A 48,901-nucleotide genomic window follows, 5' to 3' on the forward strand; every position below is an offset into this window, starting at 1 on the left:
ATGATCAACATGCTCACCATATGGCCCTGCTGGCGATGGCACAATACGGGCTGATTTTGCATGCATTGCAACCGTCTGCCATTACCATCAATACTCCAGCCCAAGCCCCCACCAGCGGCCAACTAGCTATCTGGTTGCCAGACGATCAGTTATTGCAAGCTGAAGAATTAATGCAGAACTGGGACATCACCTCAGATAGCCTTGCGCTTTGGTTTGCCCAGCAACACGCTCAGAGCAAATTAGCACTTATCAAGTGCGTGCCCGTCACAACTGGTGATATGAATGTTTTAAGTGAAAACGGCGTTATCGACCAGGGTTTTAGAGCTCTGTTTCAACAACATCCAGTTGAGACTTATCTTGTTCATTATCAACAGCTGAATAATTTCCCCAAGAGTGGTGTTGTACTCGGATGAGTGATCAACAAACTGCGTTATCCAATGTGTTGCAGGATTTAATAAGCCAAGCTTTAAATCGCACTAATATGGCTGCTGAGCAACAGCAGCAATTGCTCAAGCAGGTCGACAGTATTTTGTTCGCTGCACAGCGCCACAGCCAGTCCAATTGGGCTGGACATATGACAACTGCAGTAAATGAAATTGCGGCATTGGGACAGCTGTTAGCGAGTCTACATCAAGGTAATTTACTCTCGCCAGAGCTCTATCCCGAACTCAACGTGATTGAAAGCGATATCTTTGCTTTTTTCTGTCCTTTATTTGGCCAAACATCAGGCCATGTCACACACGGAGGCAGCTATGGCAATCTGGACGCCTTATGGCAGGCACGAAAAAAATACGGTCACTATTCAAAACGGGTTTATGCCAGCGACCAGTCACATTATTCCATCGCCAAGGCTTGCGACATGTTGGGGTTGGATCTTCAACTGATTACATCCAATTCGCTGCAGCAAATTGACATCGTTGCACTAGAGATGGCCTGTAAACAACAGCCGCCCATGGCGATTGTGGCGACCTCAGGCACAACCAGCAGTGGGCAACTGGACGATATAATTGCCATCAAACAGATCACTAAGCAAATACCCTGCTGGCTTCATGTTGATGCCGCCTGGGGTGGATTTTTGAGCTTGATTGACAGCAGTCCTCTAAGTGCAGAACTACTTGGGCAAGCAGATTCAGTGTGTTTTGACCCACATAAAAGTTTGGGTCAACCACGGCCTAGCGGGTTATTGATGCACCAAAAGGGGATAAACCAAACACCCTTCTCAACCCAGTATTTAAGCCAAGCACCTCGTGACGTGTTACCGGGGTCATATGGTGGCGAGCTGTTGCTGCCTTTGTGGTTAACGATTAAAACGCTAGGGAAAACCGGTTTAGCCAGTCAAATTCAAGCGAAACTTCAGGAGGCTTGTCAATTTGCCAGTTTTATCAATCAACAATCTGGGTGGTGGGCACAGGGCTCCCCGACTGGCATCGTCTGTTTTACGGCACCACAAAGTCAGTTGTCGGGCTTGGTTGAGAAAGGGATTTTTTCGCAAACGGAACTGGCTGGAAAATCGGTATATCGAGCGGTATTTGCCAGTCATACCACACGCTCTGATGCATTAATTAGCGATCTGGCGCCCTTTCTGTAATCTGTTTTTGTACATCATCAAAGCGTCGCAACCAAGGTTTGACTTTATTTAACGGTGATGGCCACTGTTTACTGGAACGCATCGCGACATCTCTCGATGGATACACACCATAAATCAATGCATACCAGACTTTATCGTCACGCATACTCTCAAAAATCGCTACATTGCCGGTGAGTGAATGCTTTTTCACAAACCTTTCAATTTCAGTACGATCCCATGAGCCCATTAGCTGAAATGTAAAAGCCTTCCCGGATTGTTGTAAAACCCAGTCTTTATCTTTTATTGTCGTATCAACCAATGATGGGTCGGGTTTCGATACTGGGGCGGGAGGTGGAATTAACTCGACAGGTTTAATTTCTTCAGTTTTTGAAGTTGATTGTTGCTCGTCCGTAGCTGTTTCAGCTTCCGTGACTTCTACGACATTGTTCTTTGCAGCATCGTTAGTACTAATTGCCGTAATTGATTCCGAGGGAATGATCTCTGTCTCCAGTATTTCTGCGGATAGTTCAGGTTCTGGTATAGCAGACTCAAGCTCTGCCTCAAGTTCAGGCTCTGGAATTTCTACTGCAGGTGCTTCAACTGTTTGCTCAAGTTCATCAAGCAATTCCAGTAATTCCAAACGATCTGCTTCCGCAACACTGGTTAATTCTTCTGGCTCATCAATCACCACCATGGGCAGCTCTTCGGTTAAATCCTCATTAACGAACAAATCATCCTGTATGGGATCTGTATCCGATACAAACCAGTCGTTTATCTGTTGCTGATAAATCAGAACCGCTGCTAGTAAAACACCCACAGGAGCGAGACCAAACCATTTATTCCATTTAAAGCGGATTTTATTAATTTTAGGGCTGATCTTCGGTAGCTTAAAACTGAGCGGAAGTTGCAGCTGTCGGGATTTGCCTTGACCTAATAAAAATTGATGTGCCGCTTGATTTAACTTCGCCGGATTACCAGCTGACTGGCGATGAATACGTGCTAACGCTCTTTCATTAAAAGGACTATCGCCATTGAAACCGGCCCCCTGCAACCTTTGTAACAAATAAGCAGCTGTTTCGGCGAGCGGAATCGGGGTGAGCATTAACGACTGCAAACGATCATTATCCGTCACGATGGAATCTGCTGCGACATCTGTTAACACAGCCCGCCACAGGTATTTATCGCCATGCTGCCAGTCAAGCCATATCTGTAATTGCTGACGTAATGGTTCAGCCAGTTTACTAACATCGTCAATCAACAAAATCGGTCGAATTTGTAAAGCTTGCAGCTGTTGTAATCGCTGCTGTAACAGCTGGAGATTATTGCTGCCTAGCGTATTTTCTTGGGGTGCACCGAAGACTTGAAGACATCGGCTGACCATAAACTGAATGGTTAGCGACGGTTCAGCCTGAATGTAACAAAAACGCAGATCATCACCACCAAGCTTCATTAAGGCTTTTAAAGCGGTCGTTTTTCCCAAGCCTTTTGGACCGTAGAGCAACGGAATTTTATCGCTGGCTCTAAGCAGGTGGAGCACTAAATCAAGACGCTGCTTTATTTCTGGCCCTAGATACAAACTAGCATCGGACACCTCAGCTTTAAATGGATTGCTCTGAAGCGCTAATCTCGAAATATATTTTGGTTCAGCTGCCGCCGCCTTCATGGCATTACTCAATATCCAGCAGTAAATTTTGCCAGGGTTTCGGCCAGAGCCGGTGCATCATAATCATCGGAAATAACCGCCTGACCAATGTCGCGCAGCAATACTAGACGAATCAGTCCATCCTGAACTTTTTTATCGACTGACATCAAGTCCATAAAGTCTGCCGAAGTTAAATTTCCTGGAACTGCGACCGGTAAATTAGCCGCAAGCATAATTTCCCGAATTCGAGTGACTTTATCATCGCTTAGCCATCCCATGCGTTGGGATAAATCTGCGGCCATCACCATACCAATTGCAATGGCTTCACCATGCAGACAGTGGCCATAACCACATCCGGTCTCAATAGCATGACCAAAAGTGTGTCCAAGGTTTAATAAAGCCCGTACGCCTTGCTCGCGTTCATCATCGGCCACTATCGTGGCTTTATCCTGACAGGATCGCGCAATCGCTTGTGCTAGTGCAGCCTGATCTCGCGCTATCAGCAATGACATATTCTGTTCCAGCCAGTTAAAAAACTCGCTGTCATTAATCAAACCATATTTAATGACTTCAGCTAGGCCGGAAGAAAACTGCCGATCATCCAAAGTATTTAATGTGGCGGTATCAGCCAAAACACACTGGGGTTGATAAAACGCACCAATCATATTTTTGCCTAAGGGATGATTTACTGCCGTTTTACCGCCGACAGAGGAATCTACTTGCGAAAGCAGTGTAGTGGGAACCTGAATAAACGGCACCCCACGTTGATAACATGCTGCGGCAAAGCCTGCCATATCACCAATAACACCGCCTCCCAAAGCTATGATGGTCACCTGACGGGACAAACGTGCTTCCAATAAACGATCAAAAATTTGCTGCATAACTGCCAGCGTTTTGTATTGTTCACCGTCCGGTAATATCACCACTTCAACACGATAATCAATTAAAGCCGTTTTCACGACATCCAAGTACAACGGCGCCACTGTTTCATTAGTGACGATCAATACTTCTTTGCCTCGGATATGCGTACTAAACAAGCTGCTTTCGGCAAGCAAATCTTCGCCAATGTATATAGGATAACTGCGTTCACCGAGCGCAACTTGAAGTGTATTCATCATAATTCGTTATCTTTTGTTTTTAATTGCTGCAGCTGTTTTATCACTGCATTTACGGTTCGCGTAACAGACTGATCACCGGTTTGTAGAACCACATCAGCCACTTCACGATATAAAGGGTCACGTTGTGCCATTAACAGCTTAATTTGCTGGCGACGGTCGCCTACTTGCAAAAGGGGCCGACTAGTATCTCGTGAGGTGCGCCGGAAAAGTTGCTCTGCCGAAGCAGCAAGATAAACAACCTTACCGCGTTTCAAATTACGCCGGTTTTCTTCAGCAAGTACAGCTCCACCACCAGTTGCCAGCACGATATTTTCCATAGCGGTGAGTTCAGCAATGATTTTTTGTTCACGTTCTCTGAAACCCGCCTCACCTTCCATTTCAAAAATCCAGGAAATAGACACGCCTGTGCGTTTTTCAATCTCACGATCGCTATCATAAAACTTGAGGTGCAGCTTCTTAGCAAGCTGTCGACCAATGGTCGACTTTCCAGACCCCATCGGTCCCACCAGAAATATATTACCTGAAATCACGCGACTAATGACTCAACTGTTTATCGTGAAAAAAAAACCGGATCGTAGTAGATCCGGTTTTTTATCTTAACTGAAAAAGCTGGATTTAATAATCCATACCTTCCTTAATAATTTTTGGCGTCACAAAAACCAGCAACTCACGTTGACGATTTTCATTCAAATCCGTTTTGAATAAGAAACCGACATACGGTAAGTCACCAAAAAATGGGACACGTGTTGAAGATTGAGTTGAGGTTTGTTCATAAATACCCCCAAGTACGACCGTTTCGCCATTGTCCACCAATACCTGTGTACGAACACTTCGAGTATCAATACTCGGGACCCCAAGGAAAATAGCACCCACTTCATCCTTATTAACTTCCAGATCCATCACAATGCGATCATCTGGAGTTATCTGTGGCGTTACATCCAACTTTAACAATGCTTCTTTAAATGAAACCGATGTGGCACCACTTGATGAAGCTTCTTGATAAGGAATTTCGGTACCTTGTTCAATGGTCGCCTGTTTTTGATTAGAGGTAATGACTCGCGGGCTAGAGACAATCTCACCTTTACCTTCTTCCTGCATCGCGGACAATTCTAATTCCAATACAGCACCTAAAGGCAATTTAGCCAAGGCCAGAGCAAAGGTACCGGCAGGATTGGAGGCTGGTAAATTCACATTCAAATCCTGGCCTCGTATACCAGTAGAATTCGTTGGCACTACTGAGTTGTTATTGGTGGCAGGAACCTGCAGGCCTTCAAGTGAGCCTGACGTACCTGCACCCAGAGTGCCGCTTCGTGCAGAAGTCCCAAAACGCACACCCAACTCTTTGGCAAAATCATTATTCGCAATAACAATTCGCGACTCAATTAACACCTGACGTACCGGAATATCGAGTTTTTCAATTAATTTACGCACGTCGGCCAGATTTGTTGCAGTATCTCGCAGCAATAATGAATTGGTCCGTTGATCCACCACCACGCTACCACGATTCGACAGGAAACCACCGGCACTGCCACCTGCAGTAGTTTGTCCCTGAGTGGTGGTTAAAATCGCCGCCATTTCAGTGGCTTTAGCAAAGTTGACTTCAAATATTTCTGAATAAAGCGGTTCCAGTTCGACTAATTGCTTTCTGGCTTCAAGTTCCTGTTTTTCACGAGCTGCAATCTCCGCAGCTGGTGCAATTAACATCACATTGCCATTCTGACGCATCCCTAAACCTTTGGTTTTCAGGATGATATCCAGAGCTTGATCCCAAGGCACATTTTTCAAACGTAAGGTTAAATTGCCTGTTACCGTGTCACTGGTGACGAGATTCATGCCATTAAAATCAGCCAGTAACTGTAATACCGCTCTAACCTCAATATTTTGGAAATTTAACGAGAGCTTTTCACCTTCAAAACCAAACTCGCTCTCAGTATCCGCTAAGCTTTGCTCTGCAACTGGTTTTACTTCAACCACCAGCATATCGCCAGACTGATATGCCAGATGTTCGAATTTACCGGTAGTGGTCAACACTAATCGCGTACCTTCCGGGGTTTGAATGCTGTCAATTAAATGAACGGGGGTTGCAAAATCTATGACATCCAAACGACGCTGCAACTTGCCAGGCAAATTGACACCAGGTAAGTCGACCACTAAATCGCCACGTTCACGACGCACTTCTAATGAGGTGTTTTCATTTTGCAAAGCAACCATCAGTCTGGCTTCACCCTGCTCTCCTCGTCGAAAATCAATGTCCGTCACAGCATTGCCAGTTTGTGGAGCAGAAGCTGCTGAACCAGTGCGGGCACTTGCAACAGAAGTATTGTCATTCAACATGACTTTGACCACATTACCTTCCACCTCGACTTGATAAGGCAGTTTGCGTAACAGGTTAATCACCATGCGAGTACGTTCACCAGCTTCAACTGTAGCAATGCTACGAGTCTGTCCGCTGTTAATTTGTTTCGTCGTTTCGCTTAATTTATTACTGACACCTCGAAAGTCGAGCACAATTCGAGCCGGCTCATCAGTAGCAAAACTCTCAGGAGTCTCGACAGCTTCAGAAAACGTCAGGGTGATGAGTCCTTTATTACCGGAGAGGGTTGAATAATCTAGGGACTGTAATTCATTTGCTGAGGCAAACCCACTGACTATCAATAATGAGAACATACCCAAGCTCGACCGCCACCGTTCAAATATTGTTTTGTCTGTGGGTGCCATGACTTGCCGCCGTGTGAATTTTATTGCGTATTTACTCATCATTATCCTGGCCTTTAATTTATCTCAACGACGGGTACTGTCGTTTCACGTTCGTTATAGCCATTCCCTTCAGCTACGATTTCTTTTAGTGTCATGTAGGTTTCACTGATTTCGACAATCTGACCATGGTTCATGCCCATGTAATTGCCAATTTGAACTCGATGTATCGTGCTATCGGGTGCCCGAATCAGTGCCCAAATACTTTCCTGCTCCAGCGTACCGACATATTGCAAATCAGACAGCGAATAACTTTCCAATAATTCTTTCATCCGATTTTCGTTCGGTTGAACACCACCGCCCTGGACTTCTTGTTCAGGCTCAGGTTCTGGAACATCAATCACGGTTGGAACAAAAGGATCACGTAAGCCAGCTGCCGAGTAGCTGAACTTCTCATATGGTTTCATTACCGGGATCGGTGGAATATCTACTTGTTGGCGTGCTTTAACTTCTTCGACATAATTTTGCAGGTTATCTTTTTTTGAATCACAGGCCGTCAGTACTAACGCCAGTGAAAGCAGTAACAGCCTGCAAATTAATGATTGTATTGTTGAGTTAGAGTTCATCACCAGCATCATTTCCCTTGCTCATCAAAGTAACGATATGTCTTGGCGGTAACATCCATCGTCATATTGCCACTGGTCGTCAAAGGCCCCATTTTGAAATTATGTAAGGTCACAATTCGTGGTAAGGCAGCAATCCCGCTGACAAACTCGGCAAATTGATGATACGAGCCAGTCACGCGCATGGTAATTGGCAATTCAATATAGAAATCTATTGGTCGCTCTTCTTCCGGTTTAAATAATTCAAATTCCAAACCGTTAACTAATCCAGTGCGTGAAATATCGACCAGTAAATCGGCCACTTCACTTTTTCTCGGTAATTGTTGCAACATGGAAGCGAACGATACTTCCATTTCTTTCATTTGCTCTTTGTAAGCTTCCAGATTGACAGCTTTGCTCTGTTTTACTTCAAAGCTCATGCGTAATTCAGTTTCGGTTTGTTCCAGCCGCGCTAGTTGACTACGTTTGTCTTTGATTAAAAAATAATAGCCAGCGCCCCAAATCACTGCACAAATCAATATCGCTGCAACAATTTTGCCTATCAGCGGCCATTCACCGCTTTCATTGAAGTCAATATCATTGATTGAAGGTATATCCATGACTATTGCTCCTCATCCGTGCTGGCTTTGGATTCATTCACTTCTACGGTGAATTGGCGGATGGCATCATCACGAGACGATGTCCGTTGCACAATACGGAGTTTTGACTCTGTGAATTCCGGATCTTTATCAAGTTGATTCATCAATACCGATACCCTGGCGTTAGTTTGCGCCACACCTTGCACAATTAACTTATCGCCCTCTCGGGTTAAAACTTGAAGATGAATTCCTTCAGGAACCGTTTTAACTAGGGAATCAAACACTTTTACGACTTTCGGACGACTCTGCTGCAAATCTTGAATGACTTGCATCCTAGCAAGCAGCTGATCGCGTTGTTTCTCCAGTTCTTGAATTTCTCTGATTTGAATATCTAATTTGGTAATTTCTTGTTGCAGGAAGCTATTACGTTGCGTTTGCTCATTCAGGAGCCCGTTCATATAGCTGGTAAAAAAGTAAAAAACCAATATGGCAAACCCTAGGGTTAGTCCCATTGCGATATAAAATTGTTTTTGCCGTTCCTGGCGCTTTTCTTCACGCCATGGCAGAAGATTAATATGTGCCATTAGTCAAAGCTCCTCATGGCCAACCCACAAGCAATCATCATTGACGGGGCATCATTACTTAAAGCCTGGACTTTAACTCTGGAGCCTAAAGCCATATCGGTAAAAGGGTTCGCTACAGATGTAGATGTGCCAGTTTCAGCCTCGACAATCTGATCAACACCATCTATTGATGCACAACCACCAGCAATTATGATGTGGTCGATTGACTGATATTGACTTGAAGCGGAAAAGAAAAATTGCAGTGCTCGAGTGATGGTAACCGCCATCGATCGTTTAAATGGCTCAAGCACTTTGGGGAGATAATCATCAGGCAAACTGCCATCTTTTTTGGCACGACCGGCTTCTTGATAAGACATCCCGTAATAACGCTCGATATCTTCCGTAAGCATTCTGCCGCCAAATGTTTGTTCACGGGTAAATACAATTTTGCCATTAACCAGTACGTGTAAGGTGGTGACATTCGCACCCACATCTGCAACAGCAACCGTTAAGCCATTTCCTTGATTGGGCAATTGTCTGGCAATCAATGAAAAAGCATTTTCGACTGTATAAGCCTCAACATCGACCAGGCGTGGCTTCAACCCGGCTTTTTCCAGCACTGTGGTTCGGGCATCAACATTTTCACGGCGTGAGGCTGCCAGTAAGACATCAACCGCATCAGCATCAGCGGCAGAAGGACCCAAAACCTCAAAATCAAGGCGTACTTCATCAAGCGGATAAGGAATATAATTTTCTGCTTCCAACATCACATTTTCTTCCATATCGCGTTCTGAAATGGATGCAGGAAAGGAAACCACTTTGGTGATTGCTGAGTTGGCTGAGACGGCAACAGCCGCATCTTTGGATTTGGTACCCGAGCGTTTAACTGCTCGCTTTATGGCACCGGCGACTTCATCACTATTCTCAATACGGCCTTCCACCACAGCATTTACAGGTAATGGTTCGACGGCATAGGATTCTACGGTGTAACGATCCCCGCGTTTATTTAGCTCCAACAGCTTCACCACCGAAGAGCTGATATCTATCCCTAATAACGGGGATTTTTTAGGTCCAAACATGCATCGCCCCAATTCCATCGAAATGATGTGTGAAGTACACTTACCTTTGTAAGTTAAAGTAGTTTATTAACTATTACTAGGATGTCAACAACTAAAAGTGTGACATTTTCCCGAAAAGTCATTAACTGGCATTATTACGACGTTTATATATACTCTACGGTTTTATTTTTTGCGAACGAAATAATCCAATGTCGCGACTTGTGTCACGCCTTTTAATATGGGGCTTTACCCTTCTGATAGCTGGTCTGCTGTTTATCGCTGTAGCCTATCTATTTCTGTCACCTAAACTCCCTAGTGCTGAATCACTGCGCACGGTGCAATTACAAATTCCTTTACGTGTATTTAGTGAGGAAGGCTTGTTGATGGCTGAGTTCGGCGAAAAACGTCGCATACCAGTCACTTACGATGAAATTCCGTACAAACTTATCGAAGCCTTTCTGGCTGCAGAGGATGATCGTTTTTTCCAGCATCCTGGAGTGGATTATCAAGGCCTGATCCGAGCCGCTTATTCGTTAGCGCTTACCGGTGAAAAAGCGCAAGGTGGCAGTACAATCACCATGCAGGTAGCACGTAATTTCTTCTTAAGTAACGAAAAAACCTATTTGCGCAAAATCAATGAAATTATTTTGTCGCTTGAAATAGAAAACACTTTATCTAAGGAAGAAATCCTCGCTCTATACCTTAATAAAATCTTCTTGGGTCACCGCTCATATGGAGTTGGCGCAGCTGCCGATGTTTATTACGGCAAAAGACTTGAAGATTTAACACTGGCTCAAATGGCCATGCTCGCCGGTCTTCCCAAAGCTCCTTCCACCACCAATCCGATCACCTCTCCTGAAAGAGCATTAAATCGGCGGAATTATGTACTGAGAAGAATGCTGGATGTCGGCTATATAACACAGGCCGAATATCAGGAAGCACTTAAAGAAGAAGTGAGTGCCCGCTATCATGGACGTGAAATTGAAGTTTATGCCCCGTATGTTGCTGAAATGGTACGGACATATATAGTTGATGAATATGGCGAACTAGCCTATGAAAACGGCATGCGAGTATTTACAACTATTAAAGCCAAACATCAGCAAGCATCAACAAAAGCTTTGCAGGATGCTCTTCTGGCCTATGACAAACGCCATGGCTACCGAGGCGCCGTTGCCAAGGTTGATCTTAGTGAATTACCGGATTTAGCAGCCTCGGAACTTCATCTGAAAGATTATTCAATAATTGGCTCTATCAGCCCCGGCTTAGTACTGAGTATCGAAAATAATGTTGCACAGGTTTTTGTAAAACGCTTGGGCCAAATTGAACTACCTTTTTCAGCCGTCAGTTGGGCACAACCGCAATTGAGTGCCAATAGCATGGGCCCAAGACCGCAGACTATCTCTGATGTATTGGCAGTTGGCGATATTGTGTATCTTCGCGCCTTAGAAGAAGATTCATGGCAATTGGCCCAAATTCCTGAAGCTCAAGCTGCTTTAGTATCGCTAGCATCAGAGGATGGGGCCATTACTTCACTGCAAGGTGGATTTGATTACTTTCACAGCAAATTTAATCGGGTCACCCAATCCAAACGACAGCCTGGTTCCGGCTTTAAACCCTTTGTGTATTCGGCTGCATTGGAGAAAGGCTACACCGCGGCAACGGTTGTAAACGATGCGCCAGTGGTATTTGATGATCCTGGGCTTGAAAATGTCTGGCGCCCAGAAAATTATAGTGGTCGTTTTTTCGGCCAACCCGCTTGAGGGAAGCACTCACTCACTCGCGAAACTTAGTTTCAATTCGTCTGCTTAGAGATATCGGCATTGCCTACACCGTAGATTACGTGCAACGTTTTGGTTTTACACCAGAGCAGGTTCCGGCCAATCTTTCGGTTGCCTTAGGTAGTGGTAATGCTGCACCGTTAGACATGGCTCGTGCATATGCGACTTTGGCAAATGGCGGTCATTTGGTGAATCCTTATATTATCTCCCGTATAGAAAACTCCGCGGGTGAGGTAATAATGCAGACCAAACCACACAAAGTGTGTGACAACTGCGCTGTTCCAACTGAAGCAATATCCGAAGAAGAAGCTTTAATGCAGGCTGAACTGTTAGGTTTCTATCCTGCCAAACAAGTCATCACACCGCAAAATGCATTCATTGTTAACAGCATGTTGCGAGATGTGGTGAAATTCGGCACCGGCAGGCAGGCACTTAGCCTGAATCGAAACGATTTGGCAGGTAAAACCGGTACGACCAATGATCAACTTGATGCTTGGTTTAATGGTTATACCCCGGATTTAGTCGCTATCGGCTGGGTGGGTTTTGACAACCCTCGCACATTAGGACGATACGAAACTGGTGGCCGCGCTGCATTACCAATGTGGATTGATTTTATGCGAGTGGCTCTTGCTGATATACCTCAACACGCTTTCGAGCAACCCGTAGATATGGTGACCGTTCGGATTGATCCACAAACAGGATTACTGGCTCGTCCAGGGGATTCGGATGCCATCTACGAAACCTTTCACAAGGACAATGTGCCTGCGATGCGCGGTGGAAGCAGTTCCACACCTGACCAGGATGATTCACTTATTGATTTGTTCTGACAAACATATCTTCTCCTGGCAGGAAAACTGCCGGGAGATACAATCACGATTCACCAATACAGAGCTCGTAATCTGAGTCTAGCTGCTTGAACAAAATAGCCTGAGATTTCGTCTGCATATGCGGTGAATTGGGAAAACTGAACGATAACAACTAATTGATTACATTCTGCCAATCGTTCAGATTTCAGCTTAGCAATGGGGGGACAGTTGTCTAAGTGTTCGCAATGTATCTGCTTGAGGAAAATCTCAAGCTATAACTGTATGCATTCTGGGAGCTTAAAAGCAACCAATGTTGAACTAGCGAATACGTTTAGCCATTTGTCCGGGCTTCAATTCACCATTTGGATAATGACCATTTAATAATCGCAATTGTTGGATTGGACTATTACTGATCCGGGTAGTGGCCGCCCAGTTTGCATAGCTATCATTATTTCCCACCTTAACGACTTCTATACGCTGTGCTTTGGCTAAGTGTTTTTCGTCATCTCGCAAGGCATGAAAGCTCATCACTGTTTCACGAAAACTGGCATCAAACTTACTAAAATCTCCAGCCGCTTTGGTGGTGGCGATGAAAATAAAGGCTTGCTCACGCAGATATAAAACCGCAACACGAACATTTTTGCCTTCTGCCACTGCAATACCGGTATAACCCTGCAGGCCATGACTGGTAATCGCTTCACCACTCTTCAGATCTTTAATATTCAGTCGGTCACGGATGAATTCCGCCGGTGTCTGTTTACGATTAAGATCGGAAACACCCATCTCAATAATCGCTAAACCTTGTGGAGCCACCGCACGCAAACTGGTTGGATTATTTTGGATATGCCAATTAACTGGAAAGCTCAAAGCAAACTGCATATCACCATGATAAAAGTTTCTGCCTGACCGAATTCCCTGGGACTCGCTATCGCCAAACACCATGCCGTCAATCCGCTGCAGGTAACGCTCAACACCTTCTTCACCCTGAGCAGAAGTTTTATAACGATCTGCCGCCTTAACTACTTCCTGCAAACGCGTATCGTTGTCCGGGTGAGAGGCAAACAGGCCGTGATAACCCTGGTAGTCCTGTCCTTGCTTTTTAGCTTCTGCTTCAGCAAAGGTAGCCTGATCTTTTAACACCCCGATCACATTAATCATAGCCTGAGGGTTATAGCCCGAACGGGCCAGATATTCTGCACCAAGTCGATCCGACTCTAATTCGTGTTCTCGACCATAACCACTAAGCAAAGCGCCACCGAACATATTAAATAAGTCCTGCGCGCCAGCAGTACGCATTCCCGGCACCAGGATTGCACCAAGTGTGTAACCTAGATTAGCCGCTTGAGCAGCACTTTGCTGACGGACGCCGTGTCTTGCAGTAACATGGCCAATCTCATGCCCCAGAACGGCGGCCAGTTCAGCCTCGGAATTAAGATAAGACATTAAGCCGCGGGTGATATAGATATAGCCGCCAGGTAAGGCAAAAGCATTGATAACCGGCGAATCCAGCACGGTGAATCGATAAACCAGATCATCACGATGGCTGACTACAGCAAGTCTTTGCCCTACTTCCTGCACATATCTTTGCAGTGCTTCATCTTCATACAGACCGTATTCTTTGACGATCTGCGGATGATAAGTACGGCCCATCTCCAGCTCTTTGCTTTCACTGAACATCACAAAGTCTTGCCCGCCAGTTACTGGATTTTGCGCACAACCCGTAACAAATCCCAAAAACAACAAAGCCCCTGTCAATCGACAGAGGCTTTGGTATGTAGCTTTAATGATGTTCATTAGTAACTTCGGCTTATTGCCCGGAAGTTTACTTTCCGTATTTTTGACGGAATTTATCAACACGACCGGCGCTATCAAGCATTTTTTGTTTGCCGGTGTAGAACGGGTGACATTCTGAGCATACATCCAGCGTCAGGTCATTGCCGCGTGTTGAACGGGTTTTGAAGCTGTTACCGCAGCTGCAGGTAACATTGATTTCGCTATAATCTGGATGGATATCCGCTTTCATATCTGTTCTCGCCAATAATAATGTTTGCCTGACAAACATACAAAATACGTTTGCCCTTTCTGAACCGCGTAATTCTACTGATCAGCCATCGTTTCAGCAAGCCTTAAATAAGTATTTATTTTTATTAAGACTTTTGAGCCACTAACATGGCCTGATTACGCCAGCCTTGGGTAATGTCTCCCAGCAAATTCTCTTCACGATACGCTCTGATTTTGAGACCAGCAAATAAACGCAACAGTTCATTATCAGCCAGTAAAAATTCAGGATTTTGCGGGCCTTTGTTTTCCACTTTGTCGCGACAAAAGGTCTGATAAAACACCAAACCGTTAGGTTTTAATGCGTCAACAAGTTGTGCACACAAAGCACGATCCAGAAAATGACTGACTACAATTACATCAAAACTGTTTTTTGCCGGTGGTGCAGCAGACACATCTCGCTGTTCGGTCAGCACATCCAGCTGACGCCGTTTTGCTTCGACTGCTACTTTTGTTAGTGCCTCACCGCTGATATCCCAAGCTTGTGTTTGTAAACCAAGTTTGGCCAACAATAGCGCATTTGCCCCCAGACCACAGGCGAAATCCAGAGCATGACCATGTTTGGGTAATAAATGCTGATTTTGCTCTAAGACTAATGCAGGTTCCGGATAATTACCTACCGCTTCTCGATAGCGTTCATCCCATTTATTTTGAATATCGCTCATTTAGCGACGCCAGAATGCTGGTGTCAGCACCACTAACAAGGTGAAGATTTCCAGACGGCCTAACAACATGGCAACACATAATATCCATTTTGACGTGTCATTGATCTGCCCAAAATTCGCTCCAACATCCCCAAGGCCTGGCCCCAGATTATTCAAGCAGGCCGTAACAGCAGAAAAAGAAGTTACCACGTCAAGACCTGTCGCCATCAGCATTAAATGCATGATGCTGAAACAGAACACGTATAAGGCAAAGAAACCCCATACGGCACCAACCACTTTTGATGGTAGCGCTTTACCATTGACCTTAATGGCAAATACCGCATTGGGATGAATCAAACGTAAAACTTCACGATAGCCTTGTTTGAACAACAACATGGCTCGAATAACCTTGATACCACCACCGGTCGAGAAAGCACAGCCGCCGATATAGCTGGTCATTAACAATAATATTGGCAGAAAACCCGGCCATAAATAATAGTCTGTCGTGGTAAAACCGGCTGTTGTTCCGATTGAAACAGCCTGAAAAATACCGTGATGAGCTGAGGTCCAACCATCATCAAAAGTGCCGGTAAAATATAGATAAACGCTTGTGATCAGCGAGATGATAAACATAATGCTTAGAAACACTTTCAACTCGGAATCACGTAAATAATGCATCAAACTGCGATGCCGCCAGGCCAGAAAATGCAGCGAAAAGTTCATCGCCGAAATCAGCATAAATGCCACCGCAATCATTTCAATGGTCGCGCTGTTAAAGAATCCCATGCTGGCATCGTGTGTTGAAAAACCACCGATAGCAACAGTAGAGAAACTATGTCCGATAGCATCGAACCAGGTCATTCCTGCCCAGCGATAAGCAATGGCACAAGCAACGGTTAAGCTTAAATAGATATACCAGAGTGCTTTAGCGGTTTCGGTAATCCGTGGGGTTAATTTGGCATCCTTCATCGGTCCAGGGGTTTCCGCCCGATACAGCTGCATACCACCAACACCTAATAAAGGCAGAATGGCCACGGCTAAAACCACGATCCCCATACCACCTAACCATTGCAGAAACTGTCGATAAAATAATACAGCCTGCGGCAGCGTATCCAAACCGACTAATACCGTGGCACCGGTCGTGGTTAAACCCGACATCGACTCAAATACTGCATCGGTAATGCTCATCTGTGGTGATTCAGTCAGATAAAACGGCAAAGCCCCGGAAAAACCCAAAGCAATCCAGAACATCACCACGACGATAAAACCATCACGGATCTTCAATTCTTTCCGATGTTTTCTGGCAGGAAGCCATAACAACAAACCAGTGCTAACCAGGATGACAAACGCTGTCAGAAACGCTGTTGCAGCACCATCATCAAACCACCAGGAAACCAGCACAGGTGGCAGCATGGTAATACTGAATAAACTCAGCAAGATGCCCAGAATGCGCTGGATGGTCATTAATTGCATAGTAGATTATTGGTCTAAACGGCGGTGAAGTTGACGATAATACGCCCATAGGGCCAGTAACAACAAAGTACTAATCAACAATGGCCATTGTCCCCAACGAACATACGGAGTGCTGCCATCTCGTGGTTGAATTTCCCCAGTCAGCACAGCTTGTTCGAATTGAGGACTTTGATTCTGGATTTTACCCTTGTAGTCAATAAACGCTGAAATACCATTGGTAGTGACCCGTAAAATCGGTCTGCCGGTTTCCAGTCCTCGACTACGCGAGATTTGTAAATGCTGGTGCGGGGCAAACGAATCGCCATACCATGCATTATTGGTAGCATTGATCAGCATCGTTGCAGCCGGCACGGTATCGAGGACCTCTGAGGAAAACGCATCTTCATAACAAATTGAGATTCCAACAGGCTGTCCGGCAAGCGTCATCTGCGGTTGATTTACAGAACCTGGGACAAAGGCTGACATCGGTAAATCAAAAAACTTGATTAATCCACGCAGCGTTTCAAAAGGAACGTAATCACCAAATGGAACCAAATGACGTTTGTGATAGAACACCGGTGTTTCGGTCAGACTGACCATGCTGTTGTAATAATCGTCACCATTTTCATCCAGCACCGGCAGGCCAAGAATAATATCAGTATTTTGCCCACGAGCTTCGCGCCCCAAGGGAGCAAGATAGCCTTCATCTATTTGATGGTAAAACGCTGTTGCCGCATTTTCCGGCCAGACAATAATGTCAGCATCCCAGTTCTGACGACTCAAATCAGCATAAAGCTGCAAGGTATTACGCAATTGTTGCGGATCCCATTTAATTTCCTGCGGCACATTGCCTTGTATCAATGCTGCTTTGAGCGGCTCACCAGTAGGTTGTGTCCAGTCAACAGATTGCAAAGTATAAGCACTGCCCCAAATGACTACGGGCAACAATATCAGTGGCCATTTACGCTGGCTGATAACGATAGCCAAACACCCTGCGGTCAGAGCGACTAACCAGGATGCGCCATGTACACCAATTAATGGAATAAAACCGGCAAGCGGACCTTCAATTTGTCCTGTGCCCACTTCCAACCATGGAAAACCGGTTAAAAACCAGGCCTTAAACCACTCAAATAATAGCCAGCCAATAGGCAGTAAAATCAGAAAATCTTTGCTGGATAAGATTGGTCCAGTCAGACGTTTGAGTAGCCAGCCCAACCCGCCAATCATTAAACCCAAGGCAACCACAAATAAGGCTGTCAGTAACCCGGCGAGAAAAACACTCGCCTGGCCAAACACATGGATGGCTACATAGACCCAGGAAACGCCAACGCCGAACATACCGGCGCCAAACAAACTGCCACGCCAAAATGCTTGTCTTGGTGTGACATGCTGCCAACTCATAAACAAGATCAGCAGGCTGATTATGGCTAGCGGATAAAAATGAAAAGGTGACAGGCTTAACGGCAGAATGGCACCAGCAACTAATGCTGCCCAACTACCAAACGCACCTTGCCAAGCTTTATGCCCGGGGATTGTCATTATTCTGTTTCGCTTTCGCTATCAGTTGCTTCGGGTAATATCACCATACGTAATAAATGTACGCGGCGTTTATCTGCTCGTAACACCGTAAACTCAAACTGACCAATGGTGACCTGCTCTCCCCGGCCGGGCAAATGACCGAATTGATTCACTACATGTCCACCGACGGTATCAAAATCATCGTCACTCCACTCTGTTTCAAAATACTCGTTAAAGTCTTCGACGGGAGTCAATGCTTTAATGGTGAAAGTGTTTTCATCACGTTGCAGAATCGGCGCATCATCGTCCACATCGTGCTCGTCTTCAATTTCACCAACGATTTGTTCTAATACGTTTTCGATAGTGATCATGCCCGCCACACCACCATACTCGTCGACAACGATTGCCATATGATTACGACGGGCGCGAAATTCGCGGAGTAACACGTTTAATCGCTTACTTTCAGGAATAAAAACGGCAGGACGTAATAACTCACGCAAATCAAAATTAAATTCACCGGAACTGACAACAGCTGACAACAAATCTTTGGCCAGTAAGATGCCGATCACATCGTCACGATCATCATCGATTACCGGAAAACGTGAATGGGCTGTTTCGGTAACCAGTTTGAGGGTTTCTTCTGCCGGAGCATCTCTGGAAACCATAACCACTTGAGACCGCGGAATCATAATATCGCGGGCTTGCATTTGTGAGACGCTCAAAGCGCCTTCAACAATCGACAGGGCTTCGGCATCCAGAATATGCCGTTCTGACGCATTGCGTAATAATTCAATCAGTTGTTCCTGATCTTTTGGCTCCAGGAACAAATTACTTAATTTTCGCACCCAGGAAACTGGACTGTCTGAGCGACTCGGTCGTCCCTCACTCATGATGTAACCCTCTGCTCTATATAAGGATTGTTGATAGCAAGTTTTTGTAAAATACTGATTTCCAATGATTCCATCAATTCGGCTTCATCGTCTTCAATGTGGTCATAGCCGAGTAAATGTAAACAACCATGCACAATCAAATGTGCCCAATGATCATCAATGGCTTTATTTTGTTCGTTAGCTTCTCGTTCCACCACCGGCACACACAACACCAAGTCACCTAATAACATAGGTTCTAACGGCACAGGTGACTCAAAGGGAAAAGATAAAACATTGGTAGGAGAGTTTTTGCCACGATAATCGTTATTCAATTCGGCACTTTCGGTCTCATCCACCAAGCGAATACTTAATTCACAGTCTTCGTTGACTTCGGCCAGTGCAGCACTGGCCCAGAGTTGAAATTGTTGTTCAGACGGTACATCTGCATCAGTTGCCTGCTGCAAATCAATAATGACGTTCACGACTTTGTTTCAGCCTTTTCATAAGCCAGGATAACTTTTTGTACCAAAGAATGACGCACCACGTCTTTGGCTTGGAAGAAGGTAAACCCAATCCCTTCAACATCTTTTAATACTTCGATTGCATGACGTAAACCAGAACGTACTGAGCCCGGTAAATCTACCTGAGTAATATCACCGGTAATTACAGCAGTGGAGTTATAACCAAGACGGGTCAGAAACATTTTCATCTGCTCAACAGTCGTGTTCTGCGCTTCATCAAGAATGATAAATGATTCATTTAAAGTACGGCCACGCATATACGCCAGTGGTGCAATCTCAATGACATTTCGTTCAATCAACTTGGCCACTTTTTCAAAACCAAGCATTTCATAGAGTGCATCAAACAATGGTCGTAAATACGGATCAACTTTTTGAGCCAAGTCCCCCGGCAGAAAACCAAGTCGCTCACCGGCTTCAACTGCAGGTCTGACTAACACGATACGTCTGGCAAAATCACGTTCCAACGCTTCTACCGCACAGGCAACCGCCAGATAGGTTTTACCGGTACCGGCAGGACCCACGCCAAAGTTGATGTCATGGGTCATCACCCGACGCAAATAGGCTTGTTGATTTTCACCACGCGCTTTGATTAGGCCTCGCTTGGTTTTGATGGTGACTTCTTTTTCTTCTTCAAATCCAGTGATATCAGTACCACCTGATTCACGAATCGCCAAGTGCACCTGTTCAGGTTCTAAAATCGATTGGGCTGTATCGGCATACAGGGCATGAATCACATCCTGAACTTCACTGAGAATATCCGGTTTGCCAATGATCTGGAATTTGCCGCCACGGTTATTGATTTCAACACCAAATCCGCGCTCCATCATTCGGATATGTTCATCCAGGTGACCGCAAAGATTGGCTAAACGGGGGTTGTCCGAAGGACTTAATTCAAAGCTTATCGTGTCAACTGTTACAGTTGGAGTGACCACAAATTTGATTCCAAAAAGGAGTTAGAGGATAACGCTATCAGCAAGAAGTTCTCCTCGCAAGGAATTGGTGTGTGCTTCAGTAATTCGCACATCGACAAACTTGCCCACCAGCGCCATATCACCGGGGAAATTGACCACCCGATTATTTTCCGTTCTGCCGGCAATTTCATCTGCATCACGATGTGCAGCCCGCTCTACCAATACACGCTGCACGGTATTGAGCATTGAGTCACTGACCGCATCTTCCTGTTCACGAAGACGATCCTGCATGATCTGCAGCCGCTGTTTTTTCTCTTCATCAGACACTGAATCATTAAACATCGCTGCCGGTGTGCCCGGACGCGCGCTATAAATAAAGCTGAATGAATGATCAAAACCGATCTGATTAATCAACGCCATGGTTGCATTGAAGTCATCTTCGGTTTCATTGGGAAAACCGACAATAAAATCACTCGACAGACTGAGATTTGGGCGGATTTTTTTCACCCGTTCAATTTTCTCAATATATTGCGCGACGGTATGACCACGTTTCATCATCGCCAGGATGCGATCTGAACCCGACTGTACCGGCAAATGCAGATGGTTAACTAATTCAGGAATTTCGGCAAACGCTTCGATTAGCGAATCAGAAAACTCCACCGGATGTGAGGTAGTAAAGCGAATACGCTCAATGCCATCAATCGCTGCAACATAATGAATCAATAACGCCAGATCGGCGGTTTCATCATCTTCAATAATGCCGCGATACGAATTAACGTTTTGTCCTAACAGATTTACTTCACGTACGCCCTGAGCGGCCAGCTGTCGAATCTCACGTAACACAGCACCAACCGGGCGACTGACTTCTTCACCGCGGGTATAAGGTACAACGCAGAATGTGCAGTATTTGCTGCAACCTTCCATGATAGAAACAAACGCTGTTGGGCCATCGGCTTTCGGTGCAGGCAGATTGTCGAACTTTTCGATTTCCGGGAATGAGATATCAATTTCCGGTTTATTATTTTTTCTGACGTCGTCCAGCATGGTGGGCAGACGATGCAGAGTTTGTGGTCCAAAAATCAGATCGACATACGGTGCGCGTTTACGGATTGCTTCACCTTCCTGACTGGCTACACAGCCGCCCACGCCAATAACCAGATGTGGTTTTTTATCTTTCCAGCGTTTCCAGCGGCCTAATTGATGAAAGACTTTTTCCTGGGCTTTTTCACGGATCGAACAGGTATTGAGCAACAACACATCCGCTTCTTCAGCGATATCGGTTGTTTCCAGTTGATGCGACGCAGCAAGCACCTCGGCCATCTTGTTCGAGTCATACTCGTTCATCTGGCAGCCAAAGGTTCTGATAAAAAGTTTTCCGGCCATAAAATCAGTTATTGATAAAGGGCGCACAGCATACGCTTTTTAGCGCGCAGAGTACAGACAAGTGATTGTTTTTGTTAGCGCAAAATTACGCCACCGTAAAACAAATCACTTGTCTATGCAGAGCGGAAGCTTCTGTTAGTTTTTCAGCGGGTTACAGCATAGCCAACAGGAATCTGATAACTCCATGTTTCAGATAATGGCTGTTGGTTCTCATCGACCAATGCAGCCCGCATTTCAACCACCTTAGTAGGATCGTGAATTCGCGTCCGCATAATCAAACGCCAGCCTTTGGTAGCCGGGTTATACCGCAGGTGGCTACTTAAAATTTCAGCATGCTCACTGATACTGATTTGTGTTGCAGGCATCTGATATTCACCGCGCTCGGTTAATACCGGACCTTGAAAATCCACCTGCAATAAAATGGTTTCATCTAAATCACGGATCAGGTTTGCCTGCTTGTCTTCGCCAGCTGAACGTAAGGTTTGTGCAACCCAGGCAATATTGGGATCCGCCAGTGCTGGTTCATCCAAAGTCCAATGAATTCGGTATGCCAATTCCAGCGGTTCACCAAACGCTGGAAGGTTATCCGGTATCCAAAAAGCGCCGACATTATCATTGGTTTCGTCGGCAGTGCGATATTCAATCAGTTTGATACGACCTTTGCCCCAGTCACTTTTGGTTTCAACCCAAGCACTAGGTCGTAAATGGTATAAATCATCAAGATCCTGAAAGCGTGAAAATTCACGGCCACGCTGCAATAAACCAAAACCTTTCGGGCTTTCAACCTGCCAGGTACTGACTGATACACCATCAGGGTTATTCAATGGACGCCAAATCCATTCGCCATTCCCAGCGTGGATCGACAATCCATTTGAATCATGAATTTGTGGACGGAAATTATGCTGGCTAGGTGGTTGGCGGCCGTCATATAAAAACATACTGGTTAAGGTTGCCAGACCCAACTCATTAACCTGTTTGCGTAAATACACTTTGGCTTCAACATCAAGCACCGTATTGGCGCCAGGTTGTAAATCAAAACGATAAGCACCAGTTGCACTAGGTGAATCCAACAAAGCGTAAATCACCAGATTTTCCTCGCCAGGTTGTGGATGTTGAATCCAAAACTCACGAAAAGCCGGAAACTCTTCGGCGATGTCATCGGATACCGCAGTATCAATATTCATCCCACGGCCGGACAGACCATAAACCTGATCTTTACCAATGACTCGGAAATAACTCGCCCCTAACACACTCATGATTTCGTCGTATTTATCCGCTTTGTTAATGGGATATAAAACACGGAAACCGGCATACCCCAGATTCGACGTCGTAGCTTTATCAAACGATAAATCACCGAACGCAAAATCCTCAGGATCATAGGTAATTTCCGTCATGCCATTGGGCAAGATTTCATTAATTTTTACTGGCACTTTAAAGTGCATACCTTGATGATAAAACGCCAAACGAAATGGTGTTTGCTGATCATTCCAGTGAAATTTTTCAGCGATTGGCTGAATCTTCATGTAATCGGCAAATTGCATCTGACTGAACTCAACAGGTAGATTGCTTTGCGGTTTGATGTAGTCCTGTTTGACCAATGCCTGGGCTTTTTCGGCCACATCATCCAGCGAAAAACCAAAGCTGCTGGTTGAAAGCACTAACAAACTGATTGCGACTACATTCGAGATAAAATTTAACGAGCGTCCTGAGCGATTAGCTAAGGGATAAGACATGTTATTTCCTCAAATCAAAGCTGAAAAAGAATATTGCTTAGGTATAAATTTAGGCCGGCATTGGCATAAAAAAATCAAGATTGTTTTGTGGCCATCAATGGCAAACGTTTTAATATCCATTTACGGGTAGGCACCACCGCACGCTCCATCATCCAGATACACAAGATAATCGTCAGAAACAGAAACAATGGATAAAACCAAATCGACAAGGTTTGTTCACTTGCCTGCACCGCACAGCTTTTCCAGTCCTGTAAACACTCAATTGACATCACATTGAAAATCTTTTCTGAGCGGGAAAATAAGATAAAAGCCGGCACATGTAAGACAAACAACGGTAAAGATGCCGCACCAAGTCGACGTGACCAGTTATTAAACCATTCACTGCGTGGTGTTCCTGCTAAAGCGCACAAATAAATTAGCATCAGTTGGGCAGGTAATAGCAAACCGTTATGTAGCAAGAAATACCAGTAACGCTCACTCTTAAGTAGCCAGATTGCTCCGAAAAAGCACAACAAAACAAACATAATCATCAGCATTCGAATAACTGGCGTAGGCTCTCGTCCACTATCCCGCATCTGGCGAAAAAGGGCATAACCGACAATACCGGCAAAAAACTCTGGAATACGAATAATCGGCATTCGATGCAACATGCCAGTAAACGGCATTCCATAGTCGCCATTCCAAATCACCAATAAAGGCGGGATCAGATAAACCAACATTAATGCCGCAATCCACAACACTTTATGCTTTACCCGCATCAGATACGGCGCGGCAAAGGGAAAGGTCAGATAAAAGAAAAACAAGGTAGAAATCGACCATAACGGCGCATTAAAAGTCAGGTAAAAAGGATTCCACGCCTGCAACATAAACACTTGTAAAAACGAGTTGAGCAATAACTCCCCATTACTCATGTAATGCTCTATTGACGCTCGGCCCGCTTCACCTAAATCCACATTGGTGTCATACACCACAAACCGCACAGTGGCTTTTACATCATCCGGTGGAATTCCCAGATAACTGATAATGGTTAATACAGTGAAGGTTAACAGCAGAGAAAAAATATGCAGCGGGTATAAATTAGAAAATCGCTTGGCCCAAAAACTGGTCGCCGCTTCGCGTAATTCGCCATTGCTGCAATATACATGCGCTAATAGAAAACCGGATAACACAAAGAAACTGCTGGTGGCAAAAAAGCCGACACCCACCATATCCATCAACCAAGGGACTTTTTCTTTGAGTTTATAAGTGTGCAGCGTGTGGAAAATAACAATATAAAGACCGAGCAAAAAGCGCAGCCATTCCAAACCTATAAAATGTTCCTTACCACCTCGTTCCACTCAGTGTCCTTGAGAAATTGTTGTAAAAGATATTAGACAGTGCATCTTAAACCATTCAAATAAAACACTTTACAAGTCGTTCCAGTGATCTGGATTTAATTGGCATTTCGATAAGATTGCCGATAATTCCAGGCTTTTTCACACTCTGGCAAATCATAAAATAATACCGGCTGATCCCCACCCTGATTCCCATAGTCACTGTAAAAGCGCTCGCAATATTCCTGACTACGATCCCACTCAGCGACACACTCCGCGGCATACCTTTCTCTGATGGGTCGCAGCTTTTCCAATCTCACAGCCTCGCAAGCTTGATCGAGTTGCTGTTGAATAGCTTGACGATCTTCAGCTATCGCCGGACTCATAAAGCCAGCCAACATCATGGTCAGTAAAGATAAAACAAGTTTCATATAACGATCCTTTATCAATTCTCTACCGATACATTTGCTCTAGGTTAATGCGCTTATTTCTCTGAGTTCTACAGTGGGGATGTTTCATTAGTTATGCGACTAAACAACTTTTGTAAGTTTGTTACGAATCATCTTTGTCATGATCATATTTCATGACAAATATATCTGTTGAGAAATTTTCATTCTCAGTAGTTCTAATCCGGCAACAATTAAGGAAATAATCATGCACGTAACTTCAGAAGCAGCCCACAAAGCAATAGATGGCGCACTCAAAAAAGCCGAAGAAACAGGTACTCGCATGTGCATTGCCGTGGTGGATTCCGGCGGTGCACTCAAAGCCTTCTATCGTATGGATGATGCATGGGTTGGTAGCATCGATATTGCCATCAAAAAAGCCCGTACGGCTGTTTATTTCGGCATGCCTAGCGGAGAAATCGGCCAACTGTCCCAACCAGGAAAACCATTGTATGGCATTGAACACTCCAATGATGGCATGATTACTTTTCCGGGGGGTGTACCGATTGTCGATGATGAAGGGTTTATGTCTGGCGCGATAGGCGTCAGTGGTAGCTCGGTTGAAAACGATGATTTAGTCGCCCGTGCAGGTGTTGAAACCATTGGTGTATGTGATTTACCGGAACATCCGTGGAGAACATAAACAAATAAAATAATTAATGGAGAGAGAATATGAGCACCAAACTTTTAGGCATTATCTTGTTAGTTGTTGGCGTTATTCTGCTGGTATTCGGTTGGAATTCTTCACAGTCTTTAGGCGATCAAGTCACTGAAACGATTACCGGTCGTTTTACCGATGAAACCATGTGGTTCATCATTGGTGGCGCTGTAGCTGTAGTAGTGGGTGCTTTTTTAGCACTCGGCAAAAAATAAATATTAAGATGCCTTCGATTCATAAATCGAGTAATGGCAATTATGCAAAAAGCACAACCCGCAAAGCTGTTAAGATGTGAAGCCAAAGCAGGCTAACTGAAAAAGCCCCCATTACTGGGGCTTTTTTATCTAAACGAGTATCCAATCATGACTGAGCAAACATTCATTAAAGGCAAAGATAGCGATCTGGAAACCAGCATCGCCACCATGCAAGCCAAATTAAAATCGTTTGGTTTTGATATCGAAGAAGCCTCCTGGCTTAACCCGGTTAGCAATGTTTATTCAGTCCACATCCGCGATAAAACCTGCCCTTTGATGTTTACCAACGGCAAAGGCAGCAGCGAAAAAGCCTGCTTGGCCAGCGCGTTAGGTGAATATTTTGAACGTCTCAGCTGCAATTTCTTCTTTGCTGATTTCTATCTGGGCGAGCATCACAGCAACAGCGAATTTGTGCATTATCCCCATGAACGCTGGTTTGATATTGATGGCGATGAAATGCCTGAAGGCTTGATGGATGAATCGCTGTGGAAATACTTTGATCCGGAAAATGAACTAACGCCGGATATGTTGTTTGATACCAACTCCGGTGATGGCGAACGCGGTATCTGTGCAGTGCCTTACCAACGTTTGCGTGATGGTGAAATCCGTTACATTCCAGTCAATGTGATTGGCAATATTTATGTCAGTAATGGCATGTCGGCGGGTAACACCCAGAATGAAGCCCGTGTTCAGGGTTTGTCTGAAGTATTTGAACGCTATGTAAAAAACAAAATCATCGCTGAAGGACTTTGCCTACCGGAAGTCCCTGATGAAGTGTTGAACCGTTTCCCTAAAATTCAACAAGCCTTACAAGAGTTGCGTGATCACGGTTATCACCTGCGAGTAGCTGATGCATCACTGGGCGGTCAGTTTCCAGTAATGTCCGTGACGTTAATTAACCCAAAAGATGGTTCGGTGTTTGCGTCGTTTGGTGCCCATCCCAGTTTTGAAGTGGCATTGGAACGTACTGTCACTGAATTATTACAAGGCCGTGGTCTGGATCAGCTGGATGTGTTCCATCCACCGACTTTTGATTTGGATGAAGTCGCCTCGCCTGCCAATCTAGAAATGCACTTTATCGACTCCAGCGGTTATATCTCCAACGACTTTTTCCGCGAAACGCCAGATTATGATTTCGTCGACTGGGATTTTGATGATGCCACCGCCGATGAATTCAAATTCCTCAGCGATACCATCCATAACCTGGGTTTTGATATCTACATTGCCGATTACAATCACCTGGATGTCTACGCCTGTCGAATTCTGGTACCGGGCATGTCAGATATTTACCCTGTCGATGAACTGGTTTGGGAAAACAATAATGAAGGTGCTCTGTTCCGCGAAGATTTCCTGACCTTAAAAGATGGTGATGCTGAACAATGGCAGGATATTCTGGATCGTCTGGATGAAGGTGGTTATAACGACCAAACCCCGGTAGCCCCATTTATCGGCCTGGCTGCAGATCCTGGTACCTTATGGGCAGAGATTCGTCTCGGCGAACTGAAAGCCATGTTGTATCTGGCGCTGGAAGACGAAGAAGCCATCGACTGGATTGACTGGTGTCTGGCACTAGATCAGGCCAGCGAAAAAACCATTCTGCATTACCGTTGTTTAAAAGCGTTGCTGGAAATCAAATGGGATGATGAACGCGATTATGCTGAATACACTAAAGGCTTGGCATTAATGTACGGCCAACAAAATGTAGACGATGGCATTCAAATCGTTGAAGGTAAAAAACTATTCCACAACCTGCATTGCCCCGGCCTCAGCCTGGAAGGTTTTGAACGGCATAATGCTTTACTGGCAGGTTATGAAAAACTCCAACATGCCAAGCGTACTAATTGGAAGTAGGTTTTCCTCAATAACGTTCTTGAATTTAGCTTTCACTGCAGCGATTAAATAGATGGCTTAGTCGCTGCTTAGTTCTAGCGGCGGCTTTCAAGTAACCAATAAACTTGAGCACACCTATGTTTTTGAGGGTTGGCTAAGACAGCTATTCAGGCTTAGCTCTATCAGCTGGTAGAGACTGTTTCGGGGAATACGCCCTCTTCGTTCCGCATCAATCAATCCTGCCAATATGTTATAGAAAAGTTCGGTCATCGCAGCCGCACTAATATCTAACCGGAATGCGCCTTCCTTTTGTCCTCGGAGAAAAAACGCATCTAATGCATCCTGGCCATTAATCCAGCTTTTATCTGGATGGGATTCATCCAAATAATCTGGCCGCCAGTTGTGCATCATAAATATTCCAAATTCTTTGTTGGTCAGATAGGCATTTATTAATCTTGATAACGCCTCTTGTGGGGAGCCTTTATCCAGCTCTGCACGTTTTATCGCGTTGATGTAATACAGCGCAACATGCGATATCAAGCGATCAATCAATTGTTTTTTTGACGGACAGAAACGGTAAAGCGTGGCTTTACTGACTCCTATTGAGTTTGCTAATTCTTGCAAGGTCGCACGAGGCTGGTTAACCAAAGCAAGCGCTAATGCAGGCAGAAAGCGAAATTCCATGTCGTCATATTCTGTGGGGCTCTGCTCAGTAACAGACATCAGTAAATTTCCTCTCTAGTCATAATTCAACCTTAATAAAACTTTATTAACTTTCAAGTATACAGAAACCATTTGCCCCTGCTTGAATCAAAATTGATTCAAATGAATCAATTAGGTATCATCTATTTTTCCCCACACTTTACGACGATCAACTTTTTAGGAATAAGATGAAAATGTCACCGTTAAAACTAGCGTTACCCGCGTTAATATTGGTGAGTATGACTTTAGCAGGCTGCAAAGAAGACGAAGTCTATGTTGTCGTTTAGCCCAAACAAGTGGATGTTGTCGAAGTACAGCATGTGCGATTGTCTCAAACAGACGAACTAGCTGGTCGAGTTATCCCAGTTAGAGTCGCAGAAGTTCGTGCTCGAATTGCCGGCATCGTTTTGAAAAGGGAATTTGAAGAAGGTGCGGAGGTAAAAGCAGGACAAGTTTTATTCCGAATTGATCCAGCACCTTTCAAAGCGGTGTTGTCCCGCGCAGAGGCCGAACTTGCAAAAGCAGAAGCAGATTTATTCAATGCAGAAACTATCGTAAAACGATATAAACCTTTAGTCGAACAGCAGGCCATCAGTCAGCAAGAATTCGATACGGCGCAAACTGCCTATAAAAGTGCTCAAGCCGCAAAATTATCCGTATTAGCCGATATAGAAACAGCTAAGCTGAATTTAGACTATGCCACCGTAAGAGCGCCTATCTCCGGTCGAATTGGGCGTGCTTTTGTCACTGAAGGCGCGTTGGTTGGTCAAGGTGAAGCGACACCTATGGCAACCATTCAGCAGCTTGATCCCATTTTTGTCGATTTCACTCAATCTATTGAAAAGCTTATTCAAACCCGTGAAGCGATTGAGGATGGCCGTTTATCAACAAATGAAAGTGGTGATGCCATTATCACGTTAACGGTAGATGGCAGCACCCGAACACGTGAAGGTCATCTGTTGTTCTCAGATATTGGTGTAGATCAAACAAGTAATCAGGTTTCACTTCGCGGTCGTTTTTCTAACAGTGACAAAGTGCTGCTTCCCGGCATGTACGTTCGCATTCAAATTGAGCAAGGTATTTATCCTCAAGCTGTTTTAATTCCGCAACGATCCATCAGCCGCAGTACAGATGGTAAACCTCAGGTACTCGTCGTTGGTCAGGACAATATTGTTGAAGCCCGTTTAGTAGAAACTGGCGCAATGCATGGTAGTGAATGGCATATCTTAAATGGGCTGAATGCAGGTGAACGCATAATCGTTGGCGGCGCAAGCGCCGTTATGCCCAACGATACAGTTATCCCCCGGTTAGAAACGGCGAAAGTTGAAAGAAACACCACACCCTCCACCAAAATCTGAACTGATATTTAGCTGATTACCTGGGATAAACCATGTCAAATTTCTTTATTTCACGTCCCAACTTTGCCTGGGTTGTGGCCATCTTTATTGCTCTTGCTGGGTTGTTAGCAATTCCATCATTACCTGTTTCGCAGTTTCCTGTCGTGGCGCCTCCACAAATCATGATTACTGCCACTTATCCAGGTGCTTCAGCACAGGTGTTGGTTGAGACGGTGACCAATATCATTGAAGAAGAACTCAATGGCGCAAAAAATTTGCTCTATTACGATTCGGCTAGCAATTCAAATGGTGTGGCTGAAATAAGCGTAACCTTCGAACCGGGCACTGACCCTGACATGGCACAAGTTGATGTGCAGAATCGAATCAAAACCGCCGAGGCTCGTTTACCTGCTGAAGTGATACGCCAAGGTCTACAGGTTGAGCAAGCGAACGCCGGTTTTTTAATGATCTATTCATTGACTTACAAAGGTGATGATACTGACAAAGATATTGTCGGTCTTGCCGAAGTAGCAACACGCCAAATCAATAATGAAATACGCCGAGTACCAGGGGTCGGAAAGGTCCAATATTTCGGTTCAGAAGCAGCGATGCGGGTATGGATCGACCCTGAGAAATTGCGAGGCTTTAATATTTCCATGGCAGATATAACCGCTGCTATCACCGAACAGAACGCGCAAGTTCCAGCCGGTAGTTTTGGTGGTCGACCCAGCTTATCTGAACAAGAGCTCACTGGAACACTGCTCGTTAAAGGTACTCTCGACACACCAGAGGAGTTTGGACAAATTATCCTAAGAGCCAATAGAGATGGTTCTATTGTGCGATTATCTGATGTTGCCAAGCTTGAAATCGGTCGACAAGATTACAATTTTGAAACCCGCTTGAATGGTAAACAAGCTGTCGCCGGTGCTGTTCAGCTAGCGCCTGGTGCAAACGCAATTGCAACGGTAGAGGCGGTAAAAAAGCGCCTTGAGGAGCTCTCGGTAAATCTGCCAAGCGATATTGAAGCATCTGTTCCCTACGATACATCCTTGTTCGTTAAGGTCGCGATTGAAAAGGTTATACATACCTTGCTTGAAGCCATGGTTCTGGTGTTTCTGGTAATGTTCCTGTTCCTTCAAAATATCCGCTATACGATGATCCCGACAATTGTTGTGCCGGTATGTTTGCTTGGCACATTTGCTGTGATGTCGCTTTTAGGTTTCTCCATAAACATGATGACCATGTTCGGTATGGTCCTTGCGATTGGTATCTTAGTCGATGACGCAATAGTCGTTGTTGAGAACGTTGAACGCCTGATGGCAACAGAAGGCTTATCGCCTAAAGATGCAGCAAGAAAAGCGATGAAACAGGTTTCAGGCGCTATTGTGGGGATCACGCTTGTACTCTCAGCCGTGTTTTTACCGCTTGCATTTATGGATGGCTCCGTTGGTGTGATTTACCAACAGTTCTCGCTAGCGCTTGCTGTATCAATTTTGTTTTCGGGTTTTCTCGCACTTAGCCTGACACCGGCCTTATGCGCCACATTATTAAAACCTATTCCAAAAGGACATCACGAAGAAAAGAAAGGCTTTTTTGGATGGTTTAATAACACCTTCGGTTGGCTCACTAAAAAATATGTCTGGTTGAACAGTAACTTTGTGCAAAAAACCGGAAGATATATGGTCATTTACCTCGGCCTGGTTCTCACCTTAGGTTATTTTTACAGCCAGTTGCCAGAGTCTTTTTTGCCAGAAGAGGATCAAGGTTATTTTATTGTGGATGTCCAACTCCCCTCGGGCGCAACTTATTCGCGTACTGATACGACCATTCAGCAACTGGAAAACTTTTTAATCGATCGAGATTCAATGCAGGATGTGTTCTCCGTAATGGGCTTTAGTTTCTCCGGCATGGGGGATAACGCTGGCATTTTATTTCCCACATTAAAAGAATGGTCTGAGCGAGATAAATGGCAATCTGCCAAAAATGAAACTGACGCGGTCAATCAGGAGTTTGCCGATGTGAGTGATGGTGTCGTCATGGCGGTGATGGCACCTGCAATTGAAGGACTAGGTAATTCCGGCGGCTTCTCTTTGCGCTTGCAGGATCGAGCAGGATTAGGACGCGATGCATTATTAAACGCTCGAGACGAATTACTTGCAAAAGCAAACAGCTCTCCCACGATTGCCTACGCCATGATGGAAGGGTTACCAGAATCTCCGCAATTGAGAATCAACATCGATCGTGAGAAAGCGCAATCCATGGGCATCAAAATAGAATCTATTCACAATGTCATCTCCACTGCTTTTGGATCAGCCACTGTGAGTGATTTTGCCAATACAGGCCGTCTACAGCGCGTCGTCATTCAAGCGGACATTAACTCACGCATGACACCAGAACATGTTTCCCGGCTAAATGTGGAAAATAGCAATGGTGTGCAAGTGCCTTTTAGCGCCTTTGTCACCACAGAATGGGAAAATGGTGAGGTACAAGTTGCCCGCTACAATGGCTATCCATCTGTCCGGATTGCTGGAGATGCTGCACCAACTTATAGTTCAGGCCAAGCGATGGCTGAAATTGAACGCATTGTTTCTGAAATGCCTCAAGGGATTGGCTTTGAATGGACTGGACTTTCTTATCAAGAAAAAGCTGCTGGGGCTCAAGCACCTTTTCTATTCTCACTGGCGATTTTAGTCGTATTCCTCTTGCTGGTGGCCCTATACGAAAGTTGGTCCATACCGATTTCAGTGATGTTAATTGTGCCAATTGGTGCATTAGGATCGGTTCTTGCCGTAACAATCCTTGGCATGCCCAATGATGTGTATTTCAAAGTCGGCCTCATCACCATTATTGGTTTGTCAGCCAAAAATGCCATTTTGATTGTAGAGTTTGCCAAAGAGCTACGGGCTGAGGGTCATACGATTATTGAATCAGCCGTTGAAGCGGCAAAACTCCGCTTTCGTCCTATTACTATGACTTCGCTGGCATTCATATTAGGTGTCGTGCCATTAGCATTAGCGAGTGGTGCTGGTGCAGCCAGCCAACAAGCTTTGGGCGTCGGAGTTATTGGTGGAATGTTAAGTGCGACATTTTTGGGCGTGGTGTTTGTGCCAATATTTTTTGTTTGGGTTTTAACCACTATGTCTAAGCTGAAGCGAAAAAACAAAGATAAACCAATTCATCTCGACGAAAAACTGGCTGGTTCTTAAAACAATTTCTAACAGTTCAAATGATATGACACGAGCCTTTAACCTGGCTCAGATTCTGGAGAGGAAGTTTAAACTTCCTCTCCTATGTTACTAACTTTAAAACGACCTAATAAACCTCCTGCATCGCTCGGTCTGCCAGCGACAAACCTGCACCTTCGTATACTTCAAATACTTCATCCGCCCCTAAGGCTTTTAAGCGCTCTACTTCATCGGGATATTCGACAATGGCCGCCACACGGCCTTTAAAATCGCGGCCTCGCAGTTGTTCAAGTGCATACACATTCCCGGCATGATGTGGCATCGCCAACACCACCAGTTGAACTTGATCGCTCACCAATAATTTGTCCCAGAAATCCGAATCTACCGCATCGCCTTCAACGATTTGATAATGCTCGCTTAAACGTTCAACTTTGTTTTGATCGTTATCGATACCCAACACATTTAAATTATATTTATCCTGCAACCGTTGATAGGTACCCCGACCAATCTTGCCCATACCCAAAATGACAGCCTGAGCACCATTCAGCTCAATCGGTTTGTCATGCGGATGTAAATCCGCAGCAGGCACTTCATCTAATCGACCTCGGCTTAATTGATACAGGCGCTCGTTATAGTTATTCAAAATAGCTGCCACCACAAAACTCATCGCAACTGATAACGACAAAATTACCAGCCAGTCACTGCTCAACCAACCTTGCGTCATTGCAAGTGCTGCAACAATCAACCCGAATTCTGAGTAATTGGTCAGCGTCATTGAGGTTAATACCGAGGTACGTACTCGTAATTTAAAACGTGGGAACATCAGCACAAACAACACCGTTTTCAATGGAAGCAACACTAGTAAAAACACGGCCAGAGCTACATGTTCCCAACTAGGTAATGCGGTCAGCCCAATTGAAAGGAAAAACCCCACCAGAAACAGTTCTTTAATATTGAATAATGAACGCGCCAGACTGGCCGATGTTTTATGAGGTGCCAGCAGAATCCCCATAATCAACGCACCCAGATCGCCTTTCAGCCCGACCATCTCAAACAGTTTGTAACCCAGCACCAATGCCAGCACAAAGCCAAACAACACTTGCATTTCACCATGACCTAAGCGGTCCAAAATTTTCCGTAAAAATGGCGCTGCAGGAATCAGCAGAAATAAACCCAGAGCCCATACGGATGGCAGACTGCCGGTGGTGGCAGACAGGAAAACCACCGCAAAAATATCCTGCATGATCAAGATACCTATCGCCACCCGGCCATAAAACGATTGGGTTTCACTGCGTTCTTCAAGCAGTTTGACGGCAAATACGGTACTGGAAAACGACAAGGCAAAGGCCAAAATAAGGATGGCGGTCCAATCGGTAGATTGCATCAGCACAATGCCACCAAACTTGAGCAAGCCAAGGATCAATACAAATAACAGGCTGGACAGGGTGATATGTAAACTGGCCACGCCCCATACTTCGGATTGCAGCAACGTGCGGATATTGAGTTTAAGGCCGATGGTAAATAGTAATAAAGTGACGCCGAGATTGGCGATGGCATTGAGGGTCGGGGTCAGTTCATAGCCTGAATAATTGAGTAAAAACCCTGCTGCAAGAAATCCGGCCAGTGGTGGCAGGCGCAAAATCATTGCCAGCAAACCACCTGCAAAAGCGTAAATAAAATAAGCCGGTTCCACTGTATAACTCCCCAGTCTGAATGCCGATTGAAAGCCAATCGGCATATTTATTCAGGGGAATCATACCGTACAAAATCCCAATTCAGTCGAATCTAAACTATTTGATAGATCTGTTACTTTCTCCACCAGCAAATATAGTTGATGTAACTCGTATGCAAAGACAGATCTTATTTACCGTCCCACATCACATCGGCATTGGCGTCAATTGCTGCTTTTAACAGATTGATTAACGGCAATGCACGTTGTGACAGGCCTGGTTTGAATTCGCCGTCCTCAGGATCTTGATCTGCAGCTGCACTGGAATCAACGGCTTTTTGTAGATTCTCTAATGCACGTGGCAAATCCTGAGGCTGAAACGCGCCAGGAACGGTGCCGCTATGGCCCATTATTTTCAGCATATCTTTTGCTACATCACCTAACATCGTGATATTCGCTGAGGCTTTCGAACTAAACGTTACGATCATGGTTTTCTTCCTTATTTTTTAACCTGCGAACAGCCAGGCCATTGCTAGTGTAATGATTAATAAAACGACGGAAACCACACTACCGATTCGTCGAGCATATATATGCAACATAAAATTTCCTTACACTAAATCAAAGCGTTCAGAATAAATGCGCCGAGCATTCACACCACGTTTTTGCAGTTCAGGCTCCACCAGATCCATCATCGGTGGTGGTCCGCAGACAAAATAATCTATATCGTCAGCATCTTCTGGCAGGTATTCATCTAGCAAATCACCATCTACATACCCCGTTTCTCCCATCCAATCATCAGAAGGATCTGACAGCACATGAGCGAATGTAAAGGGAAGTTTTTGGGTAAATGCCTCCAGCGTTTCTCGCATAATGATTTCATCTTCTGACTTATTAGCATAAATCAGCCACATCGGAGTGTAATTCTCCTTTGCCAATCGACTGCGAATCATCGACAACACGGGGGTGATGCCAATGCCACCCACCACAAAAACAGCACGGCGTTTCGCATTAGGATCTAACGAAAACACTCCGTATGGTCCTTCCAGAAAAGCTTTATCTCCGGCTTTAACTTTGGATAAATGATGGGTGAAATCACCGACTTCTTTAATGACAAACTCCAATCTTTCTGGATTTGTTGCACTTGATGCCATTGAAAACGGATGTTGTTGTGTCGAAAACGGTGAATCCCCCATCGTCAGCCAGACAAATTGGCCAGGGTTAAATTTCATTCCCGAATGACCGTCTGCGACTAAAATCAAGTCGTTCGAATCCGCTCTCATTTCATCAGACTTAACCACCCGCCAAGGTCGTTTTTGTAACTGATAAGGTCGCCATAAACGTGTTTCCAGTAATAGTAATAACGGAATCGCGATCACAGCAATAATCAAGGCTTGAGTTAATAAACCTTCGGTATGGTGCTTGCCCATCAAGGCATGTCCTAACCCACCGGCCACCACGAATAACGACAAACTCGCATGAACGGTTCGCCATGTTTCATATTGCAAACCAAGTTCTTTTCGCCATAACGAACTGATAATTAATGCCGTCACTGCCAAAGCTAATGCAATCACACCACTTGCACGGAGCCAGTCTTCTCGCGGATCTAACCAGGCAATAAACTGCTGATCACCAGCAATTAATAACACCGGATGTGCCAGGATAAATAACCACGCAGCAATGCCGGTGCGTCGATGAAACTGCAGCAAATTGTCTTGCCCGACATTGCCGGCAAACCAGCGATGTCTACCCGAAATAATTAATTGAGTTGCCAGCATGCCCAGTCCTAATAAGCCGAGCATTGATCCCATTTCAACCATGAGATCTCGTGGCTCCGGGCGATCAATGCCCATGGCGATCATCATCGGCAGCAAAGCGATCACCAAATAAAGCACTAGCCAAAGAACAATATTGATGGGGTTTATCGGCATATAAAACACTCCGATTCAGGGTGAGTGGATGCAAGCGGACCGGCATGAAGAAATGTAAATGAAGAGGCAATAGAGGGATTTGCTTCAATCAACCTTAAACAACTCTAAAGCATATTGCTAATAGCCGTCGTTAACAGACATCAAACTCAGGTTTTTAAATAACTAAACCCGGCAGTCACTTCACTACCGGGTTTAGTTTTGATCAACGATTTAGGTAATTATCTAGGCTCAACTGTTGTTTCATATTCTGGGCTGACCAGACGTGGGTCACCTTTATCCAGACACAGGAACGTTGCATCGTAAAAATATTTTACTTTTTGACGTTTTAAGATTTTAGTGACCAACAGTTCTTTACCCTGACTGGCACAATATTCACCAGCTTGATCCAATACAGAAGCTTTAGCGGGTGTTGCGTTCACATGGTCAGCAGAAACCGTATAGGTATCCGGGCCGACTTTTTTTACTCCTGTAGTTTTGACTGCACAGCCGGAAACTAAAGCGACTACTGACAAACTAACGATCAAAGCAATTATTTTCATTGTTATCTCCATGTTAATGAGGGCTTGGTTATTTTTTAAAGCCGCCTTTGTTGTGGCGCTAAAAGATAAACAAGCCCCATGTCGCCATTATCAGCGGTTTACCACCCAACAACAATGTCTATTAAAGACCAGAAAAATCAGCTTGGCTTTAACATACATTTAGCTCTGGTTAGAGAGTGACAAAGGCTCTGGCCTTCACCTACGCTTTTGTTTAGGCTAGCGCTATGCAATCAACACCCAAAACAAATAATGTCATTCTAGTACGTCCCAGAATATATCTGGGCAAAGGCTTGGCTATTGGTCCTGGCAAGATCGATTTATTACGAGCTATCGCGGAACTGAAATCGATTGCTGCAGCAGCAAGAAAACTCAGTATTCCTTATAAAAGAGCCTGGGCGCTGATTGATTCGCTGAATCAGGGTTTTGGTAAACCGGTGGTTGAAACCACCAGTGGAGGAAAAGGTGGCGGTGGCACTTCGTTAACCCTTCTCGGCCAGCAGCTGGTAGAGAAGTATGATGCTCTTGAAACACGCCTTAATGCACAAGCCACCGAAGAATTAGCCGCCGTTCGCGCCTTAACCGATTAGTCTCAATCCTTCGCAAAGTTGTTGTCATAAATCACATGCATTATATTGAGCGTTATGTCTCAACAGGCCTAACGAAAGCAGCCCCATTAGTCAGGACACCATGAAGCCTTTTAAATTAATTGCCAGTTTTTTTATCGTACTGCTTTCGACCCAGGCTATGGCTGAAAGAGCTACGGTAGCAGCGGCATCCGATCTCAAATTTGCAATCGAAGAAGTCGCCGCTTTATTTGAGCAGCAAACCGGTCAGCAACTACGTTTAGTGTTCGGTTCGTCCGGCAACTTCAAAACCCAGATCCTGCAAGGCGCGCCATTTCATGTGTTTATGTCAGCAGATGAAAATTTTGTATTTGAATTAGCTAAAGCCGGTAAAACTCAAGATCAAGGTCGCATCTACGCTATTGGCCGCATTGGCATTATGGTGCCGCATCAATCTCCGTTAAAAGCCGATGGCGAACTGACTGATTTAACCAAGGCTATAAAAGATGGTCGATTACAGAAATTCGCTATCGCTAACCCTGAACATGCTCCCTATGGAACGCGGGCAATGGAAGCTTTGCAATATGCCGAGCTGTGGCAGAGCATTCAAACAAAGCTGGTTTATGGCGAAAATATTTCTCAAGCCGCCCAGTTTGCCACTTCTGGATCCACCCAAGGCGGCATTATTGCGTTATCTCTTGCACTTGCCCCACAAGTTGCCAAATTAGGTGAGTTTGAATTGATCCCCGAACACTGGCATCAGCCACTTATTCAACGCATGGTGGTGATAAAAGACGCGCCATCAGCCGCACAACAATTTTATGATTTTCTCGCCACACCACCAGCACAAGACATCATGGTGCGTTATGGCTTTGCGATGCCCGATGCCTAACTTAAAGCGACTTTAAAATGGATTGGCAGGCGTTAATACTCTCGCTGCAACTGGCTTTTGTAACCTTGCTGATTTTGCTGCCGTTTGGCCTGTTACTAGGTCGTTGGCTGGCACATACCGAGGTTCGTTATAAAGCCTGGATAGAAGGCCTAGTGGTTTTGCCATTGGTATTACCCCCGACGGTTTTAGGCTATTACCTGCTGGTTTCTATGGGCGGTGGCTCACCGTTTGGCCAATGGTTCGCCGAGACTTTTGGCTTTCAACTGACCTTTAATTTTTTAGGTTTGGTGATTGCCTCGGTGATTTTTAATATCCCGTTTCTGGTACAACCAATTCAACGTGCCTTTGAATCTATCCCTAGGGAATTAGGCGAAGCTGCTGCGGTCAGTGGCTTAAGCAAATGGCAAAGCTTCTGGCGTATTGAAGTGCTATTGGCCTGGCCCGGTATTTTATCCGGCATGGTTTTAACCTTTGTACACACCATGGGCGAGTTTGGTGTGGTTTTAATGGTCGGTGGCAGTATTCCCGGTGAAACCAAAACCATCGCCATATCGATTTATGATCGAGTGCAGTCATTTGATCTCGACGGGGCAAATCAAATGGCGATGATGTTATTGCTCTTGTCGTTGACCGCAGTAGTCGCGTCATTTTTTGCTTCGGCACGATTGGCGGTTAAACGATGACGCAACATTCTCCGGCCCTGCAGGTTTCGATTGAACAAACATTGCCGATGCCGATAAAAGGCTACTTTCAATGTGAATCCGGGCAGTTATTAGCATTGGTCGGCCCGTCAGGAGCAGGCAAAACCTCATTAATACGGATGTTGTCAGGTTTAATGCAACCGCAGCAGGGCAAAGTAATTGTCGGCGACGAAGTCTGGTGCGATACCGAGCAGAATATTTGTCTTTCTCCTCAAAGTCGTCATGTCGGCATGGTGTTTCAAAACTACACGCTGATGCCGCATTTTGATGCGATTGAAAATGTGTCATTACCCCTGTTGCATTTGCCCAAAGCTGAACGGATAAAACAAGCTAAACGCTGGCTGGATCACGTGGGGTTAACTGATGCAGAACAACACCGTAAACCAGCAGATTTATCGGGCGGTCAGCAACAACGTGTCGCCGTTGCCCGAGCATTAGCCCGTGAACCCAAATTGATGCTATTGGATGAACCCTTTTCAGCAGTAGATCAGATGAATCGTCAAAGTCTTTATCGATTGCTGGCAGATTTACGTCGTGAATTAGCCATTCCGATTATTTTAGTCACCCATGATTTAAACGAAGCGCGAATGTTGGCTGATCAATTAGTTGTGATCGATAACGGCCAAATTCTGCAGCAAGGCACGCCGTCGGATATTTACAATGCACCACGTAATGCTCGAGTGGCTGATCTGGTCGGTATACATAATCGTTTTCTGGGGGAATGGATTGGACCATCAGAGCAATCCGGGCAAGGGTTATTGCGTTGGAAAGGGCAAGGTTTAAGCGTTGCCCAACAACCTGTTTTACAAGTGCGTGATAAGGGTAGATTACCTGAAGGTCAGCCCGTCAACTGGGTAATTCCAAGTGATGGCATCAGCTTGATTAAAAAAAATGAAATTGCTCAACAGAATGACTTTCATGCCGAAGTGACGGAATCCAGACATTTAGGTGAAATCAACCTGCTGACATTAACTATTGAAGAAGTAGCCGGAGCTGAATTTGTGTTGACCTTATCGGGTTCCTTTCGCAAAAACCTGCCTGTTGGAACCAAGCTCGGGATCCGCTTGGATTTGAGTTTAGTGCATGTCATGCCGATTCGAGCGGATGGTCAGGGCAAAAACAGGCTCAAAATAAACAAAGCCTGAAAGCCCCTATCTAACTTGTGTTACTGATAAAACTCTACATAAAACCGCACGGAACCAACAGGTTTCACCTGATGTAAAACAGTTGGCTCAACCACACCAAAGGTATTGATATCCAAAGTAATTTCTTCAAACGGCTCATGAATGGTGTAAAGCAGATGTCCGCTCAATACGACGATTTTTCCCCAAACATCAGCTTTAGTTTGATGATTCTTTAACAAACCTTCAGGAATTGACTCCTCATCAAACTCAGGGGTGCGTTTATAGGAAACAACAGTGTCTGGTAGTGATTTCATCGTCAGCCTCTCATTGTTCGGATGGAGCCTGAAAAGTCTATTGAACGGTAAATTCAATCAGGCGCGATTTCATAGCCACTATATAACTTTCATTTATATAAAGCTGCATTTATAAGCTGTGAGAGTCAACAACGCCGATGAAAGAAGGGTTTAGCCAAGCCTTATAAAAGCTCGGTACTCGTGATATGCACTTCACCATCCACCGCTTGATGATTGCGAATCATGCCCTCAGCAATCTCTTCAAACTTATATTGATGATCGAGAAACAACGTCTCAGCATCATCTTCATCGTCAGGGGTAGTCAGCTCAAGCAAAGCTCTTTTGAAACAATACATGCCACCGTTTGCTTATCCACAATGGCAAAAAACGTCACATCGTTGTCATTCACCACATAATCACTCGTAAAGTCGATATCCATAACGTCTCCTTGGGTTAATTAAGGTTTCTGAAAATTATTTCGACATAAAACATAGAGAATAAAAGTGACAGATTGTTCCAACCGACGCGTTAACTGATGTTAATCACGATGATTTTTCGCATGCATTCTAAAATCACGTTAAAAAGTGCTTAGGCCAGTCGCTTCCATAAAGCGATAAAGCATACGCGGCCAAAGCCTTTCATCGGCATAGGTGGTGTAGTCGACACTGTAGTTACGATCGTTCAGATTGTTCCAACGCTCTTCAAACCACTGCTCAGCTTGTTGTATAGGTTCAGCATCAGCAGAGCCACGCAGGATCACGTTGGTTTCCAGATTGAGGTTATGCAGATTTCGTCGGGTAAAGTTGGTAGAGCCAAGCAACATCGTTGTTTGCGCACCAGCATCACGATGCATCAACCATTTGGCATGACATTGCTCGCCATGAGTATCGCACCAACGCACCGTAATGCCGGCTTGCATCAATTCATGTGCTACCGGACGATTGGGCACACCGTTTTTCTCCCGACCAAATGCATCTTTGTTGGGATCGAGTAATACCCGTAACGTCACGCCCCGCTCAGCTGCTCGTTTCAGAGCTTTCACAATCTGTCGGTCAGACAAATAAAACATCGCCATGTCCAGTTGCTCTTCGGGTTTGGCTTTATCAATCAGATCTAAGGCCGCCCGCTCAACAGCCCGTTCAGTGACCACTTGAACAGTAAGCTCGTTGGTTGCCGAATTGGATATTTGCACCAACTCCGGTATCGGAACCGGTTCGCCAGAAAACTTCAACACGGCCGCTTCGCTTTCAAACAAATCCCAGGCTGCATCGCCATGAAAACGTAACGCCACATTGCCATGTGCACTACTGCCATCATGAGGGTTAGCTGAGGTAACCAACGCCGTCAGTTCATGAGCGTCATCAGAAATGATCAGTTTGCGATGGTTGGCTTTAAAATTCAGCATCGCAAGATAGCTACGCAGTGAAACTCGACCCTCGCCAAAAGGATTGGGCAACAGCTTGCCCTCGCTATTGCCAAAGGGCTGGATAAATAAACGCCAGATAGCAGAATATGCCGGGTTGCTATCACGCAAGCGAGTCAAATCGGTCAAAGTAACTGGAATACCGGCCGCTTCCAGTTGCTCAAAATGCTGGGAAGGAAGCCCGCCATAAACACTGTTAAGCGGATCAGTGATCACCCATATATCCAGTTCCGGGTAGCGTTGTTTCTGGGCAATCAGTGCATCGGTTAATTCGTCAGATAAGTTACGATGCGTCTCTGCAACTTGTCCCTGAAAATCATTGAATAGGAACATATCCACCAGCACCAAACGACGGGCACCGGCAATCATCTCCAGCACGGCATCAAATATTTGCTGATCCATCTGCGTTCGCCATCAGCATTGGTATATGTCCGGTCAGCCAGAAACTGAACTTCAGTAGCAGATCGCTCCGCGGGCGAAAAATCCAAACCATGAGGCAACGGTTTATATACTTGGTAAATCGCAATAACCACTAACCAGAGCACTATTAGAGCGACCAGCCTCGCTGCTAACCGCTGATTGCGATGTGTTCCTTCGTTGGAATTTAACTCTGTCATGGGGTGGTGCTCCTTTTTGCCACTCGCTTACCTAAATCCATTTTAATTGCGTGTTAAACCAAATTTTATTGCCACGCCGATATCACGATAAATCCTGCAAACCCAGTCAACATGACACTTGAAAACCGATTGAACAGCTTTAAGTTGTGTTGCCCAGCGACTGATCCCACAAGGTAGCCAAACACTACCCAGCTCAAACCAATAAACATGATGCTTGCGGCCAAAGCGACAAAATACCAATGCATCTGATTATGGCCAATAGGGATAAGCGTTAAGGCAAACACAAAGGCTTTTGGGTTTAAAAACGTCACTAGAAAGATTTTTTTAAAGGTGATCAGCTCAGCTGTGGCACTGATATGGTCGGCTCGGCGCCACATGCTGATAGCCAAATAAATAATATATAGGCCAAGGATCACAGCTAGCAGCGGCTGAAACAAAGGAAACTGCTCAATGATCGGTTCAAAAATAATCAGAATCAGCAGAATTGCGCTGAGATAGCCCAATAATTCCCCTATCAACAGTGGCAAGGATCGACGTACGCCCACCACTGCCCCGGAAGCCCATAACAAGGTATTGGTCGGGCCAGGCGTTAACAACAATATTACAGTGGCAAATAGAAATAAAAGTGGGCTAGTCATCTTTCACATGATAAATCAGCAGGAGCATTCTGTATTAAGAAGTTACTCAAAAATAATTGAGATAACAGGTAATCATTTACAGTTTCTATCTTTAATGGGTCTCGCTCTCGACAGTTTAGTGTCCAAACTGCATTTAGTGCAGTTCCTGCCACCAAAAAAAGTGCATGACTTTCGCTTGATGCACATTAATAAAGCATAAAAATGTCTTCCGTCCTTGCAGGAAAAAAGACTATGTAATCCAAAATATAAATTATCTTATTAAAAATCAGTTTGTTATAGATATTTCATCTTAAGAAAATCCAAGCTGAACACATTGGCATATTTAGTGCTCATCCCAATAAAAATCATCATTTTCAGTTAATTGGGAGATAAATCATGCGCTATAAAAGTGTGTTGATGCTTAGCTTGGGCTTAATAGGCTCAATAAGCACCACGTTTAGTTATGCAGAAGATGAGTTCGTCCCTGAAGTATTAACCGTGGAACCAAGCATTGCCCCCGGCCCGAGTATTTTTGTTTTGGATCAAAGTTGGGATGGTGCCAGCTGGGTGCATATTCGATCCGCCGAAGATCTCACATCGATTAAAGGCAGCCTGAGCGCTGGCGTGGTCTCTCAATTTGCCATGAGTAAAGATGGCAAGTCTGCTTACCTCGCTTCGGTGTATGCCAAGCGAATTATGTCCGGCCCGACAGAAGCAGTTTTGGAAGAATTTGATGCCAAGAGCTTAGTCAAAACACGTGAAATCATCCTGTCGCCGAAAATGGCTCAGTCCGCTCCACAGCTGAGTTATCTTGAATTTTCAGCTGATGGTAAATATGCCTACGTACAAAATGCCACTCCGGCCACCTCGGTTACTGTGGTGGATATGGAAGCAGGCGAAGTTCTAACTGAAATCCCTCACCCGGGTTGCATCGGCATCTACCCTGCTTTAGAAGGCAATCGCTTTAGCAGTTTATGTGGTGATGGTACGGTCACTAGCTATTCGTTTTCAGCCGATGGCAAAGTTAACAATCCGGTTAAAAGTGCCAAAGTATTTGATGCAGATGATGACCCCGTTTATGTGCATGTTTTACGTGTAGATAACGATCTTGTTCTCACCTCTTTCAACGGTAATCTGTACCGCGTTTCTGATGCTGATGAAAAACCTAGTCTGGTTGATAAATTTTCTTATGTAGAAGGCGTTGAAGGTGAATGGGCTCCGGGCGGCGTCGCGGTTATGACGTATAACAAAGCCAATAATGTGGTCTTTATGACAATGCATTCTGAGGCCTATAACGGCAGTCATAAAAATGGTGCAGAAGAAATCTGGACTATCAGCCTCGATAGTAAAAAAGTGGTTTCACGCATGCCGGTTGATATAGAAGATTCCGGTATCTCTTCACTTGCCGTTACCGATGGTAAAGATCCTATTTTATTTGCTCATGACTCTGAGCTTGGCGTGGTTTATCGCTTCACCATCGATCCTAAAGCCGACTTTGCAGCTACTCTGCAAGAAGACATTGCCGAAGATGTTGGCCATTACGACATCGTCTGGATTGCTGACAAATGAATGTCGATCAGCTAGTGCATCTGACGGCGATAACCGGCACCACCTTTCTGGTGCTGCTGTTTGTTATTTCCGTATTGCACAAATTATTGGATGTAGATCGCTTTTCCGGTTACGTAAACAATTACGATCTCGTCCCAGAACAATCGGTTAAAGCCACAACTTACGGCCTGATTGGCCTGGAGATTGCCATTAGTTTGGGCTTAATCATTCCAGCCTTTAATGGAATTGCCACTGTGGCAGCCATTGCTCTGTTATCCATCTACGCCCTGGCAATGCTGATTAATATCCGCCGCGGCAATACGCAGATTGAGTGTGGCTGTGGTGGTCCAGTGATGTTTTTATCTTATGACCTGGTGCTACGGAACGGCCTGATTATATTGATAGCGTTACCGGCTCTGTTCGCCCACCCCACCGACATAAACATGATCGATACCTTCGTATCGGTTAGTTGTGGTGCTTTGCTGTTTCTCATGTTCATCATCGCTGAAAAACTGCTGGCCAACTTCCACCACTCACAAACTTTAAATCGGTAACAACATCATGATTAATACACTGATTTTTCTCGTCGCGCTTCTCTCCATCATCGTGATTGTACTGACGATTATGGTGTTTGCCATGGCTCGGCAAATCGGCATTTTGTTTGAACGGATCTCGCCTATCGGCGCGATGATTAACGATTCTGGCCCACAAATTGGTGCTGCCAGCCCGAGCTTTGATTTAACCAGCTTAAATGGCGGTGACGTTAAGATTGGCTATAAAGGTGATAAAAGCACTTTGGTGTTTTTCTTATCCCCAACCTGCCCGATTTGTAACAAGCTGTTACCAGCAATTAAATCGATTCAAAGCGCTGAAGGTAGCTGGCTCAATATCGTGTTAGCCAGCGACGGTGAAGCCACCAAACACCTCGAGTTCATTCAAAAACACGCCATCACCAATTTTCCTTATGTGCTGTCTCAGCCATTAGGCACGACCTATCGTGTCTCACGCCTGCCGTTCGCTGTGCTGCTTAACAATGAAGGTGTGGTGCTCGCCAAAGGTTTGGTCAACACCCGCGAACAACTCGACAGCTTATTTAATGCAGCTGAAACGGGCTTTGCTTCTATTCAAGAATTAGCTAAGCAACACACGATTAGTTAAGAAATAACCATTTAGACCAAGGAGACATCCATGTTCACTAAACTTGAAAAAATGCTCCAAATGCTGGATAGCCGTGCAGAAAAGCAAGCCCGTAAAAGTGCAGAGACGCATGGCCGAAGAGGATTTTTGTCGAAGGTCGGCGGTTTAATGGTGGCCAGTGCCTTGTTTCCAGTATTACCGTTTGATCGCTCAATGGGTAAGGCTTATGCCTCGGATGGATCTTCTGTATTTGATGAAACTTCCTGCGATTATTGGCGTTACTGCGCGTTAGATGGCACGTTATGTAATGACTCCGGTGGCACAAACACCTCATGTCCTCCCGGCTCAGATGCCTCAAAAGTCGCATGGGTGGGTACTTGCCTTAATCCGGATGACGGCAAGGATTACCTGGTTTCTTACAATGATTGCTGTGGTAAAGCAGCTCTGGTCGGCAGTACCTTCTGCTTTACCAGCCAAGACGAACGGCCGGGATATCGGATGGGCCTGCATAACGATATTAACTGGTGTATGGCCAATGACAACAAAGGCTATTACTGCACAGTCGCCCTGCTAGTCGGTATCGTAGATGAATAACAGAAAACACTTTCGGCATGCTGTTGCTTCAGCATTGGTACTGATCACTACTTCGCCAAACATTTGGGCAGCAGAAGTAAGCGGTGCAGATTTGTTCACGAATACCTGTGCTGCATGTCATGGCGATGCTGGCGTCGGCATACCGGGCTTGGCACCGCCACTGCAAAACGCTGAGTTATGGGAACGGCTAGGTTCAAAAGGTAATGAATATATTGCTGGTGTCATGACAGCAGGATTGAGCGGGACCATTACGGTTGACGGTATCAAATATCAAGCCATGGTCATGCCGCCCCAATCGATGGTTGAAAGTGAGGAATTGGTCAAAATAGCGGAGTATGTTCTCACCACCTTAAACGGAAGTGACGCAGTACCGGATGCTGCCCTCATCGACAAATTGAAAGCCACGCCGCTGTCGCACAAAGAGCTGCGTGCGATACGCGAACAAAAGTAATATGACGGGCAAACGCATCAGGTTGTTATGTTGGTTAATGGCGTTAACAGCCATTCCTTCAATTTCACCCGTGCTTGCTGAACCGGCTCGTTACAATGCCGCCAACAGCTACATCTTAAAATGTGCCGGCTGTCATGCAATGGATGGCACAGGTTCAGCAGCCGGCGGTATCCCACCGTTACAATTAATAAATGCCTTCACCTCAGACACCAAAGGCCGTACCTATCTGATGCATGTTCCAGGCGTAGCCAGCTCTGGCTTAAATTCAACCGAAATCGCCGAAGTAATGAATTACATCGTCGAGCTTTGGGGCGATAAAACTGCAGATTACACCCCATTTACCAAGGAAGAAGTGAACCAACTTCGTGCCATAGATATTGCTGACGTGGTCAGCTACCGCAGGGAAATTGCTGAGCAATATAAAAAAGAAGGCAAAGAAGTGGCCGACTATCCGTGGCCATAAATACGTCTGATTAAAATCTTTAGTTTGGCCTCAAACACCTTTAATTCACAATTCGACATAAATACCTTCAGCTAGGCCTGGAACATAATTTTTTACATTTTCCTCTATACTGCCCGTCCTTCAATTTATCTACTTTATATATTTAATTTCGTTTAAATCCATATGGATAGCTGAGAATCATTAGCAATGGTGGATACTCGACAGATGTACCCTCAAGGTTTACAATTTGTAAACTATTTTAAATTTTATAAACCTTGTGTAATTTTTTAAGGAGAGCGGCAATGTTTGGGGAACGTCTTGTTCGAGCCCGAAAAGCTGCTGGGCTATCAATGAAAGCACTTGCCGATGAAGTCGGCATTTCTGCTAACGCTATCAAGAAGTATGAGCATGGCGAAAACATGCCATCCTCTTCAAAATTATTAAAAATAGCTCAAGCCTTGAATGTTCGTTCAGAGTACTTCTTTCGTCCTGTCAAAGTTGACCTGAAAGGTGTTGAATATCGCAAACACGCTAATACACCACAGAAACTATTAGACCAAATAAATGGTGATGTGCTGGAGCAAGCTGAACGCTGGAAAGAACTATTAGACTTATATCCCGATTCAGTTAAACCCGTACCTGAATTCTCAATACCGAATGACTTACCAGAAAAAATTCATTCGTCTGAAGATATCGAAATGCTAGCCAATCAGACACGTTCATCCTGGTCGTTAGGTTTAAACCCAATTTCAGACATGATAGATACCCTAGAATCTCAAGGTGTGATGATTATTGTTACGGATATTGAGTCAAAGAAAAAATTTGATGGTTTGGCAGGAAAAATTGATAAAACGCCCATTGTGGTGATTTCAGCTCATCAGCCTGGAGATCGACAACGCTTTACTCTTGCCCACGAGTTGGGACATTTGATACTGAAAGGTCGGCTTGCTGATGATATGGAAGAAGAAAAAGCCTGCAATCATTTTGCCGGGGCTTTCCTGCTACCACGTGAAGCTTTATACCAACATTTAGGCAATCGTCGAAGCGCTATTGAATGGCGAGAATTGTTTATGCTCAAACATGAGTTCGGCATCAGTATGATGGCGGTACTTATGCGGGCCG

At 45.0% G+C, this 48,901-nt stretch carries 49 protein-coding genes (1 of these 49 only partly in view); 20 read left to right on the forward strand and 29 right to left on the reverse strand.

Annotated elements, in window-relative coordinates:
• Together E8Q33_RS13675 and E8Q33_RS13680 are read left to right on the forward strand one after the other, a co-directional pair.
• A protein-coding gene (locus tag E8Q33_RS13675) for a delta 1-pyrroline-5-carboxylate synthetase (RefSeq protein WP_136555413.1) crosses the window boundary here: on the forward strand, nt 1-413 show its 3' portion. It extends 163 nt beyond the left edge of the window; only the last 413 of its 576 coding nucleotides appear in the window; its start codon lies beyond the left edge, outside the window; the stop codon is at nt 411-413.
• Nucleotides 410-1,588 (forward strand): pyridoxal-dependent decarboxylase, encoded by a 1,179-nt coding sequence (locus E8Q33_RS13680; RefSeq protein ID WP_136555414.1) that lies wholly within the window; start codon nt 410-412, stop codon nt 1,586-1,588. Before E8Q33_RS13675 ends, E8Q33_RS13680 begins: the two co-directional genes overlap by 4 nt.
• Here E8Q33_RS13680 and E8Q33_RS13685 read toward each other — a convergent pair.
• From E8Q33_RS13685 to E8Q33_RS13720, 8 genes are all read right to left on the reverse strand, one after another.
• Nucleotides 1,563-3,230, reverse strand: a complete 1,668-nt coding sequence (locus E8Q33_RS13685; RefSeq protein ID WP_136555416.1) for an SPOR domain-containing protein — start codon at nt 3,228-3,230, stop codon at nt 1,563-1,565. The genes E8Q33_RS13680 and E8Q33_RS13685 overlap by 26 nt on opposite strands.
• Nucleotides 3,231-3,238: 8 nt before the next feature.
• The gene (gene aroB, locus E8Q33_RS13690) at nt 3,239-4,324 is read right to left on the reverse strand and encodes a 3-dehydroquinate synthase (RefSeq protein WP_136555488.1); all 1,086 of its coding nucleotides are present in this window, start codon (nt 4,322-4,324) and stop codon (nt 3,239-3,241) included.
• Nucleotides 4,324-4,857 carry a shikimate kinase AroK gene (gene aroK / locus E8Q33_RS13695; RefSeq protein WP_069294685.1) on the reverse strand — a complete coding sequence of 178 codons (534 nt, stop codon included), beginning with the start codon at nt 4,855-4,857 and terminating at the stop codon, nt 4,324-4,326. The genes aroB and aroK overlap by 1 nt, the downstream gene beginning before the upstream one ends.
• An 85-nt stretch (nt 4,858-4,942) precedes the next feature.
• The gene (pilQ, locus tag E8Q33_RS13700) at nt 4,943-7,045 is read right to left on the reverse strand and encodes a type IV pilus secretin PilQ (RefSeq protein ID WP_136555418.1); all 2,103 of its coding nucleotides are present in this window, start codon (nt 7,043-7,045) and stop codon (nt 4,943-4,945) included.
• Between the two features lie 53 nt (nt 7,046-7,098).
• Nucleotides 7,099-7,647, reverse strand: coding sequence for a pilus assembly protein PilP (locus E8Q33_RS13705; protein WP_168800221.1), 549 nt, complete (start codon nt 7,645-7,647; stop codon nt 7,099-7,101).
• An 8-nt stretch (nt 7,648-7,655) separates the two neighbouring features.
• Nucleotides 7,656-8,243, reverse strand: coding sequence for a type 4a pilus biogenesis protein PilO (locus E8Q33_RS13710; protein WP_069294688.1), 588 nt, complete (start codon nt 8,241-8,243; stop codon nt 7,656-7,658).
• 2 nt (nt 8,244-8,245) lie between these two features.
• On the reverse strand, nt 8,246-8,806 hold the full coding sequence (locus E8Q33_RS13715; protein WP_136555422.1) for a PilN domain-containing protein: 561 nt from the start codon (nt 8,804-8,806) through the stop codon (nt 8,246-8,248).
• Nucleotides 8,806-9,864 (reverse strand): pilus assembly protein PilM, encoded by a 1,059-nt coding sequence (locus E8Q33_RS13720; protein ID WP_069294690.1) that lies wholly within the window; start codon nt 9,862-9,864, stop codon nt 8,806-8,808. Before E8Q33_RS13720 ends, E8Q33_RS13715 begins: the two co-directional genes overlap by 1 nt.
• A gap of 188 nt (nt 9,865-10,052) precedes the next feature.
• Between E8Q33_RS13720 and E8Q33_RS16290 the strand changes: the two genes are divergently transcribed.
• Together E8Q33_RS16290 and E8Q33_RS16295 are read left to right on the forward strand one after the other, a co-directional pair.
• A complete protein-coding gene (locus tag E8Q33_RS16290; protein ID WP_247870118.1) occupies nt 10,053-11,603 on the forward strand; it encodes a penicillin-binding protein 1A in 1,551 nt (516 codons plus the stop codon).
• Nucleotides 11,600-12,448, forward strand: a complete 849-nt coding sequence (locus tag E8Q33_RS16295) for a penicillin-binding transpeptidase domain-containing protein (protein ID WP_247870119.1) — start codon at nt 11,600-11,602, stop codon at nt 12,446-12,448. The genes E8Q33_RS16290 and E8Q33_RS16295 overlap by 4 nt, the downstream gene beginning before the upstream one ends.
• Nucleotides 12,449-12,745: 297 nt before the next feature.
• On the opposite strand, the gene E8Q33_RS13730 is transcribed toward E8Q33_RS16295, so the two are convergent.
• From E8Q33_RS13730 to E8Q33_RS13785, 12 genes are all read right to left on the reverse strand, one after another.
• Nucleotides 12,746-14,221 (reverse strand): M48 family metalloprotease, encoded by a 1,476-nt coding sequence (locus tag E8Q33_RS13730; protein ID WP_136555424.1) that lies wholly within the window; start codon nt 14,219-14,221, stop codon nt 12,746-12,748.
• A gap of 28 nt (nt 14,222-14,249) precedes the next feature.
• Nucleotides 14,250-14,450 (reverse strand): 50S ribosomal protein L31, encoded by a 201-nt coding sequence (rpmE, locus tag E8Q33_RS13735; protein WP_014705308.1) that lies wholly within the window; start codon nt 14,448-14,450, stop codon nt 14,250-14,252.
• Nucleotides 14,451-14,574: 124 nt separating this feature from the next.
• Complete coding sequence (locus E8Q33_RS13740) at nt 14,575-15,150, reverse strand: bifunctional 2-polyprenyl-6-hydroxyphenol methylase/3-demethylubiquinol 3-O-methyltransferase UbiG (RefSeq protein ID WP_136555426.1); 576 nt, start codon at nt 15,148-15,150, stop codon at nt 14,575-14,577.
• Nucleotides 15,151-16,602 (reverse strand): TrkH family potassium uptake protein, encoded by a 1,452-nt coding sequence (locus E8Q33_RS13745; RefSeq protein ID WP_136555428.1) that lies wholly within the window; start codon nt 16,600-16,602, stop codon nt 15,151-15,153.
• Nucleotides 16,603-16,608: 6 nt separating this feature from the next.
• Entirely contained in the window at nt 16,609-18,120 is a 1,512-nt protein-coding gene (lnt, locus tag E8Q33_RS13750) for an apolipoprotein N-acyltransferase (protein WP_136555430.1), read from the reverse strand.
• Complete coding sequence (locus E8Q33_RS13755) at nt 18,120-18,989, reverse strand: HlyC/CorC family transporter (protein WP_069294695.1); 870 nt, start codon at nt 18,987-18,989, stop codon at nt 18,120-18,122. The genes lnt and E8Q33_RS13755 overlap by 1 nt, the downstream gene beginning before the upstream one ends.
• Nucleotides 18,986-19,450 (reverse strand): rRNA maturation RNase YbeY, encoded by a 465-nt coding sequence (ybeY, locus tag E8Q33_RS13760; protein WP_136555432.1) that lies wholly within the window; start codon nt 19,448-19,450, stop codon nt 18,986-18,988. The genes E8Q33_RS13755 and ybeY overlap by 4 nt, the downstream gene beginning before the upstream one ends.
• On the reverse strand, nt 19,447-20,421 hold the full coding sequence (locus E8Q33_RS13765) for a PhoH family protein (RefSeq protein WP_136555434.1): 975 nt from the start codon (nt 20,419-20,421) through the stop codon (nt 19,447-19,449). Before E8Q33_RS13765 ends, ybeY begins: the two co-directional genes overlap by 4 nt.
• 21 nt (nt 20,422-20,442) lie before the next feature.
• On the reverse strand, nt 20,443-21,783 hold the full coding sequence (miaB, locus tag E8Q33_RS13770) for a tRNA (N6-isopentenyl adenosine(37)-C2)-methylthiotransferase MiaB (RefSeq protein WP_136555436.1): 1,341 nt from the start codon (nt 21,781-21,783) through the stop codon (nt 20,443-20,445).
• A 143-nt stretch (nt 21,784-21,926) separates the two neighbouring features.
• A complete protein-coding gene (locus tag E8Q33_RS13775; RefSeq protein ID WP_136555439.1) occupies nt 21,927-23,516 on the reverse strand; it encodes a glucan biosynthesis protein G in 1,590 nt (529 codons plus the stop codon).
• Nucleotides 23,517-23,590: 74 nt separating this feature from the next.
• Nucleotides 23,591-24,853 carry an acyltransferase gene (locus E8Q33_RS13780; protein WP_136555441.1) on the reverse strand — a complete coding sequence of 421 codons (1,263 nt, stop codon included), beginning with the start codon at nt 24,851-24,853 and terminating at the stop codon, nt 23,591-23,593.
• A 95-nt stretch (nt 24,854-24,948) separates the two neighbouring features.
• Nucleotides 24,949-25,260 (reverse strand): hypothetical protein, encoded by a 312-nt coding sequence (locus E8Q33_RS13785; protein WP_136555443.1) that lies wholly within the window; start codon nt 25,258-25,260, stop codon nt 24,949-24,951.
• Between the two features lie 223 nt (nt 25,261-25,483).
• Between E8Q33_RS13785 and E8Q33_RS13790 the strand changes: the two genes are divergently transcribed.
• The 3 genes from E8Q33_RS13790 to ycaO all read left to right on the forward strand — a co-directional run bounded on the left by E8Q33_RS13790 (nt 25,484) and on the right by ycaO (nt 28,038).
• Nucleotides 25,484-25,918, forward strand: a complete 435-nt coding sequence (locus E8Q33_RS13790; protein WP_136555446.1) for a heme-binding protein — start codon at nt 25,484-25,486, stop codon at nt 25,916-25,918.
• 29 nt (nt 25,919-25,947) lie between these two features.
• A complete protein-coding gene (locus E8Q33_RS13795) occupies nt 25,948-26,148 on the forward strand; it encodes a DUF3185 family protein (RefSeq protein WP_069294702.1) in 201 nt (66 codons plus the stop codon).
• A gap of 147 nt (nt 26,149-26,295) precedes the next feature.
• Nucleotides 26,296-28,038 carry a 30S ribosomal protein S12 methylthiotransferase accessory factor YcaO gene (gene ycaO, locus E8Q33_RS13800; RefSeq protein WP_136555449.1) on the forward strand — a complete coding sequence of 581 codons (1,743 nt, stop codon included), beginning with the start codon at nt 26,296-26,298 and terminating at the stop codon, nt 28,036-28,038.
• Between the two features lie 114 nt (nt 28,039-28,152).
• Here ycaO and E8Q33_RS13805 read toward each other — a convergent pair whose 3' ends face one another.
• A complete protein-coding gene (locus tag E8Q33_RS13805) occupies nt 28,153-28,740 on the reverse strand; it encodes a TetR/AcrR family transcriptional regulator (RefSeq protein ID WP_069294704.1) in 588 nt (195 codons plus the stop codon).
• Between the two features lie 275 nt (nt 28,741-29,015).
• On the opposite strand from E8Q33_RS13805, the gene E8Q33_RS13810 reads away from it, so the two are divergent.
• Both E8Q33_RS13810 and E8Q33_RS13815 read left to right on the forward strand, forming a co-directional pair.
• Nucleotides 29,016-30,077, forward strand: a complete 1,062-nt coding sequence (locus E8Q33_RS13810) for an efflux RND transporter periplasmic adaptor subunit (RefSeq protein ID WP_305792043.1) — start codon at nt 29,016-29,018, stop codon at nt 30,075-30,077.
• Between the two features lie 32 nt (nt 30,078-30,109).
• Complete coding sequence (locus E8Q33_RS13815; protein WP_136555451.1) at nt 30,110-33,262, forward strand: efflux RND transporter permease subunit; 3,153 nt, start codon at nt 30,110-30,112, stop codon at nt 33,260-33,262.
• 106 nt (nt 33,263-33,368) lie between these two features.
• Here E8Q33_RS13815 and E8Q33_RS13820 read toward each other — a convergent pair whose 3' ends face one another.
• The 4 genes from E8Q33_RS13820 to E8Q33_RS13835 form a co-directional block, all read right to left on the reverse strand.
• On the reverse strand, nt 33,369-34,934 hold the full coding sequence (locus E8Q33_RS13820) for a cation:proton antiporter family protein (protein WP_136555453.1): 1,566 nt from the start codon (nt 34,932-34,934) through the stop codon (nt 33,369-33,371).
• Nucleotides 34,935-35,101: 167 nt separating this feature from the next.
• A complete protein-coding gene (locus E8Q33_RS13825; RefSeq protein WP_136555455.1) occupies nt 35,102-35,398 on the reverse strand; it encodes a DUF1840 domain-containing protein in 297 nt (98 codons plus the stop codon).
• A 120-nt stretch (nt 35,399-35,518) separates the two neighbouring features.
• Nucleotides 35,519-36,838 carry a ferric reductase-like transmembrane domain-containing protein gene (locus E8Q33_RS13830; protein ID WP_136555457.1) on the reverse strand — a complete coding sequence of 440 codons (1,320 nt, stop codon included), beginning with the start codon at nt 36,836-36,838 and terminating at the stop codon, nt 35,519-35,521.
• Between the two features lie 218 nt (nt 36,839-37,056).
• Entirely contained in the window at nt 37,057-37,377 is a 321-nt protein-coding gene (locus E8Q33_RS13835; RefSeq protein WP_136555459.1) for a hypothetical protein, read from the reverse strand.
• A 224-nt stretch (nt 37,378-37,601) separates the two neighbouring features.
• On the opposite strand from E8Q33_RS13835, the gene E8Q33_RS13840 reads away from it, so the two are divergent.
• The 4 genes from E8Q33_RS13840 (at nt 37,602) to E8Q33_RS13855 (ending at nt 40,678) form a co-directional block, all read left to right on the forward strand.
• Nucleotides 37,602-37,964 (forward strand): winged helix-turn-helix domain-containing protein, encoded by a 363-nt coding sequence (locus E8Q33_RS13840; RefSeq protein ID WP_136555461.1) that lies wholly within the window; start codon nt 37,602-37,604, stop codon nt 37,962-37,964.
• 100 nt (nt 37,965-38,064) lie between these two features.
• Entirely contained in the window at nt 38,065-38,832 is a 768-nt protein-coding gene (modA, locus tag E8Q33_RS13845) for a molybdate ABC transporter substrate-binding protein (RefSeq protein WP_136555462.1), read from the forward strand.
• Between the two features lie 17 nt (nt 38,833-38,849).
• Nucleotides 38,850-39,515: a molybdate ABC transporter permease subunit gene (gene modB / locus E8Q33_RS13850; protein ID WP_069294711.1), complete on the forward strand. Its 666-nt coding sequence runs from the start codon at nt 38,850-38,852 to the stop codon at nt 39,513-39,515.
• Nucleotides 39,512-40,678 (forward strand): ABC transporter ATP-binding protein, encoded by a 1,167-nt coding sequence (locus E8Q33_RS13855; protein ID WP_136555464.1) that lies wholly within the window; start codon nt 39,512-39,514, stop codon nt 40,676-40,678. Before modB ends, E8Q33_RS13855 begins: the two co-directional genes overlap by 4 nt.
• A 20-nt stretch (nt 40,679-40,698) precedes the next feature.
• On the opposite strand, the gene E8Q33_RS13860 is transcribed toward E8Q33_RS13855, so the two are convergent.
• The 4 genes from E8Q33_RS13860 to E8Q33_RS13870 form a co-directional block, all read right to left on the reverse strand.
• Nucleotides 40,699-40,971, reverse strand: a complete 273-nt coding sequence (locus tag E8Q33_RS13860) for a DUF1971 domain-containing protein (RefSeq protein WP_069294713.1) — start codon at nt 40,969-40,971, stop codon at nt 40,699-40,701.
• A 161-nt stretch (nt 40,972-41,132) separates the two neighbouring features.
• Entirely contained in the window at nt 41,133-41,306 is a 174-nt protein-coding gene (locus E8Q33_RS15480; protein WP_168800219.1) for a hypothetical protein, read from the reverse strand.
• A 221-nt stretch (nt 41,307-41,527) separates the two neighbouring features.
• Entirely contained in the window at nt 41,528-42,775 is a 1,248-nt protein-coding gene (locus E8Q33_RS13865; protein WP_247870120.1) for a phospholipase D family protein, read from the reverse strand.
• A gap of 280 nt (nt 42,776-43,055) precedes the next feature.
• Nucleotides 43,056-43,628, reverse strand: coding sequence for a LysE family translocator (locus tag E8Q33_RS13870; RefSeq protein WP_136555466.1), 573 nt, complete (start codon nt 43,626-43,628; stop codon nt 43,056-43,058).
• A gap of 375 nt (nt 43,629-44,003) precedes the next feature.
• Here E8Q33_RS13870 and E8Q33_RS13875 point away from each other — a divergent pair, with 375 nt between their 5' ends.
• The 7 genes from E8Q33_RS13875 to E8Q33_RS13905 all read left to right on the forward strand — a co-directional run.
• A complete protein-coding gene (locus E8Q33_RS13875) occupies nt 44,004-45,176 on the forward strand; it encodes an amine dehydrogenase large subunit (protein WP_136555468.1) in 1,173 nt (390 codons plus the stop codon).
• Nucleotides 45,173-45,709, forward strand: a complete 537-nt coding sequence (locus E8Q33_RS13880; RefSeq protein ID WP_136555470.1) for a MauE/DoxX family redox-associated membrane protein — start codon at nt 45,173-45,175, stop codon at nt 45,707-45,709. Before E8Q33_RS13875 ends, E8Q33_RS13880 begins: the two co-directional genes overlap by 4 nt.
• Before the next feature lie 7 nt (nt 45,710-45,716).
• On the forward strand, nt 45,717-46,313 hold the full coding sequence (gene mauD / locus E8Q33_RS13885; RefSeq protein ID WP_136555472.1) for a methylamine dehydrogenase accessory protein MauD: 597 nt from the start codon (nt 45,717-45,719) through the stop codon (nt 46,311-46,313).
• Between the two features lie 30 nt (nt 46,314-46,343).
• Nucleotides 46,344-46,886, forward strand: a complete 543-nt coding sequence (locus E8Q33_RS13890; RefSeq protein WP_136555474.1) for a methylamine dehydrogenase light chain — start codon at nt 46,344-46,346, stop codon at nt 46,884-46,886.
• Nucleotides 46,879-47,337 (forward strand): cytochrome c, encoded by a 459-nt coding sequence (locus tag E8Q33_RS13895; protein WP_136555476.1) that lies wholly within the window; start codon nt 46,879-46,881, stop codon nt 47,335-47,337. The genes E8Q33_RS13890 and E8Q33_RS13895 overlap by 8 nt, the downstream gene beginning before the upstream one ends.
• Nucleotides 47,315-47,800, forward strand: coding sequence for a hypothetical protein (locus tag E8Q33_RS15760; protein WP_211116186.1), 486 nt, complete (start codon nt 47,315-47,317; stop codon nt 47,798-47,800). Before E8Q33_RS13895 ends, E8Q33_RS15760 begins: the two co-directional genes overlap by 23 nt.
• A 281-nt stretch (nt 47,801-48,081) precedes the next feature.
• A partial coding sequence (locus E8Q33_RS13905) for an ImmA/IrrE family metallo-endopeptidase (RefSeq protein ID WP_136555492.1) occupies nt 48,082-48,901 on the forward strand: 820 nt, incomplete at its 3' end.

The organism is Methylophaga sp. SB9B, from assembly GCF_004832235.1.
Taxonomy (GTDB): Bacteria; Pseudomonadota; Gammaproteobacteria; order Nitrosococcales; family Methylophagaceae; genus Methylophaga; species Methylophaga muralis.

What these genes read in the sequence shown, in the direction of transcription:
- E8Q33_RS13680 (WP_136555414.1), top strand. Translation starts at nt 410, where the DNA reads ATGAGTGATCAACAAACTGCGTTATCCAATGTGTTGCAGGATTTAATA.
- E8Q33_RS13685 (WP_136555416.1), bottom strand. Translation starts at nt 3,230, where the DNA reads ATGAAGGCGGCGGCAGCTGAACCAAAATATATTTCGAGATTAGCGCTT.
- aroB (WP_136555488.1), bottom strand. Translation starts at nt 4,324, where the DNA reads ATGAATACACTTCAAGTTGCGCTCGGTGAACGCAGTTATCCTATATAC.
- pilQ (WP_136555418.1), bottom strand. Translation starts at nt 7,045, where the DNA reads ATGGCACCCACAGACAAAACAATATTTGAACGGTGGCGGTCGAGCTTG.
- E8Q33_RS13705 (WP_168800221.1), bottom strand. Translation starts at nt 7,647, where the DNA reads ATGAACTCTAACTCAACAATACAATCATTAATTTGCAGGCTGTTACTG.
- E8Q33_RS13710 (WP_069294688.1), bottom strand. Translation starts at nt 8,243, where the DNA reads ATGGATATACCTTCAATCAATGATATTGACTTCAATGAAAGCGGTGAA.
- E8Q33_RS13715 (WP_136555422.1), bottom strand. Translation starts at nt 8,806, where the DNA reads ATGGCACATATTAATCTTCTGCCATGGCGTGAAGAAAAGCGCCAGGAA.
- E8Q33_RS13720 (WP_069294690.1), bottom strand. Translation starts at nt 9,864, where the DNA reads ATGTTTGGACCTAAAAAATCCCCGTTATTAGGGATAGATATCAGCTCT.
- E8Q33_RS16290 (WP_247870118.1), top strand. Translation starts at nt 10,053, where the DNA reads ATGTCGCGACTTGTGTCACGCCTTTTAATATGGGGCTTTACCCTTCTG.
- E8Q33_RS13730 (WP_136555424.1), bottom strand. Translation starts at nt 14,221, where the DNA reads ATGAACATCATTAAAGCTACATACCAAAGCCTCTGTCGATTGACAGGG.
- rpmE (WP_014705308.1), bottom strand. Translation starts at nt 14,450, where the DNA reads ATGAAAGCGGATATCCATCCAGATTATAGCGAAATCAATGTTACCTGC.
- E8Q33_RS13740 (WP_136555426.1), bottom strand. Translation starts at nt 15,150, where the DNA reads ATGAGCGATATTCAAAATAAATGGGATGAACGCTATCGAGAAGCGGTA.
- E8Q33_RS13745 (WP_136555428.1), bottom strand. Translation starts at nt 16,602, where the DNA reads ATGCAATTAATGACCATCCAGCGCATTCTGGGCATCTTGCTGAGTTTA.
- lnt (WP_136555430.1), bottom strand. Translation starts at nt 18,120, where the DNA reads ATGACAATCCCCGGGCATAAAGCTTGGCAAGGTGCGTTTGGTAGTTGG.
- E8Q33_RS13755 (WP_069294695.1), bottom strand. Translation starts at nt 18,989, where the DNA reads ATGAGTGAGGGACGACCGAGTCGCTCAGACAGTCCAGTTTCCTGGGTG.
- miaB (WP_136555436.1), bottom strand. Translation starts at nt 21,783, where the DNA reads ATGGCCGGAAAACTTTTTATCAGAACCTTTGGCTGCCAGATGAACGAG.
- E8Q33_RS13775 (WP_136555439.1), bottom strand. Translation starts at nt 23,516, where the DNA reads ATGTCTTATCCCTTAGCTAATCGCTCAGGACGCTCGTTAAATTTTATC.
- E8Q33_RS13785 (WP_136555443.1), bottom strand. Translation starts at nt 25,260, where the DNA reads ATGAAACTTGTTTTATCTTTACTGACCATGATGTTGGCTGGCTTTATG.
- E8Q33_RS13790 (WP_136555446.1), top strand. Translation starts at nt 25,484, where the DNA reads ATGCACGTAACTTCAGAAGCAGCCCACAAAGCAATAGATGGCGCACTC.
- E8Q33_RS13795 (WP_069294702.1), top strand. Translation starts at nt 25,948, where the DNA reads ATGAGCACCAAACTTTTAGGCATTATCTTGTTAGTTGTTGGCGTTATT.
- ycaO (WP_136555449.1), top strand. Translation starts at nt 26,296, where the DNA reads ATGACTGAGCAAACATTCATTAAAGGCAAAGATAGCGATCTGGAAACC.
- E8Q33_RS13805 (WP_069294704.1), bottom strand. Translation starts at nt 28,740, where the DNA reads ATGTCTGTTACTGAGCAGAGCCCCACAGAATATGACGACATGGAATTT.
- E8Q33_RS13815 (WP_136555451.1), top strand. Translation starts at nt 30,110, where the DNA reads ATGTCAAATTTCTTTATTTCACGTCCCAACTTTGCCTGGGTTGTGGCC.
- E8Q33_RS13825 (WP_136555455.1), bottom strand. Translation starts at nt 35,398, where the DNA reads ATGATCGTAACGTTTAGTTCGAAAGCCTCAGCGAATATCACGATGTTA.
- E8Q33_RS13830 (WP_136555457.1), bottom strand. Translation starts at nt 36,838, where the DNA reads ATGCCGATAAACCCCATCAATATTGTTCTTTGGCTAGTGCTTTATTTG.
- E8Q33_RS13835 (WP_136555459.1), bottom strand. Translation starts at nt 37,377, where the DNA reads ATGAAAATAATTGCTTTGATCGTTAGTTTGTCAGTAGTCGCTTTAGTT.
- E8Q33_RS13840 (WP_136555461.1), top strand. Translation starts at nt 37,602, where the DNA reads ATGCAATCAACACCCAAAACAAATAATGTCATTCTAGTACGTCCCAGA.
- modA (WP_136555462.1), top strand. Translation starts at nt 38,065, where the DNA reads ATGAAGCCTTTTAAATTAATTGCCAGTTTTTTTATCGTACTGCTTTCG.
- modB (WP_069294711.1), top strand. Translation starts at nt 38,850, where the DNA reads ATGGATTGGCAGGCGTTAATACTCTCGCTGCAACTGGCTTTTGTAACC.
- E8Q33_RS13855 (WP_136555464.1), top strand. Translation starts at nt 39,512, where the DNA reads ATGACGCAACATTCTCCGGCCCTGCAGGTTTCGATTGAACAAACATTG.
- E8Q33_RS13860 (WP_069294713.1), bottom strand. Translation starts at nt 40,971, where the DNA reads ATGAAATCACTACCAGACACTGTTGTTTCCTATAAACGCACCCCTGAG.
- E8Q33_RS15480 (WP_168800219.1), bottom strand. Translation starts at nt 41,306, where the DNA reads ATGTATTGTTTCAAAAGAGCTTTGCTTGAGCTGACTACCCCTGACGAT.
- E8Q33_RS13865 (WP_247870120.1), bottom strand. Translation starts at nt 42,775, where the DNA reads ATGGATCAGCAAATATTTGATGCCGTGCTGGAGATGATTGCCGGTGCC.
- E8Q33_RS13870 (WP_136555466.1), bottom strand. Translation starts at nt 43,628, where the DNA reads ATGACTAGCCCACTTTTATTTCTATTTGCCACTGTAATATTGTTGTTA.
- E8Q33_RS13875 (WP_136555468.1), top strand. Translation starts at nt 44,004, where the DNA reads ATGCGCTATAAAAGTGTGTTGATGCTTAGCTTGGGCTTAATAGGCTCA.
- E8Q33_RS13880 (WP_136555470.1), top strand. Translation starts at nt 45,173, where the DNA reads ATGAATGTCGATCAGCTAGTGCATCTGACGGCGATAACCGGCACCACC.
- mauD (WP_136555472.1), top strand. Translation starts at nt 45,717, where the DNA reads ATGATTAATACACTGATTTTTCTCGTCGCGCTTCTCTCCATCATCGTG.
- E8Q33_RS13890 (WP_136555474.1), top strand. Translation starts at nt 46,344, where the DNA reads ATGTTCACTAAACTTGAAAAAATGCTCCAAATGCTGGATAGCCGTGCA.
- E8Q33_RS13895 (WP_136555476.1), top strand. Translation starts at nt 46,879, where the DNA reads ATGAATAACAGAAAACACTTTCGGCATGCTGTTGCTTCAGCATTGGTA.